At 54.6% G+C, this 57,671-nt stretch carries 48 protein-coding genes and 1 riboswitch (2 of these 49 only partly in view); of the genes, 23 read left to right on the top strand and 25 right to left on the bottom strand.

Annotation, left to right across the window (positions count from 1 at the left end; translation table 11 throughout):
- Together H573_RS0111885 and H573_RS0111880 are read left to right on the top strand one after the other, a co-directional pair.
- Nucleotides 1-1,806 carry the 3' portion of a TonB-dependent receptor gene (locus H573_RS0111885; RefSeq protein WP_084498046.1) on the top strand. Its footprint begins 792 nt before the window's first position, so 1,806 of the gene's 2,598 nt are visible here — the last part of the coding sequence; its start codon lies off the left edge, out of view; it ends in the stop codon at nucleotides 1,804-1,806.
- Nucleotides 1,807-1,873: 67 nt separating this feature from the next.
- Nucleotides 1,874-2,686, top strand: coding sequence for an SDR family NAD(P)-dependent oxidoreductase (locus H573_RS0111880; RefSeq protein ID WP_027874468.1), 813 nt, complete (start codon nucleotides 1,874-1,876; stop codon nucleotides 2,684-2,686).
- 12 nt (nucleotides 2,687-2,698) lie between these two features.
- On the opposite strand, the gene H573_RS0111875 is transcribed toward H573_RS0111880, so the two are convergent.
- From H573_RS0111875 to H573_RS0111855, 5 genes are all read right to left on the bottom strand, one after another.
- Nucleotides 2,699-3,991, bottom strand: coding sequence for a DsbA family protein (locus tag H573_RS0111875; protein ID WP_027874467.1), 1,293 nt, complete (start codon nucleotides 3,989-3,991; stop codon nucleotides 2,699-2,701).
- Nucleotide 3,992: 1 nt separating this feature from the next.
- Complete coding sequence (locus tag H573_RS18025; RefSeq protein WP_205618934.1) at nucleotides 3,993-4,958, bottom strand: diguanylate cyclase; 966 nt, start codon at nucleotides 4,956-4,958, stop codon at nucleotides 3,993-3,995.
- Nucleotides 4,959-4,961: 3 nt separating this feature from the next.
- Nucleotides 4,962-9,191 (bottom strand): response regulator, encoded by a 4,230-nt coding sequence (locus H573_RS0111865; RefSeq protein WP_027874466.1) that lies wholly within the window; start codon nucleotides 9,189-9,191, stop codon nucleotides 4,962-4,964.
- Between the two features lie 178 nt (nucleotides 9,192-9,369).
- The gene (locus H573_RS18020) at nucleotides 9,370-10,161 is read right to left on the bottom strand and encodes a polyphosphate kinase 2 family protein (RefSeq protein WP_084498044.1); all 792 of its coding nucleotides are present in this window, start codon (nucleotides 10,159-10,161) and stop codon (nucleotides 9,370-9,372) included.
- A gap of 18 nt (nucleotides 10,162-10,179) precedes the next feature.
- Nucleotides 10,180-11,259, bottom strand: coding sequence for an ADP-ribosylglycohydrolase family protein (locus tag H573_RS0111855; RefSeq protein ID WP_027874465.1), 1,080 nt, complete (start codon nucleotides 11,257-11,259; stop codon nucleotides 10,180-10,182).
- 165 nt (nucleotides 11,260-11,424) lie between these two features.
- Between H573_RS0111855 and folE the strand changes: the two genes are divergently transcribed.
- Entirely contained in the window at nucleotides 11,425-12,078 is a 654-nt protein-coding gene (gene folE / locus H573_RS0111850; protein ID WP_027874464.1) for a GTP cyclohydrolase I FolE, read from the top strand.
- Between the two features lie 22 nt (nucleotides 12,079-12,100).
- On the opposite strand, the gene H573_RS18015 is transcribed toward folE, so the two are convergent.
- Complete coding sequence (locus tag H573_RS18015; RefSeq protein WP_051171250.1) at nucleotides 12,101-12,412, bottom strand: DUF6482 family protein; 312 nt, start codon at nucleotides 12,410-12,412, stop codon at nucleotides 12,101-12,103.
- Between the two features lie 125 nt (nucleotides 12,413-12,537).
- Between H573_RS18015 and H573_RS0111840 the strand changes: the two genes are divergently transcribed.
- Nucleotides 12,538-13,350, top strand: coding sequence for an enoyl-CoA hydratase-related protein (locus H573_RS0111840; RefSeq protein ID WP_027874463.1), 813 nt, complete (start codon nucleotides 12,538-12,540; stop codon nucleotides 13,348-13,350).
- 20 nt (nucleotides 13,351-13,370) lie between these two features.
- Here H573_RS0111840 and H573_RS0111835 read toward each other — a convergent pair whose 3' ends face one another.
- From H573_RS0111835 to H573_RS0111810, 6 genes are all read right to left on the bottom strand, one after another.
- Nucleotides 13,371-14,891 (bottom strand): SpoVR family protein, encoded by a 1,521-nt coding sequence (locus tag H573_RS0111835; protein WP_027874462.1) that lies wholly within the window; start codon nucleotides 14,889-14,891, stop codon nucleotides 13,371-13,373.
- Nucleotides 14,888-16,111 (bottom strand): YeaH/YhbH family protein, encoded by a 1,224-nt coding sequence (locus H573_RS0111830; RefSeq protein ID WP_027874461.1) that lies wholly within the window; start codon nucleotides 16,109-16,111, stop codon nucleotides 14,888-14,890. Before H573_RS0111830 ends, H573_RS0111835 begins: the two co-directional genes overlap by 4 nt.
- A gap of 33 nt (nucleotides 16,112-16,144) precedes the next feature.
- The gene (locus tag H573_RS0111825; RefSeq protein WP_027874460.1) at nucleotides 16,145-18,067 is read right to left on the bottom strand and encodes a PrkA family serine protein kinase; all 1,923 of its coding nucleotides are present in this window, start codon (nucleotides 18,065-18,067) and stop codon (nucleotides 16,145-16,147) included.
- A 270-nt stretch (nucleotides 18,068-18,337) separates the two neighbouring features.
- Entirely contained in the window at nucleotides 18,338-19,045 is a 708-nt protein-coding gene (locus tag H573_RS0111820) for an SDR family NAD(P)-dependent oxidoreductase (RefSeq protein WP_027874459.1), read from the bottom strand.
- Nucleotides 19,046-19,072: 27 nt separating this feature from the next.
- Nucleotides 19,073-19,570 (bottom strand): 6-pyruvoyl trahydropterin synthase family protein, encoded by a 498-nt coding sequence (locus H573_RS0111815; RefSeq protein ID WP_036256633.1) that lies wholly within the window; start codon nucleotides 19,568-19,570, stop codon nucleotides 19,073-19,075.
- Between the two features lie 10 nt (nucleotides 19,571-19,580).
- The gene (locus H573_RS0111810) at nucleotides 19,581-20,084 is read right to left on the bottom strand and encodes a shikimate kinase (protein ID WP_084498043.1); all 504 of its coding nucleotides are present in this window, start codon (nucleotides 20,082-20,084) and stop codon (nucleotides 19,581-19,583) included.
- A 172-nt stretch (nucleotides 20,085-20,256) separates the two neighbouring features.
- On the opposite strand from H573_RS0111810, the gene pyrC reads away from it, so the two are divergent.
- From pyrC to H573_RS0111795, 3 genes are all read left to right on the top strand, one after another.
- Nucleotides 20,257-21,291 (top strand): dihydroorotase, encoded by a 1,035-nt coding sequence (gene pyrC / locus H573_RS0111805; RefSeq protein WP_027874456.1) that lies wholly within the window; start codon nucleotides 20,257-20,259, stop codon nucleotides 21,289-21,291.
- 3 nt (nucleotides 21,292-21,294) lie between these two features.
- The gene (gene rnt / locus H573_RS0111800; protein ID WP_027874455.1) at nucleotides 21,295-21,921 is read left to right on the top strand and encodes a ribonuclease T; all 627 of its coding nucleotides are present in this window, start codon (nucleotides 21,295-21,297) and stop codon (nucleotides 21,919-21,921) included.
- Nucleotides 21,922-22,033: 112 nt separating this feature from the next.
- Complete coding sequence (locus H573_RS0111795; protein ID WP_027874454.1) at nucleotides 22,034-22,618, top strand: superoxide dismutase; 585 nt, start codon at nucleotides 22,034-22,036, stop codon at nucleotides 22,616-22,618.
- A 229-nt stretch (nucleotides 22,619-22,847) separates the two neighbouring features.
- Here the strand turns inward: H573_RS0111795 and H573_RS0111790 are convergent, their stop codons facing one another.
- Nucleotides 22,848-23,450: a peroxiredoxin gene (locus tag H573_RS0111790; protein ID WP_027874453.1), complete on the bottom strand. Its 603-nt coding sequence runs from the start codon at nucleotides 23,448-23,450 to the stop codon at nucleotides 22,848-22,850.
- 243 nt (nucleotides 23,451-23,693) lie between these two features.
- On the opposite strand from H573_RS0111790, the gene H573_RS0111785 reads away from it, so the two are divergent.
- Complete coding sequence (locus H573_RS0111785) at nucleotides 23,694-23,891, top strand: bacterioferritin-associated ferredoxin (protein WP_027874452.1); 198 nt, start codon at nucleotides 23,694-23,696, stop codon at nucleotides 23,889-23,891.
- 135 nt (nucleotides 23,892-24,026) lie between these two features.
- Nucleotides 24,027-24,509, top strand: a complete 483-nt coding sequence (bfr, locus tag H573_RS0111780) for a bacterioferritin (RefSeq protein WP_027874451.1) — start codon at nucleotides 24,027-24,029, stop codon at nucleotides 24,507-24,509.
- Between the two features lie 65 nt (nucleotides 24,510-24,574).
- Here bfr and H573_RS0111775 read toward each other — a convergent pair whose 3' ends face one another.
- The 5 genes from H573_RS0111775 to H573_RS0111755 form a co-directional block, all read right to left on the bottom strand.
- Entirely contained in the window at nucleotides 24,575-25,042 is a 468-nt protein-coding gene (locus H573_RS0111775; RefSeq protein ID WP_027874450.1) for a hotdog fold domain-containing protein, read from the bottom strand.
- A 242-nt stretch (nucleotides 25,043-25,284) separates the two neighbouring features.
- Entirely contained in the window at nucleotides 25,285-27,492 is a 2,208-nt protein-coding gene (locus H573_RS0111770; protein WP_027874449.1) for a TonB-dependent receptor family protein, read from the bottom strand.
- Nucleotides 27,493-27,724: 232 nt separating this feature from the next.
- Nucleotides 27,725-28,057 (bottom strand): Grx4 family monothiol glutaredoxin, encoded by a 333-nt coding sequence (grxD, locus tag H573_RS0111765; protein WP_027874448.1) that lies wholly within the window; start codon nucleotides 28,055-28,057, stop codon nucleotides 27,725-27,727.
- 91 nt (nucleotides 28,058-28,148) lie between these two features.
- Nucleotides 28,149-29,681 (bottom strand): hydantoinase B/oxoprolinase family protein, encoded by a 1,533-nt coding sequence (locus H573_RS0111760; protein ID WP_036256632.1) that lies wholly within the window; start codon nucleotides 29,679-29,681, stop codon nucleotides 28,149-28,151.
- Between the two features lie 164 nt (nucleotides 29,682-29,845).
- Nucleotides 29,846-32,227, bottom strand: coding sequence for a TonB-dependent receptor (locus tag H573_RS0111755; RefSeq protein WP_027874446.1), 2,382 nt, complete (start codon nucleotides 32,225-32,227; stop codon nucleotides 29,846-29,848).
- Nucleotides 32,228-32,575: 348 nt separating this feature from the next.
- Between H573_RS0111755 and H573_RS0111750 the strand changes: the two genes are divergently transcribed.
- From H573_RS0111750 to H573_RS0111700, 10 genes are all read left to right on the top strand, one after another.
- Nucleotides 32,576-33,766, top strand: a complete 1,191-nt coding sequence (locus H573_RS0111750; protein WP_027874445.1) for an acetylornithine transaminase — start codon at nucleotides 32,576-32,578, stop codon at nucleotides 33,764-33,766.
- 32 nt (nucleotides 33,767-33,798) lie between these two features.
- Nucleotides 33,799-34,704, top strand: coding sequence for an ornithine carbamoyltransferase (argF, locus tag H573_RS0111745; protein ID WP_027874444.1), 906 nt, complete (start codon nucleotides 33,799-33,801; stop codon nucleotides 34,702-34,704).
- Between the two features lie 56 nt (nucleotides 34,705-34,760).
- Nucleotides 34,761-35,846, top strand: coding sequence for an ABC transporter ATP-binding protein (locus tag H573_RS0111740; protein WP_027874443.1), 1,086 nt, complete (start codon nucleotides 34,761-34,763; stop codon nucleotides 35,844-35,846).
- Between the two features lie 392 nt (nucleotides 35,847-36,238).
- On the top strand, nucleotides 36,239-39,112 hold the full coding sequence (locus tag H573_RS0111735) for a ribonucleoside-diphosphate reductase subunit alpha (protein ID WP_027874442.1): 2,874 nt from the start codon (nucleotides 36,239-36,241) through the stop codon (nucleotides 39,110-39,112).
- An 85-nt stretch (nucleotides 39,113-39,197) separates the two neighbouring features.
- On the top strand, nucleotides 39,198-40,457 hold the full coding sequence (locus H573_RS0111730) for a ribonucleotide-diphosphate reductase subunit beta (protein WP_027874441.1): 1,260 nt from the start codon (nucleotides 39,198-39,200) through the stop codon (nucleotides 40,455-40,457).
- Between the two features lie 455 nt (nucleotides 40,458-40,912).
- Complete coding sequence (locus tag H573_RS0111725) at nucleotides 40,913-41,704, top strand: bestrophin-like domain (RefSeq protein ID WP_027874440.1); 792 nt, start codon at nucleotides 40,913-40,915, stop codon at nucleotides 41,702-41,704.
- A gap of 108 nt (nucleotides 41,705-41,812) precedes the next feature.
- A protein-coding gene (locus tag H573_RS0111715; RefSeq protein WP_154653886.1) for an IS3 family transposase occupies nucleotides 41,813-43,005 on the top strand; the annotation gives its coding sequence in 2 pieces (ribosomal slippage) (nucleotides 41,813-42,118 and nucleotides 42,121-43,005; 1,191 coding nt in all).
- A 145-nt stretch (nucleotides 43,006-43,150) separates the two neighbouring features.
- Nucleotides 43,151-43,831: an energy transducer TonB gene (locus H573_RS0111710; RefSeq protein WP_027874437.1), complete on the top strand. Its 681-nt coding sequence runs from the start codon at nucleotides 43,151-43,153 to the stop codon at nucleotides 43,829-43,831.
- Between the two features lie 126 nt (nucleotides 43,832-43,957).
- On the top strand, nucleotides 43,958-44,299 hold the full coding sequence (locus H573_RS0111705) for a type II toxin-antitoxin system RelE/ParE family toxin (protein WP_027874436.1): 342 nt from the start codon (nucleotides 43,958-43,960) through the stop codon (nucleotides 44,297-44,299).
- Complete coding sequence (locus H573_RS0111700) at nucleotides 44,292-44,579, top strand: helix-turn-helix domain-containing protein (RefSeq protein WP_027874435.1); 288 nt, start codon at nucleotides 44,292-44,294, stop codon at nucleotides 44,577-44,579. Before H573_RS0111705 ends, H573_RS0111700 begins: the two co-directional genes overlap by 8 nt.
- A 136-nt stretch (nucleotides 44,580-44,715) precedes the next feature.
- Here the strand turns inward: H573_RS0111700 and H573_RS0111695 are convergent, their stop codons facing one another.
- Together H573_RS0111695 and H573_RS0111690 are read right to left on the bottom strand one after the other, a co-directional pair.
- Nucleotides 44,716-45,072 (bottom strand): DUF3127 domain-containing protein, encoded by a 357-nt coding sequence (locus H573_RS0111695; protein WP_027874434.1) that lies wholly within the window; start codon nucleotides 45,070-45,072, stop codon nucleotides 44,716-44,718.
- 139 nt (nucleotides 45,073-45,211) lie between these two features.
- The gene (locus H573_RS0111690) at nucleotides 45,212-45,871 is read right to left on the bottom strand and encodes an alpha/beta hydrolase (RefSeq protein ID WP_027874433.1); all 660 of its coding nucleotides are present in this window, start codon (nucleotides 45,869-45,871) and stop codon (nucleotides 45,212-45,214) included.
- A gap of 202 nt (nucleotides 45,872-46,073) precedes the next feature.
- Between H573_RS0111690 and mltF the strand changes: the two genes are divergently transcribed.
- Entirely contained in the window at nucleotides 46,074-47,438 is a 1,365-nt protein-coding gene (gene mltF, locus H573_RS0111685) for a membrane-bound lytic murein transglycosylase MltF (RefSeq protein WP_036256629.1), read from the top strand.
- Between the two features lie 159 nt (nucleotides 47,439-47,597).
- Nucleotides 47,598-47,876, top strand: coding sequence for a hypothetical protein (locus H573_RS0111680; protein WP_027874431.1), 279 nt, complete (start codon nucleotides 47,598-47,600; stop codon nucleotides 47,874-47,876).
- Nucleotides 47,877-47,892: 16 nt separating this feature from the next.
- On the opposite strand, the gene H573_RS0111675 is transcribed toward H573_RS0111680, so the two are convergent.
- The 3 genes from H573_RS0111675 to H573_RS0111665 are packed head-to-tail and all read right to left on the bottom strand — an operon-like array spanning nucleotide 47,893 to nucleotide 53,114.
- Complete coding sequence (locus H573_RS0111675) at nucleotides 47,893-48,198, bottom strand: DUF2149 domain-containing protein (protein ID WP_027874430.1); 306 nt, start codon at nucleotides 48,196-48,198, stop codon at nucleotides 47,893-47,895.
- Nucleotides 48,199-48,202: 4 nt separating this feature from the next.
- A complete protein-coding gene (locus tag H573_RS0111670; protein ID WP_027874429.1) occupies nucleotides 48,203-48,646 on the bottom strand; it encodes a MotA/TolQ/ExbB proton channel family protein in 444 nt (147 codons plus the stop codon).
- A gap of 22 nt (nucleotides 48,647-48,668) precedes the next feature.
- The gene (locus tag H573_RS0111665; RefSeq protein ID WP_051171246.1) at nucleotides 48,669-53,114 is read right to left on the bottom strand and encodes a cobaltochelatase subunit CobN; all 4,446 of its coding nucleotides are present in this window, start codon (nucleotides 53,112-53,114) and stop codon (nucleotides 48,669-48,671) included.
- 184 nt (nucleotides 53,115-53,298) lie between these two features.
- Nucleotides 53,299-53,526, bottom strand: a riboswitch (cobalamin riboswitch).
- Between the two features lie 88 nt (nucleotides 53,527-53,614).
- On the opposite strand from H573_RS0111665, the gene H573_RS0111660 reads away from it, so the two are divergent.
- Complete coding sequence (locus H573_RS0111660) at nucleotides 53,615-53,908, top strand: Dabb family protein (protein ID WP_051171245.1); 294 nt, start codon at nucleotides 53,615-53,617, stop codon at nucleotides 53,906-53,908.
- Nucleotides 53,909-53,981: 73 nt separating this feature from the next.
- Here the strand turns inward: H573_RS0111660 and H573_RS18010 are convergent, their stop codons facing one another.
- On the bottom strand, nucleotides 53,982-55,445 hold the full coding sequence (locus H573_RS18010) for an alkaline phosphatase PhoX (protein ID WP_051171244.1): 1,464 nt from the start codon (nucleotides 55,443-55,445) through the stop codon (nucleotides 53,982-53,984).
- A 153-nt stretch (nucleotides 55,446-55,598) separates the two neighbouring features.
- Nucleotides 55,599-56,501: a LysR family transcriptional regulator gene (locus H573_RS0111650; protein WP_027874426.1), complete on the bottom strand. Its 903-nt coding sequence runs from the start codon at nucleotides 56,499-56,501 to the stop codon at nucleotides 55,599-55,601.
- 98 nt (nucleotides 56,502-56,599) lie between these two features.
- Here H573_RS0111650 and H573_RS0111645 point away from each other — a divergent pair, with 98 nt between their 5' ends.
- Nucleotides 56,600-57,671, top strand: partial view of a molybdopterin-containing oxidoreductase family protein gene (locus H573_RS0111645; protein ID WP_027874425.1) — the start only. The gene runs 1,154 nt beyond the window's last position; only the first 1,072 of its 2,226 coding nucleotides appear in the window; it begins with the start codon at nucleotides 56,600-56,602; its stop codon lies beyond the right edge, outside the window.

Raw genomic sequence — 57,671 nt, 5'->3', positions numbered from 1 at the left:
GCCCTCTTTGTGAACGGCCTCGGCATACTTTGGCCCGGTGACACAGACCCAAACAACCCCTCGGCCTACAAAGACAATTGTGAGGCAAACTCCCGCGAGTCACAGGCAGACCTGCACACCAATCAAGGCGATAGTCAGCGTCAGAAAAAAGACCAAGACGAGCTTATGCTCGGCCTGACCTTTGACTACCAGTTCAGTGCAGACCACAGCATGAAGTCTATTCTGGGCTACCGCGACGCAACGAAATTCAACCCGCAAACGACCGCAGACGAAGGCGGGCCAGCTGAGTTTTTGCGAGCAGACCTACTCGACGACAGCCTGCAAGAATCGCTTACCTTTGAACTGCAATTCAACGGCGTTTTGTTCGACAGTGTCGACTACGCGGCGGGTATCTTCTGGCAAGACGAATACAAGTCCGAGCGCTTTAACACTGCCAACCCACTAGTCGGTGCCGAGCCCACCAAATTTCTTGGTTTGGCAGCTGGCCAGCAAGGTGTAGACATTGGCGTTGTCGGTGACTTGCTCAACACACTGACTGGTCTTGTTCCCGGTGGCACACTACCTTTGGTCGCGGGCGCACTGCCATTGGCAACCGTTCAGGACTTTGAAATCGACGGTGAAACCTTTGCTGCGTTTACTCAAGCCACATGGCACATCACCGACAACCTAGAGGTTACGCTGGGCGGGCGCTACACCGAAGAGACGCGCGACTCCTACTTGGTTACCCGCAGCGCCGACCTCGCTGAAGTGACCTCCATCATTTCTAGTGCAGACCCACGCTTTGTTCCGGTATTGCCAGATATGGGGGCCATGGCATTTTTGGGGCGTTGGTCACAAGACCCACTCACCATTGCCAACAACATCTTGCGCGAACGTTTCACTGGCGATATTCGAGCGCCCTTAGGCGATGCGAAAATCGACCAGCGAGAAGACACCTTCCGTCAATTCACACCGATGGCTTCTGCCGCCTATATCTTCCCCGAGGAACTGCTTGACGGCAGCATCATCAACTCGGCGATGGTTTACGCAACATGGAGCAACGGTTTTAAGTCAGGCTTCCAGGAGCCATTTGGCTTAGACGGCCTGAGCGTAGTTGAACCCGAAGAGCTCGAAAACCGCGAAATCGGTATCAAGATCGATGCGCTAGAACGCTCTCTGCGGATCAATCTTGCGGCCTACTCCATGACGTTTGAGAACATGCATCTAATCACTGTAAATGTTGATTCGAACAACACCTTGGTAGTTGGCTCGCAAAATGCGGGTGAATCAGTAATCGAAGGTGCCGAACTGGAGGTAATGTGGTTCCCGTCAATGAACACCATGGTCAACTTCACTTACAGCAACAACAATTATCGCTATGAAGAATTCATGGATAACGACCTGAAATCCCTGGCGCTTCGTGGTGAGTTTGTTCCCATCGACCGCTCAGATGAAGAGTTTGCTGTTTCGCCAGAAGAGACCGCCGCACTCGGCATTCAATACACCTTCAACACTGACTATGGCCGCTTTGTACCACGCCTGGATGCCAGCTATAAAAGTGACGTCTACCTTGGCCTTGACCGCGGCGCTTGGGAGGCATCAAAACGCAAAGAGGCTCTCAGCTACGCCGACGCGTACGTGTTATTTGATGCACGCTTCAGCTGGACGAACGACCGCGATGACTTAAGCATTGCCGCTTATGTGAAAAACCTGACCGACGAGCGCTACGACATTGGTGCAGTAGCCGCCGGAGACAGTATCGGCACGCTCACTACCGTGCTCGGCGACCCGCGCACCTACGGCATAGAACTTCGTAAAACCTTCTAACCTTCCTGTCATTCGGCAGTGTTCGGCCCACCCTCCGGCCACTGCCCTTTTTTTTACGAGCGAATTGATGAATCCTGTTACAGCTAAAACGGCCTTGATCACTGGCGCCGCCGGTGGCCTCGGCAGTGCGCTGGCGACGCTTCTGGCCAGTAAAGGCTGCCACCTCGCACTGGTTGATATCAACGGCGATACACTCAAACAATTAGCGGATTCACTGGAGGGACAAGGTGTCACGATTTCTTGTCACACCGCCGACCTCTGCGACCGCCATCAGCTGATTGATCTAGTCGATGCACTGAAAGAGCAGTACACATCGATTGATATTCTGATAAACAACGCAGGGATCACTCTGCAGAAAAGTACTGAAAATCACCGCCAAGCGGATTGGGAAAAGGTCTTCCAACTGAATTTTTTTAGCGCTGTGTTTCTCAGTCGAGAATTGCTGCCGCTGCTCAGAAACAGCGGGCAAGGACACATCGTCAATCTTTCGAGCATGGCAGCATTCTTCGGCCTTCCCAGCCAGTGTTCGTATAGCAGTAGCAAAGCGGCCCTGCAAAAATTCAGTGACTCGTTACGCGCGGAACTGAGTGGCGAGGGAATCGGCGTCAGCTGTATTCACCCGGGTGCCATTAAGACCAATATGATTCTGGCTACACTCAAAGAATCGGACGATGTACAGCAGGCAGAGAAAAATATGCGACTGGCGCAGCGCGTTGGTGTGAGTGCGGACTATGCCGCTCAGCGCATTGTACGCGCCATAGAACGCAATAAGCGCAGTATTTGTATTGGCGTCGACGCGAGGGTATTTAAAATTGTCAGCGGCGCATTTCCCGGCCTGTTATCACAGCTGCTGGCAAAAACATTTGCTCGCCTGAGCTAAGCGACAGGTCGCTTAGCAGCGGTGCAGGGCCGCGCTACCTATCATGGCATTTTCCACAATGCCAATGCGGTCCTGCCCCCATAGCACTAACTCGCCATAGCGAAAACTCGGCACGCCCCAGCAACCCATGGCATACATCTCTTCCAGGTTTTTTTGCACCGTGCCCCGCCAGTGTTCATTGCCGAGTTGCTGTCGCGCCGCCTCCCAATCCAAACCGCAGCGCTGAATAATGCGCTTGAGCCCACGATCGCTGGCGGCATCAATACCTTGGGCATTTACGCCGCGGGCAAAACTGAGTAAAAACGGTAGCAAGCGCCCGCTAGACTCCGCGTAGTCACAAAGTGCATAGCAACGCTCCACGGCATCGCCCAGCGGATCGGCAACAAAACCGTACTCCAGGCCCTGCTTTTCCGCCTCCCGAACCGTGTCATGAAAAATATACATTTTCTTGTCAGGAGGTACAGGCATCCCGCGCATCATCATCGGCAGCACCGGCTTCACCTCAAGCGCGATGCCGTAGTGCTCACTCAGCTGCGCCGCCTGCTCTAGCGCCAAGTATGAATAGGGGCTGCGCGCAGACCAATAGAGCACTAAGGGCAGATCGGGATCGACAACATCGGAGCGCTCACCGCGACAAAAACCGGTGTAGCTACGCGTATACACCGCCTTTTCGTCCGGCCGCTTTGCACCGCCTTCGGCAATAAGCCGCCGTTCAAGGTGATCCAGCCGGTCCACGCCCCAATACCATTCCGGCGCACAGTAAATCATCGCCCCAGCGTAATGCCCCAGCATTTGTAAGCGTTGAGAATTTTCCGCCAGGCACTGACGGGCCCAGGAATCCAACGCGAGTAATTGCGTCGGCATCCGCCCCCGCCAGAGCGCCGCCAGCAAGGCGCGCGCCTGCCGCGGGAAATCGTCTACGGGTAACGACAGCAGGGATACCGCCGTATGGTCGATAGCGGCCTGCTCTAACGCGGGCAATTGTGAGGGAAAGTCTAAGTTGTATAGCCTGGCAAGATGTTCAGCGTCGCGACAGGCATACTCCCGCCACATGGTTTTTTCCGGGTACATGTCCTCGGGCGACTCGACGATCACCCACCACTTTACCTCGACATTAAAACGCGAGCAGACATCGTCCATCACTTGCAAAAGCAAATAGCTGTAGGGGTCATCAACGCGAATGAACACATCGAGCGTATGCGGCCTACCGGCCAAACGCCGCTTCGCGCTGTGGTAGACGCGCCTAAGGGAAAGTAAGGACTTACTTGAAAGCACCCGGGCAAGGTGCGGCATTAGCGGGTTCATATCACGACTCGGCTTGCTGGGCTTGCGGAAATTGCACGCCACAAACGCGGTTGCGGCCAGATTGCTTGGCAAGATACAACTGCTCATCGGCAACTTTAAGCAGGTCCGGCGGCTCTAGTACATCGCACCGGGCGGTGGTAGCAACCCCAAGACTCACCGTTACCGTTGCCGCCGTTTTCGATTCAACGTGGGGGATCGCCAGCTCTTCAACGGCCTGACGCAATTTCTCGGCAATATGTTTGGCGCCCTCCAAGTCGGTATCCGGTAACAGGCAGACAAATTCCTCACCGCCGAAACGGGCGAGCATATCGCGTCCGCGCTCAACACTAGAGGCCAGCGCCGACGCTATCGACTTTAAACATTGATCACCATCCAAGTGACCATAGTGGTCGTTGTAGAGTTTGAAGTGATCAACATCAACCATCAGCAAAGAGAGGGCAGAACCCGAACGGTGACATGCCCGCCATTCGGCATTCAGCCGCTCATCGAAAATGCGTCGATTGGGCACGCCGGTCAAACCATCCAGGGAAGCAAGCATGCGCAGCGCATCGGTTTGCGCTTTCAGTGTGAGCTGCGTTTTTACCCGAGCCCTAACCACTGCGGGGTTTACTGGCTTGCTAATAAAATCGACAGCGCCCACCTCCAGGCCGTGGGTCTCCTCTTCGGGGCTATTTTGCGAGGTCACAAAAATCACAGGAATGTGGGCGGTATCGGCATCCTCTTTCAAGCGTTGGCAGGTTTCCAGGCCATCCATACCCGGCATGATCACGTCCAGCAATACCAGATCGGGCTGTTTGTCTCGACACAGCGCCAGAGCTTGCTCGCCACTCGTCGCCATGAACACTTCGTGATCGTCAGCGAAAATCTGATAGAGGGTCTGGATATTCACCGGCTGGTCGTCGACGAGCAGTAGCTTTGGCAGCGACCGCAACATCGGCTTCACCCAGTCGAGTGCCTTTTCCGTCATTGTTTACCGCTCCGTATTCCTGTTTTGCGCGTCGAGCTCTGCCTTAACACGCTCCAACGCAGCAAGGGCGCCGGCAAAATCGAGACTCGCTATAGATTCTGCCAGTATCTCGGCTCCGGCGACCGCTGCCAAGCCCCCTTCCGCGCGGAGCGTATCGTGCACGGCCATCGCGCGCATATTGCTGTCCCGAAGGAGGGCTTCTAGCTCCTCACAACCGCTGAGTAGCTGCGCGGCATCCACCTTGGTGCGCCCTTCATCGCCAGCACTGGGCGCGGGCGTCAACTGGTTCGCCAACTCACTAAAAACGGCACACGCGCGTTTTAATTCAGCGTCTGCACGCTGGAGATCCTCGGCAAGGGCCTCGGCACTTGCCCCCTGTTTACAAGCATCTTCAAGGTCACCCAACATCTGCGCCAGCGTCGAAGCCCCCAGCGTGGCGGCAACGCCGCGCACAGTATGCAGTTCACGAGTGGCCAGCGGCGCGTTATTACCACGCAGACTTTTCTCAACCAGCTTGATATCGCCGCAATGCCTGTCGGCAAATCGTCGCGCCTGCGTGGCCAGCAGGCCGCGATTATTCCCCATGCGCAGCAAGGCTTCCTTAAAATTGAAGCCCTCTGGTGACGCTGGCAAATCGGGCTCGTCACGCTCAACGACAACCGCTTCATCAACCACTGCGTCACGCCCGGCAGCCTTTAACACGGCATCAACCAATTCAGACAGCTCAAATGGCTTACCTACATGATCATTCATTCCGACGTCTAAGCAGGCCTTGCGATCAGATGGCAGGGCGTTGGCGGTCATCGCGATGATGGGCAGGTCTACCAGGCCCATTTCCTGGCGAATCTTCCTGGTCGCTGTCAGGCCATCCATCTCCGGCATTTGCAAATCCATCAATACGGCATCAAAGGGCGCTGCACTCGTGCGTATTTGCTCCAATGCCTCTAAACCGTTTTCAGCCAACTCGATCTCAGCGCCCTCCAATGCCAGCAGCTCCCGTGCCACTTGTTGGTTGGTGAGGTTGTCCTCCACTAATAACAGACGCATGCCTGCCAGCGAGCCCTTCGCCACGGGGCTGACAACCTCGTTCGTGTGGCTGTCACCCACCTCGGAGACTGCGCCTATCGGCTCGGCCCTCGCCGGCGAGCTCGGTGCCACAGCATGTGTCAGCGCTTCGCTAACAGCATTGAGAATATCTGAGGCGGTTACCGGCTTCATCAAAAAACCATCCATCGGGCTGCCGCCCTCGCGCTCTTCCTGCGCGTATACATCTTTCGCGTGGGCGGTCACCATCACCAGTTTTGGACAGCGCTCACCCTGCTCGCGGCGGATCGCCTCAGCGGTTTGCCAGCCGTTCATGCCCGGCATCATCCAATCGATAAACACGACGTCGTATGGCGCCGAGGCAGCGCGGATTTTTTCCACGCCGGACTCGCCATCCGCCGCTTCGTCGCAGTGCCAGCCCATCGACTCGCAACTGGTAGAGATGATCTGTCGCGCGTTGGCGTTGTCATCAATACACAGTATACGAAGACCCTGTAAACCCTGAGAGAGTTCACGCGCACGCGGTGCCGAGCGCTCTGCCCCTTCGACATTTTCTAACAACAGGCTAAATGAAAACGTACTGCCGCGGCCTTCCTCACTGTCGACTTCGAGTTCACCACCCATCATGCGGATCAAGCGCTGACAGATCACCAGGCCGAGCCCCGTGCCGCCATATCGACGAGTCGTTCCCGCCTCGGCCTGAGAAAAAGACTGAAAAATGCGCTGCTGCTGTTCAAGCGACATGCCAATACCGGTGTCGCGAACGCTGAAACCCAAAACAATGCGCTGGCGCTGCTGGTGCTGCACCACCACACTGATCATCACTTCGCCGCTATCGGTGAACTTCACGGCATTCCCGGCGAGATTGATAAGCACCTGCTTGATACGCAGGGCATCACCACACACCTGACTGGGAATGGCCGGGTCCACATTGAAGAGTATTTCCAGTTGTTTTTCGTCAACATTCATACTCAGAATATTGGCGATATCGCGCAAGACCTCGTCCACGCTAAAGGGGTGAGGGTCCAGCAACAGCTTACCGGCCTCGATTTTGGAGAAATCCAGAATATCGTTGATGATCCCCAGCAAGGCCTCGGCGGCGCCACTGGCTTTTTGCACATAATCGCGCTGCCTTGCATTGAGGCCGGTATGATCCAATAGGTTTAGCATCCCCAGCACCGCATTCATCGGTGTGCGAATTTCATGGCTCATATTGGCGAGGAATTCGCTCTTTGCTTTGCTGGCGTCCTCCGCCACCGCCCTGGCGTGCTCCAGCTCGCGCTGTTCTTGCTTGCGGGTGGTTAAGTCCACGGCCACGCTGAGGAAGCCCAGTACATCCCCCTCGTCGCTGAGCATCGATACGGTTTTTAATAACACTGGGAACTCTTGCCCATCCCGTCGACGAAATACCCACTCTCGTTCATCGCTGAAACCCGCCTTTAAAAGCGAATAGGTATCGAGCTCACCGCCCTGCTCAATCGCCTTTTCACGCAGGGCCTGGTTAAATTCGTCGCCGACAAAGAAGCTGTTGATATAGCGCTGGCCTACCACCTCTTCTTGGCGATAGCCGAGCATTTTTTCCGCAGCGGAATTAAACAGGGTGATTTTGCCCCTGGGGTCGCTGGCGATAATTCCGTAGCCGGCCTTTTCAAGAATTGCCCGCTGAGTTGCCAAGGTCTCACTCAGGTCCTTGGTACGCTGGGCCACCACCTCTTCAAGGGACTCATTGAGCTGGCGCAATTTGCTGCGCGATTCCTTCTCCTGGCTGATATCCCGGACGATCATCGCCGCGCTGGTTATTTTGCCCGCGACCTTCACAGGCGAGACATTAATAGCGACCTCAATACGGTTACCCGATTTATCTTTCCGGTGCGTTTCCACATGCGGCACAGGCACACCCGCGCGCATCTGCTTTAGAAAAAGCTGCTCTTCATCTCTGCAGTCATCCGGCAAAATCAGTGACGCCGTCGTCTTCCCTACCACCTCGTCTTCGCGATAGCCGAACAGCAACTCTGCCGCTGCGTTCCAGCTAATCACCACGCCATCCAGACTGACCGCGATCACGGCATCGTTACTGCCATCAATAATCGCGACTCGCTCCGCATTTCGCTCAATGGCTTCGTCGCGTCGGCGCATATTCACAACGAACTGAAGAAGTAATATGAAGGTGATCAGCGTAAAGCACACAAAAACCGCCGCATTAAAACGCAGCATGCGAAATACGGCATCATCAACCAGCGCTTGATCGGCGGCGACAACCAACGTGACCCAATGGCGGTCATCGTAGGTCAATCGCTGTTTCAGTGAGTACCAAGTGGCTTCCCCACCGCGCTCACGATAGGGCCTGAGGCCATCGGCCATCGGCGCATCGAAGGCCTGCCCCCACTGATAGGACGGCCCAAGTTCGTAGGCCAGGGTTTTTTCACTGTAGGGATGCAACAAAAAATGCTGCTCTTCATCGAGGAGGTAAACTCGGTAGCCCTGCGGCAGGTCTTCCCGGATCAATCGCTGGCTATAGCTAAAATCCAGATTCATCACGACCACGCCAAACAAACGCTGTTGCGCGTCGAAAACCGGCGTCGCTATTCGCAGCGTGGGCCACAACGGGCGCTCAATCTTCCCGCGCTCGCGGTTAAAATTAACCCGCGAAAAATACACCTCGCCTTCATTGAGCTTGCTCGATTCTTTAACGTAGTCACTGTGGCCTTTTTGCTGCAACTGAGACTGGTGAATAATTTGAACGGACTCGCCATCACTGTCGACGCGCACTAATTCCCGCCCACCATCATCCATTCCGATAAAGCGCAGCTGACGCACCTCACCGCGGCTGTACATGTAGGCACTAAAAATCTCTTGTAAGCGCTGCTGCCAGTCTTGCAGGTTGCTGCGGGTATCGGGGTCTTCCCCGGAATTTTCCGAGGCGCGCATAATGCCAGAGATGGGCGGCGTGTTCGCCAGGAAAAGCGTGTCGCTTTCGTACTGGCCTATGTGGTTATCCAGCGCTCGCGCGCGGCCATCGAGAAGGCTGCTCAACACCTCACCAACCGCCGACACTTCCTGTTGATAGGCACGGCGCTCCGCCAGCGGAAACATCACAATAAATACACAGAGGAAGACCAGCAGCACACCGGCGAGTAATCGCGGGCCAAGCGTGTTGTAGATGTCCTTCAAGCGCTTAAAAATCAACATGCATCCTTTTGTTTCATCCGGAGGGGTCACAACGGGATGTTACCGTCATTCTCGCACACCCTCCTTTAAAACATAGTGCACCGCCGCACAGCAGAGCTGTATTCGTATTGGCCCCTAGCCTTCTACCGATATTGGTAAGAATCAGCGCGATAACGCTCACAATAACAACGCCTTGAATTCAATCGGCGCTGTCTTCCCGTCGTCGCTCCAGTACGCGCCGAGCCCTTGCGACAAAGGCCGCGTTGGCCTGCGGGTGTGCCGGCTCTCCGAGGTGCTGACGCCACTGCTCACTCAGGGCCTCCATACCGACAACCCGGGCATGGTACTTGTCGTTCGCCGCAACAAGCTGCCACGGTACCGGCTGGGAGCACTGCTTCAACATGTACTCATAGGCCTGGCAATACTGATGATGAAACGGAAAGCTATTCAGGTCAGCATCGGTGATCTTCCAATGCTTCTCCGGGCTTTCCAAACGGGTCAACAGACGATTGCGCTGCGTTTCTTTATCGATGTAAAACAGCACCTTAACCACCATAATCTGGTCGTCAACTAACATCCTTTCAAATTCGGCTATCTCGCGACACGCACGCTCCCGCTCGTTGTATCCGTGCTCGACATGTTCCACCAGAATACGCCCGTACCAAGAGCGGTCGAATACACACAATTGCCCGGAGGTAGGCAGGCGCCGCCAAAATCGCTGCAGGTAGTGCTGCCCCGCCTCTATGGCATCCGGGGGCCCAATGGCATGGACCCGCACCCCTCGGGGGTCCATATACCGCAGGGCACGTCGCAAAAAGCCCCCTTTCCCCGCCGCATCCGGGCCCTCCACCACGAGTATTGCACGGCGTCGGCTTCGGTATAATTGCAGCTGCAAAGCCATTAGATCGAGCTGGAGTTGGTCGCGCCGCTGACGGTAGAGTTTCTTTTCTAAAACAGGGTGTTGTAACGACGATAAGTCAATTTGAGTCAAAGAGCGCCCTTCCCTTAATTAACCACCATAACGTTGCTTCATTAGCGGGTCTTCGGGGGACTTCAAAAAGTCCGCTGCCAAGCAGTCTAGCAGCGCTTTATGCTCAAGGTCTTGTAGCCAATGCTGTGGAATATCATCGAGGCCGCGCCAGGCACCCAATAGCTGCCCCGCCAACGCGCCGCAGCTGTCACTTAAACCACTGTGATTAACCGACAGCACCAGACCAGAGGCAAAGTCCTCGGCGCACAGCAGTGAGTACAAGGCAACGGAAAACACGTCCAGGGCCATAGAGTCGCCACAGAGGGATTCTGCGGCACTGGCCGAGTTTGGCTGGGCATTGGCCAACTCAACGGCGTGATCAATGGCTCGGCGCAAGGGATGGCTATCTTTATTAGACCGCAATTGTTCGTCAATCCGCGCCAAGCACGCCTCAGGCGGGTGACCATACAACAAGCCGAGCAACAGTATACCCAGTGCACCACCGGTTAAACGACCATTAATGTGGCCATCGCTAAGGGCGCTAATATCAGCACTGAGCGAGAACATCTCAGCGCGCAGTGCATCTCCCCAGAATTTGCGCGTGTCACTAACAAAGTGCACGGCAAGGGGCGCAATTCGACTCAAACCGGCACCAAACTGATATTGGTTGTCAGCCGTTACACCGGCCTGCTGACCTTTAGTTAACACCGCCAGAAAGCTATCGCGCGCCGCACGCTGACTGTAAAGCTCGCGCTCTGCCAACAGGAAACTGCCCTGCTGCCCTGTGGTGGTTGTGGTCTGCGTGGATAGCCAACGTAAGTCCGCGCGATGAATAAAACTTCGCAAATCAGGCTGCTCGCCTCGCGCGCTCGCCACGCGGTAGCGAAGTATCCCTTCGGCGGTGAACATAAGGCGTTGCGTGTCGTCAGTGACCGCCCCCTTCCTGCCGTAGGCTGGCATATAGTCGAGTACGCCCTGCTCTCCGTATTGCTGGACAATATCGTCGAGACTAAAGAACTGTACCGGGGCGCCGAGCGCATCACCCACCGCTCCGCCCAGCAAGCATGCTCTTTGGTAATCGGCACTGTTCGCTGCCCAGTGCTCGCTCTGTTCGGCCATTTTTTCGCCTCACCTTTCACCATCCTCTTACCAGTGTAGGCCCAAATACTGCGGCTTGCGGCTGAGACACAAACCAGCCAGTGCGAGTACTAGCTTGATTTACCGAACAGGAAACCAAATATCTGTAAATTGCGTAAACGATTAAAAACAACACGAGACGACAACATGATTTCCAAGGAAGCCAATGCCGTACACAGCGCATTACTGGAAGCGGGCCTAGAAACACCGATGCGCCCCCGAAGCTCATTGAATGACGACCAAAAAAAGCAGCGGATCGCCGATTTGATGCTGGGTGTTATGGAAACCCTCGGCCTCGATCTCAGTGATGACAGCCTTGAAGAAACGCCATCGCGGATTGCAAAAATGTATGTAGATGAAATTTTTTGTGGCTTGGATTACAACAACTTCCCGAAAATCACCAATATCGACAACAAAATGCGCGTCGAAGAAATGGTTAAAGTCAGTGGCGTTAGCGTAACAAGTACCTGCGAGCACCACTTCGTTACCATCGATGGTGAGGCCACGGTGGCCTATATTCCCGGCGAGAAAGTGATTGGATTATCAAAGATTAACCGGATCGTGCGTTTCTTTGCGCAACGGCCACAGGTTCAGGAACGCCTAACCCAACAAGTGTTGGTCGCCCTGCAAACATTGCTGGAAACCGAAGACGTTGCAGTAACCATCGATGCGATTCACTACTGCGTGAAAAGTCGCGGCGTAATGGACACTAACTCACGTACACAAACCACTGCCCTGGGTGGAAGTTTTAAAAGTGACCCCAGCACGCGAAATGAGTTTCTAAGCCAGAGCTGCCGCTAACGCGGCAGTCGCCTTCCCCCGCCTAAATTAAGTGCTCATCGCGCAGCGGCGCTACTGAGATGCGCATTTCGACCTCTTCGCTTTTCGTTGGTTGGCCCAACATCTCGTCATAGGCGCTGCGCTGAATCAGAAAAAATGTTTGGCAACGACAGGTGGCCAAACGTCTCCGCAAGCTTGTTATGTCTCGCGTTAACATTCTCTTGCCGCGCTCATAGACCGGAAAACTAACGCCGCCAATAATGGCCGAAAGGACATACATGCCGCCATCGAGAGAATGCACCTCGATCTCGGATACAGGGTAATGATTCAGGTCGTCAAATTCACATTTCGTCATAGGTAACCTCCGACTAGGTATACGCAGGCAAGGTAAAAGGCGTTTTGCGATCCGTGTGAACACACCGTTATCGATGGCGGCCGCTATGGCATAATTGCCGCGACGTAAACGAGGGAGAAGATCAAATGGCCATGCCAACTCTGCGCGATGCAACCTTGAACGTGGATGGACGAGTCGCACTACTGTGTTTCCAGCGCGACGACATCCGCAACGCCCTAACGGGCAGCGCGCTCATCGACGACATCTGCGATACCGTCACCTGGGCAAACCAAAACCCCGCTATCTCCTGCTTAATTCTCACTGGTGAGGGCCGCGCCTTTAGTGCTGGCGGCAATGTAAAGGAAATGCGCGACAAGCAAGGTATGTTTGGCGGCAACCCTGCTGAAATCAGCGCCAACTATCGCAATGGCATTCAACGCATCTCAAGAGCAATGCACAATGCCGAGGTGGTTACCATCGCTGCGGTAAATGGCGCTGCGGTCGGCGCTGGCTTTGACCTCGCATGTATGTGCGATCTGCGTATTGGCTGTGACAGCACCCGCTTTGGTGAAACCTTCATCAATTTGGGAATCATTCCCGGTGACGGTGGGGCCTGGTTTCTGCAGCGTTTAGTCGGCTACCAACGTGCCGCCGAGTTGAGCTTTAGCGGACGTATTATTGAGGCAGACGAAGCCCTCGCTTTGGGCCTGTTATTGGAAAAGGTCTCAGACGACACACTTTTGTCCTGCGCCCAAGGCTATGCAAACACCTATGCCAGCAAGCCACCACAAGCACTTAGGCAAACCAAACGTCTAATGAAGCTTGCACAACGCCAGGAGCTGGACGATTTCCTGAGCGTTTGCGCCGATGTTCAGGCCCAGTGCCACCAAACAGAGGATCACATGGTGGCGGTAAATGCATTTTTTGATAAAACCACGCCCGAGTTCAGCGGCCGCTAATTAGCACTTGCTGTTAGGCCCTAGCGCGCTGGGCTGACATCGATGCGATCGACAACGCCCTCGCGCTCGTCAAACACTTCCATGCTGACCGTAAAACCCCACAGCTTAGACAAATGCTTCAGCACCTCTTTGGCATCGTCGGTGAGCGGTCTGTCGCGCAGCCGAGTGTATCGCAGCAGCAGCGAGCGGTCGCCCATGTGCTCATAGCGAAGCACCTGGATGTCAGGCACCAAAATATCGCGATTGTATTGCCGTGACAGTAGGCGCCGGACGTCACGGTAGCCCTCGTCATTATGAATTGCCGCCACCTCGACAAAATCGTTTTTCGCTTGATCCGCTATGGCAAAAAGGTGGAACTCGCGGATTAATTTTGGCGACAAATACTGCGCGATGAACGACTCGTCTTTGTAGTTACGCATCGCAAAATCAAGCACCTCGCGCCAATCTCGCCCCGCAATATCGGGAAACCAGGCGCGGTCCTCAGCATCCGGTGACTCGCAGATACGGCGCAAGTCGCGGAACATGGCAAAACCCAGAGCGTAGGGGTTTATGCCGCTGTAAGCGGGGTGATCAAAGCCAGGCTGCATGACCACATTGGTATGAGACTGAAGAATCTCGAACATAAAACCGTCATCAACCAAACCGCGGTCGTACAGGGTGTTGAGCAAGGTATAGTGCCAAAATGTCGCCCACCCTTCGTTCATCACCTTAGTCATACCCTGCGGGTAGAAATACTGCGCCAGCTTGCGCACGATTCGAACGATCTCACGCTGCCACGTTTCCAGGGTGGGTGAATACTTTTCGATAAAGTACAGCAAGTTTTCCTGGGGCTCAGGGGGAAAATTTGCTGCCTCAGCCGGGGCATCGTCATCGCCCTGCTTTTCTTTGCGCGGCAATGTTCGCCAAATATCATCGAACTGCTTGCGCGCGTGCTCCGCGCGCTCGTGCTGTCGGCGCAACTCGTCTTGCGCCGACAGTGGTGAGGGTCGGTGGTAGCGGTCCACACCATGATCCATCAAGGCATGGCAGGCATCGAGGGTTTCCTCCACGCGATCAATGCCATATTTTTGCTCGCACTCAAAAATATACTTCCGAGCAAATACCATGTAATCGACAATCGCATCGGCGCTTGTCCACTGCTTAAACAGATAATTCCCTTTAAAAAAGGAATTGTGTCCATAGCAAGCGTGGGCAATGACTAAGGCCTGCATCGGCATACTATTGTCTTCCATCAAATAGGCAATGCAGGGGTCAGAATTAATCACCAGCTCATAAGCCAAGCCACGCATTCCACGGCGATAGGCTTCTTCGTTACGAATAAATTCCTTGCCGTAACTCCAGTGGGTATAGCTGATCGGCAAACCCACAGACGCGTAGGCATCGAGCATTTGCTCAGAGGCAATCACCTCAATTTGATTAGGGTAAGTGTCCAAGCCGAACTCTTTGGCAATGCTCGCTATCTCGCGGTCGTAGCTGCGCAACAGATCAAAATCCCAGTCGCCGCCACGGGATAATACGCGGTCTTTCACCGTTTCGCTCACGCCGCCTCCCGCTGAAATAATTCTCGCAGCACCGGATATACATCGCGCCGCCCCATTACCTTGGCGACCGCAAAGTTTTCGCTGTGGATTTGGCTATAGGCGGCGCCTAACGGGGTGATGCTGCTGGCATTGTCAGGCACCTCTACGTAGGCGTAGTAGCGGCAGTGCGGCAAAATATCATCGCGCAATTTAGCCGCGCTGCGTTGCGGATCGCTGCCAAAGGCGTCGCCATCTGACACCTGCGCACCGTATATATTCCACTGGTCTGGCGCATAGCGATCTTTAATGATGTCTTCCGCCAAATTAAGCGCCGACATCACCACGGTACCGCCGGTTTGCGGGTCGTGAAAAAACGCGTGTTCATCAACTTCTTCGGCGTTTGACGTATGCCGAATAAATACCAGCTCGACATGTTCATATTTTCGATTGAGGAACAAATACAGCAAGGTGAAAAAGCGCTTGGCCAGGTCCTTTTTTTGTTCCGACATCGACGCCGATACGTCCATCAAACAAAACATAACCGCGCGACTAATTGGTTTGGGCTCCTTAACCTTATGCCTGAACCGGAGGTCGTACTCATCCAAAAAGGGAATGCGATCGATGCGGTCTTTTAAGTCTTGAATCTCTTGTGGATCAGCGCCACTTTCCTCAAGCTCGCGCAGTTCTCGCTTTAGCGGGGCAGCCAGTGCGATCTTCCTGGCCATGGCATTTTGCAGGCTGCGCCGCACCGACAGGTTTGACGGCACCCCCGATGGGGTATAGCCCGCGCGTCGAAAAGTGAACTGTTTAGCGTCACCCAACACATTCCGCGCTAAACGTGGCAGTTCCAGGTCGTCGAAAAAGAGGTTCATAAACTCCTCTTTTGACAGGGTAAACATAAAGTTATCCTGCCCCTCACCGCCTTCACCCTGGCCGTCACCGCCCTCGCCTTCGCCGCCGCCCCCTTGGGGTTTAGCAATGCGATCTCCGGGGGAAAAACTGTGGTTGCCGGGGTGAACCATTTCCCGGTCGCCACCCTGGCCAATACGGAACTTCGGTTCGGAAATATCTTTTACCGGGATTCCCACCTCGCCACCGCGCCCCATATCGGTGATGGAGCGCTCAGCGACAACGTCTGCCACAGAGCGCTTTAGCTGGGATTTATATCGCCTGATGAACCGCGCGCGGTTCGTCGCATTTTTGTTGCGGTCGTTCAGGCGGCGGTCAATAATCATCGACATATTCGCACCTTGCTTTCGACGTGGCAGCGTTAACTAGCCAGCTTTGCGTACGCGCAGATACCACTCTGACAACAGGCGTACTTGCTTGGGTGTGTAGCCCTTCTCGACCATGCGGGTAACAAAGTTTTCGTGCTTTTTCTGGTCCTCATCGGAGGCTTTGGCATTAAAGGAAATGACTGGCAGCAGCTCTTCAGTGCTGGAGAACATTTTCTTCTCTATCACTTCGCGCAGTTTTTCATAGCTCGTCCAGTTCGGGTTGCGGCCCTCATTTTGAGCGCGAGCACGCAGCACGAAGTTAACGATTTCATTGCGGAAATCTTTGGGGTTGGCGATCCCGGCGGGTTTTTCAATTTTCTCCAGTTCGCCGTTCAAGGTGGCACGGTCGAAGATCGCGCCCGTTTCAGGGTCTCTATAATCCTCATCCTGAATCCAGTAATCCGCAAAGGTCACGTAGCGATCAAAAATGTTCTGACCGTACTCTGAGTATGACTCCAGGTAGGCCGTTTGAATTTCTTTACCCACATATTCGGCGTAGCGAACCGCCAGCCAGCCCTTAATAAACTCTAGATATGTACGCTGCACGTCCTCAGGCAGCTGCTCGCGCATAATGCGCTGCTCAAGCACATACATGAGGTGTACGGGGTTAGCCGCTATCTCGGCGTTGTCGTAGTTAAATACCGCCGATAACACCTTGAAAGCAAAGCGCGTTGACATACCCGTCATGCCCTCATCGATACCGGCATAATCGCGGTATTCCTGAAAGGACTTCGCCGCCGGATCGGTGTCTTTCAGTGACTCACCATCATAAACACGCATTTTGGAATAAATGCTGGAGTTCTCCGGCTCGCCAAGACGCGTCAATACTGAGAACTGCGCGAGCATTTCCAGCGTTCCCGGCGCACATGGCGCATCGGCCAAGGAGCTGTGACGCAGCAGCTTCTGGTAAATTTTTACCTCTTCTGACACCTGCAAACAGTAGGGCACTTTGACGATGTATACCCGGTCGAGAAATGCCTCGTTGTGCTTGTTGTTGCGAAAACTCTGCCACTCTGATTCGTTGGAGTGGGCAAGTATTACGCCCTGGAAGGGAATCGCGGAGAAGCCCTCGGTGCCCTTGTAGTTCCCCTCTTGCGTTGCCGTCAGCAGGGGGTGCAGCATTTTAATGGGCGCCTTGAACATCTCAACAAACTCGAGCATGCCCTGATTCGCCAGGCACAGGCCACCGGAGTAGGAATAGGCATCGGGATCGTCTTGCGCGTAGTTCTCGAGCTTGCGAATGTCCACCTTGCCGACCAGGGTGGATATGTCCTGATTGTTTTCGTCGCCTGGCTCAGTTTTGGTAATCGCCACTTGTTTGAGTACTGAAGGCTGAATGCGCACCACGCGGAACTGGCTAAGATCCCCTTCATACTCGTCCAAGCGCTTAATCGCCCACGGTGACGCCAGGCCACTGAGATAGCGTTCGGGAATACCGTACTCTTCTTCGAGCTGTTTACCGTCGCGCTGGGGGTCAAACAACGACAACGGCGACTCGTTAATGGGAGAGCCTTTCAGGGCATAGATCGGATAGGCTTCCATTAATTTTTTCAGCCGCTCGGCGATCGACGATTTACCACCGCCTACCGGGCCAAGCAGATACAGTACCTGCTTGCGCTCTTCCAGGCCCTGCGCGGCATGTTTGAAAAATGCGACGATCTGCGCGATCACATCTTCCATGCCATAAAACTCTTCAAAGGCTGGATAGCGGGCGATCAACCGATTGGAAAAAATTCGTGAAAGTCGGGGGTCACTGCGGGTATCTACAAGTTCCGGCTCGCCAATGGCAGCCAGCATACGCTCAGCCGGGGTGGCGTAAGCAAGCGGGTCGCTGCGGCAAAGCTCGAGGTAGTCAGTCAATGACATCTCCTCGTCCTTCGCCTTCAGGTATTGCTCACGGACGTTATCAAGGATACCCATCGGTGCAATCTCCTTTCTGCGTTAACGCCACGTCGCTGACATTCCACTCGCGATGTAGCGCGACGACAGTTTCATGTGTATGCGTCTTCACTCTACTCTGCTACGCAACGATCATCTACTTCGATCCACAAAAAAAGACTACGCGATTACCGAAGTGTGGCTAGTGCATATGCCAATAGAGTGCTGAGGAAAACATTCGGCCTACAACTAGTGTAGACCGTAAAAACGGGGGGAAAGTGCCGCAGTAAAATTTACTGCGGGCGGAGGATGCTAGTGCTCTATTTGGCCGAGATTGGCATGGATTACCGCGCCACTAATCACTGGAGAGCGCGCACAAAAATACAAGGTATCGGCGATTTCTTGCGGTTCTATCAGACGCCCAGCCGACACATTCGCGGTGATTGCGGCGATCACCTCTGGGTCGTTGTTGATGTGCCCGCGCAGCATGGCGGTATCGGTAAAGCCGGGGCAAACACAGGCACTGTGGATACCGGTGCCAGCCAAGTCCTGCACCGTTGCTCGCATCAGTCCCACTAGACCATGTTTACTGGCTACGTAGGAAGCACAGCCACGCACGGCTTTTTCAGCGAGGGTTGACCCCACATACAAAATCGAGGACCCCGGTTTCATGTAGGGAATCAGCACGGCATTAAGCTGCTGCGGGGCGACCAAATTGATCTGCAGTACGGCGGCAAAATCCTCGGCTGCAAGCGTGGCAACGGTATCACTATCCTGCCGCGCCGCATTGTGGATCAGCACGATTTCATCGGCACTTTCTGCAGCAATACTCAGCGCCTCCGCGGCCATACCCTCTAGCCAATCGATGCGCCCCATGTCCACCGACAACTGGAGAACACCCTCAATGTCCAGCGACCGCCGTGACAGGTTGATTACCCGGTAACCCTCCGCCAAAAAGCGCTCCACTGTCGCGCGACCTATGCCCTGGCTTCCACCACTGATTACTACTAATTTATTCACAATACTTTTCCATTAACAGTCGTCGAATCAATCGCGAGTCCAGCTTGCGGAGCCCCACTGACCGGGGCCTGAGGAAACCTTCATCACCAACTCACTGATTTCGTTGCCATCAATGAACGGTGCATCGTCGAGCAGGCGCTCCAGTACGTAGCGAGCAAACTCTTCAACCGTGGTGTTGCGCAGCGGCAGTAGCAAGGTGTCGGCCTTTAAAAACAACAATTCCTCGCCGTTAAACTCGGCGCGGTAGTACTTACCCTGTTCCTCGACCCGCATATACGGGGACTGCGCGGGCAGCAGTGTGTACTCGTCCAACTCTGCGCACAGCTTGCGCAGACGTTTTTTAATCTCCACGTAGCTAAAGCACATACCGTCCTCGCCCACCTCCGCGGTCAGGTCGAGACTAACCCGAAAATTATGACCGTGTAGCCGCTCGCGGTCCGTCGCCGAAAAAATAGTAAAATGGGCGCCGGAAAATTTCAGATCTTCCTTGCATATTTCAATACAGGTATGTCGCTTGATGGGCATCAGCCCCTCCTTATTCTTCGGTGTCGCTCTGGCGTTGTTGCCATTCGGCCACTGCCAGCAAAATTTCTTCCATCAACTGCTGCTCGCCCCGGCCCAGCGCCGCCACCCGCACATCGGCCTCGCGCTCGTATAAAGGCTGGCGCTCGGCGTACAGGGCCGATAAATCCGTTCCGGGTGCACAGGCAACGCCGCGCTCGGCAAAATTACCCAGCCGCTTGGCCAGCTCGCTCTCCGTCACGTCAATAAACACTACGGGCCCCAGGCGGTGCAGTTTGTCCATCACTGGCTGGCTGTATACGGCACTTCCGCCGGTTGCGAGCACCACCCCGGAAAAATCCTCCGCTAATAATGCACGCTCCTCGGCTTCACGCAGTCCTAGATACCCTCTTTGCGCTAGCAGCTGCGCCAGTGTCTTGCCTTCGCGCTCCTCAATAAGCCGATCACCATCAACAAACCTCAATCCCGTACGCCGGGCTAGATGCCGCCCGAGCGTGGACTTACCACAGGCAGGCATACCAATAAGACTAAGGGAATTGATCACTGAACTCGCTACCGCTACTAATCTGCTATCTAGAGTGCCACAGAGCGCGAAGTACACGCAAAACAAAGCGCTGTTACCCCACCGTGACTTTAATCAAGCCCCTGAATCCTGTAGCATTTCGGCTCTACACAGCACAGGCTCAAGCATGCAAACCCTGCAAATTACCCGCCCCGATGATTGGCATATCCACCTGCGCGATGGCGATGCCCTGACACAGACAGTAAGTGACGCGAGCCGCTATTTTGGCCGCGCCATTGTGATGCCGAATCTTACCCCGCCGGTTCGCAAGCTCGATGAAGCACGCGCCTATCACGAGCGCATTCTCGCAGCGATACCGGCCGAGCGAGCGAGCTTCACCCCGCTAATGGTGCTCTACCTTACAGACCGCACCCAGCCGGCCGATATTGCCGAAGCCAAGGCATCTGGTCTGGTTTATGCGGCGAAGCTATATCCCGCGGGCGCCACAACCAACTCCGACGCTGGCGTCACCGACGTCGATGGCCTGTGGCCGGTGCTGGATGAAATGGCGAAGCAGGGTATGCCACTGCTGGTCCATGGCGAAGTCACCGATGCCGATATCGACATCTTCGACCGCGAAGCAGAATTTATAGAGCGCCACCTCAAACGTATTGTCGCCGCCTTTCCCTCGCTGAAAGTCGTTCTGGAGCACATTACCACTGCAGATGCCGCCGAATTCGTCGCCAATGCCGGCGAGAACGTCGCCGCAACAATCACTGCCCACCACTTGCTTTACAATCGCAACGACATGCTTGCCGGCGGCATTCGCCCGCACTATTACTGCTTGCCCATTTTGAAGCGCAACCGCCACCAACAGGCGCTTATTGCGGCGGCAACCTCGGGCAGCCCGAAATTTTTCCTTGGCACCGACTCCGCCCCCCACGGCCGCCATCGCAAAGAGGCCGATTGCGGCTGTGCCGGTTGCTATACCGCCTACGCGGCCATAGAGATGTACGCGGAAGCGTTCGAGGCAGCCGGTGCACTGGACAAACTAGAGGCCTTCGCAAGCTTCCACGGCCCGGACTTCTATGGTCTACCCCGCAACCAGGATCAAATCACCTTACAAAAAGCCGACTGGCAAGCCCCTGAGGCGCTGCCATTGGGGGAAGACACGGTACGTCCGCTCCGCGCCGGAGAAACCCTGCGCTGGCAGGTAGCTTAAGCAATGAATGGCGATAAAAGCTTGATTGCACAGCGATTTCGGGGATTCCTGCCAGTGGTCATTGACGTTGAAACCGGCGGTTTCAATTGTCACACCGACGGTATTTTGGAAATTGCTGCCACCCTATTGAGAATGGATGACGCCGGCAACCTCGAACCCGATGAGACACTCAGCTACAACATCGAACCCTTCGAGGGCGCGAATTTAGAAGCCGCAGCCCTTGAATTTACCGGTATCGACCCCCATCACCCTGACCGACAAGCCGAGAAAGAAGTCACCGTGATGGGCGAGCTGCTGAAGAAAATCCGTCAGCAAGTCAAAGCCCACGACTGCACACGCGCAGTACTGGTAGGACACAATGCCCACTTTGACCTGGGGTTTGTAATGGCCGCGATTAACCGCTGCGGCATAAAACGCAACCCCTTCCACCCGTTTTCGGTGATGGATACGGCTAGCTTGTCAGGCCTGGCATACGGACACACAGTACTGGCCCGGGCCTGCCAACTGGCCGATATTGAGTTTGACAACAATGAAGCGCACAGCGCCGCGTACGATGCGGAAAAGACCGCAGAATTGTTTTGCCAGATCGTTAACCGCTGGCAAGACCTTGGCGGCTGGCGCTGGACATAAATTAAGTTATTGGAACTCCGGCACAGATCGGCGTCCAACACCGTAGAGATAACGCGGGCGAAAATACGCCCTCGACACCGTAAACACCCACTAAACGTCAGGAGAGACCCACATGGCTTTTGAATTACCTGCACTGCCTTACGACAAAAACGCACTTGAGCCCCACATTTCAGCGGAGACCCTGGACTTTCACCACGGCAAACACCACAACGCCTACGTGACCAAGCTGAACGAACTGACGGCCGGTACCGACAACGAAGGCAAGTCACTGGAAGAAATCATCAAATCGGCAAGTGGCGGCCTGTTCAACCAAGCAGCCCAGGTTTGGAACCACACTTTCTACTGGAACAGCCTGAGCCCCAACGGCGGCGGCGCACCAACTGGCGAGCTGGCAGCAGCCATCGACGCTAAGTTTGGCTCCTTCGACGAGTTCAAAGCCGCTTTCAACGCCAGCGCGGTCGGCAACTTCGGCTCTGGCTGGACCTGGCTGGTAAAAAACAGCGATGGCAGCCTCGAAATCGTTAACACCGACGACGCTGACACACCTATCGCTCGCGACGGTCAAACGCCATTGTTCACCGCCGATGTTTGGGAGCACGCCTACTACATCGACTACCGCAATGCGCGTCCCAAGTACCTTGAAGGCTTCTGGAACTTGGTGAACTGGGAATTTGCTGCCGCTAACTTCGCAGCCTAATCCCCGCGACACAGCGTGTTGCGAAACCCCACTTCGGTGGGGTTTTTTGTATCTGCCTCCCGCGCCCCCTCACCTCACGACTACGTCGCCACAACCGCGTTTAGCGCGGGGGTTCTGTATACGCGCTTACACCCTCGTCACCAGGACAGTCACCCACAAAAAAGCCCGATCACCTTGCGGTCATCGGGCTTTTTTAGGAGCTTGCGGCTCGCGCCGCAGAGTCGCCGTATTACAGCTTGTCAGAGTTCTCTGACAGGTAAGCCGCTACACCAGTCGGTGATGCGTCCATACCTTTGTCGCCTTTATTCCAGCCAGCAGGGCAAACTTCACCGTGCTCTTCGTGGAATTGCAGTGCCTCAACCAAACGCACCAGCTCATCGACGTTACGGCCGAGAGGAAGGTCGTTAACCAGCTGAGAGCGAACCATGCCTTCTTTGTCGATCAGGAACGCGCCGCGGAATGCCACGCCACCTTCAGCTTCGACGTCATATGCACGGCAAATGTCGTGACGCACGTCAGCAGCCATGGTGTAGGTTACAGGACCGATGCCGCCATCTTTGATGGCAGTGTTGCGCCAAGCGTTGTGAGTGAATTGAGAGTCGATCGATACACTGATCACCTCAACACCCAGCTCGCGGAATTTGTCCATGCGGTGATCCAGAGCGATCAGCTCTGAAGGGCAGACAAAGGTGAAATCCAGCGGGTAGAAGAACAGAACCGCATATTTGCCTTTAGCCGCTTCGCTAAGCGTGAACTCATCAACGATCTCGCCGTTGCCAAGTACTGCCGCACATGTGAAGTCAGGAGCTGGTTTACCTACGAGTACACCCATGATGTTTACCTCCGGTTGTTTTCATTAGACAGTGCAATCACGCACTCTTAAAAAGGAGTAGACCGGCAATCATACACGCCGTCACAAACCAATCCCATTGAAAATTCTAATCGCCCCCATAGCCTGCAACTATGACAATACCGACAAAAAATACCGAATGCTCAAAAAGACAATTGACAAGCATTCTCATTTTCATTAACTTTAGAATCCTGAACACAACGACACCACACAGGTTCCAGCAACATGTACGTTTGTCTCTGCAAAGGCATTACCGATACACAAATTCGAGAAGCGATGGACAATGGCACCAGCAGCTTCCGTGAATTGCGCCGTGAACTTGACCTCGCCAGCCAGTGCGGAAAATGTGGTTCCCTGGCTCGCAGCGTCTTTGACGCCCATCTCAGCAACTATGACGAATCCCTCTGTTACGCCGTTGCCTAAGGCGAAAAGTAATTGAGAACGATTGGCTTTACCCTTCTAACATACCATTTAAAATCAACAACTTAGCTTGACTCACCCCCATAGCGCGTCCACACTATTGGCTATTCATACGCCACGTTAATTAAGGACATAGCAATGAAAGGTGACGCTCAGGTTATCGCCCATCTTAATAAGGCACTTGGCAACGAACTGGTCGCCATCAACCAGTACTTTCTGCATGCGCGCATGTACGAAGACTGGGGCCTGAAAGAGCTCGGCGAGCACGAATACCATGAATCTATCGACGAAATGAAACACGCTGACAAGCTAATCAAGCGTATTTTATTTTTGGAAGGCATTCCCAACCTGCAAGACCTCGGCAAGCTGATGATCGGCGAAAATACCAAGGAAATGCTCGAGTGCGACCTCAGCCTGGAGCTGAAAGCCGTACCGGACCTGAAAGAAGGTATTAAATACTGCGAATCAGTGGGTGACTTCGGCAGCCGGGAGCTGCTTGAGGAAATTTTGGAGTCTGAGGAAGAGCATATCGACTGGCTGGAAACGCAACTGGGCCTTATCGAAAAAGTGGGCATCCAAAACTACCAGCAGTCCGTTATGGGCGGTCTTGGCGACTCATAAGCCGCCAACTCACACCGCACAGAAAGAAGGGCCCGCTCCTTATTGGAGTGGGTTTTTTTTGCGCGTTAACTCTTCGGCTTCACCGGCGACACATGCATGCCGATCTCAGCGGTGAATACGACCGTACCATCTTCTTCTTTTACCTCGACCTGCACAGGTACTTCGCCTTTTTCACCCACTTTTATTTCTCGCATACTCGCATAGCCGCGCAACACGCCTTTTGCAGGCTTTAAATAACGCACCGTCATTCCGGCGGGGATCCAACGCATGCCCTTAGGCATGGAGACCTCTGCGGTGATGCCACCAACGACCTCTGCCAGGTTACAAAGCGCGATCGCATGAACCGTACCAATGTGATTGTGAATAGAGCGACGCTCACGAATACGCACAACGCCAAACCCAACGCCCAGCTCTTCAAAACGCGGAGAGATCGTAGAGAAGTAAGGCGCTTTTAGGCAAATCGCTTTAGAAAAAGCCAGCTTGCCACCGGGATACGCTGACAACTTACGCCACATTTTCAATACAGAATTCATAATACTGCCTCCAAAACAAGGCCATCAGACTAGCACCGCGGCTATTGCAAACCATTGACTTAGGCGCCTATCCGCTTTGTATTTAAAGCCAAGGTTTTTCTGACACGAACCTACAAACTCCCGCGATGAAGCCAACGCAATATCGAAGATGAATCCGCCCTCTCCCAAATTCAACGCACAAATAAAAATGCCGCGACAAGGCTCTCCTTGTCGCGGCAAACTTATCCACACTCTTTGAGCGATCAGAAGTTTACGCGGATACCCGCATAAGCAGTGCGTGGCAAGTTGACTCTAGCTCCAGCTGGGCTGCGCGCGACGATGGCTTGCTCGTCGAGCAGGTTGTCGATCCGAGTGTAAACCTCAACACCCTGCGCGATGGGCATACTGGCAGCCAAATCAACCGTTACATAGTCCTCAGTGCTGCGATATCGCTGATCGACATTTCGATTACATTGGTTATCGACACACATCTCATCAACATAGCTTGCCGACAGGTAAGCTTTCTTGCCATCCTCTGCCTCGACACCCACGCTGATGTTCAATACATTTTCAGGTAGGTAGGGAAGGTTATCCCCCTTCAGAACACTGCCTGTATCAGAATCCTGAGTAACTTCTGCATCAGTGTAGGTATATGCCATCGTCAGAGGAACTTGAATGCCTCGCACTTCCGCAAGCACGCTGCGCAAACTAACCTCTAAGCCCTGAATTTCTGACTCACCAAAGCTCTCGGTTCCTGAATTAGCGCCGTTGCTGCATGGGTTAGCAACCGAACAATTATTAACGGTATTTTCATAGTCGCTGAAAAATGCAATCACATCCGCAGAAAAACGGTCTGAGCGGTAGCGGGCACCAAACTCGTAGTTCACACTTTCCTCTGCGCCAGTGCCTCGGCTTGCGCCACCTCCCGGAGGGGCAAAGCCTTCGTGAACACCCGCCAAAATCTGCCAATCGCCAGCCAAGTTATAGGTCACACCCACGCCCGCCATGATCTCATCGACAGAATTGTCACGGCGGCTGGCAACGGTTGCGCGCTGGATATCGCCGTAACGCGTTTGTTTAGTATCAATATCCTCACGTCTAATTGACGCCGTCACATCAAAATCACCCATTGTAATGCGATCAACGAACCACAGAGACAGCGTTTCCGCCTCACCTACCCGGTTGTTGCTAGAGCTTGGCTGGATAATAGAGTCAAACTGCAAGCTACCATTGACTTGATTAAAGACCGTCGTCGGTTGGAAACGGTCAACCTCGTCCTCGTGACGACGAATGCCCATCACCCAGTCATGACTAACACCCATTGCCTCAGATTGACCGGTCAGCTCGATCTGAATACCGCGCCCAAAGTACTCTCGTGCATTATCTTTTACGCGCACGTCGGCCGCGTCCAGGCTACCTTCCAAAATACCAATGGCTGCAGCATCACCAGCATTCGCCTTGCTTATCAGCGAGGATATGCTGTCCCCCCCAACGCTATCTAACTTGAACCAGCTTCGCTCGAAATTATTGCGGTATACAATGCTGTTCAGTGCTACAGAGTCACTCAACGCAATGTTGTAGTTGATAGATATACCCGATTGGCGGGTATTCATTTGATCCTGTTCGGTAAGCCCGTAGCGACGGAAAGGGTCTCGCTTAAACTGTTGGTCAGTCACCCCTAAATATGTCGCGTTCGACTGCTCTTCCGTATAGTTCAGCTTTAGATCAAGCTGCTGCGGGTGCTCGGCCCCTTCAGCACTGCGCCAACGCAGTTTGGCGACATAATCTTCTTTATCGTAGCCCGTGTCACGATTGGAACGATCGATGTCTTTGAAACCGAGTGTTTCTTCTTGATAGCTTTCGAGAAGGAAGCCCCACTGGCCCTGCGTCGCCCCGTAATGGACATGGGACTTCTGCGCACTGTTTTCACCAATTTCAACGTTAACAAAGCCTTCAGCTTCTTCAGGAATCGGTGTTGAAATTAGATTGATCGCCCCACCCACAGTGAAAGGACCATACCTGAGCAGTTCTGGGCCCTTGAGAACCTCGATAGCCGACATTCTGCCGCTGGTAGGAAAGTAATAGGCTTCGGGAGCCGCATAGGGAGCGGGAGCGATCAAAACGCCGTCTTCCATGAGAGTGACTTTTCCACTGCGACCACTACCTGAGCCGCGAATACCGATGTTGGCGCGCAGACCGTAACCATCTTCTTCCTGGAAATAGACACCTGGAACCTGTTTCACCATGCGGTGTATATCGGAGTACTCAAACTTTTCTAGCTCTAGCTCATCCACCACATATGCCGAGCCCGCTACTTTTTCGACGCGCTCACCGATAATAGACACATGCTCTATTTTGAGGTTTTCGCGTGCCACACTTTGATCATTACTGTTGACCTTAGTGTCAATAACCTCACCAACTGCCATCATCGGTACGGTCGTTATTGCTATTGCTAGCGCCGTTTTTTTCATTTCGGTGTATCTCCAATCTCGATAGGCAATGCTGCCCGCCCCTCTCTGTGGGCCTAGCAGACTCTAATTCGCGATGGATAATAGCAAGCAATAACTCAAATAAAAAGCATTCTCATTACCAGTATCAAAAACTTATTCCCCGAGTCTGGCGGGCCTGCAAATACCCATAAAAAAACCCGGCGCTGAGGCCGGGTTTTCAAGAGGCGTGCTTGCAAGCCAAAAGGAAAAGGTATTAACCTTCGGCGGCCTCGCCAGCTGAGGTTTCTGTCAGCAACGTTTTCAGCTCACCGCTCTCATACATTTCACAAATGATGTCGCAGCCGCCAATCAGCTCGCCCTTAACCCACAGCTGAGGGAAGGTCGGCCAGTTAGCGTACTCAGGCAGTTTTGCGCGAATATCGGGGTTAGACAAAATATCCACAAAGGCGAATCGCTCGCCACAACCCATCAGTGCCTGAGAGGCGCGTGCAGAGAAGCCACACTGAGGCTGATTGGGGGAACCCTTCATATAGATAATGATGGGGTTGTTTTCGATTTGCTGTTTAATTGCGTCGATCGTATCCATTGAGTACCTGCCGTATCGGCGTCCGGCAAACCGATGAGTAAAAGCCCGGACCATTTCAGAGCGCTATTCTAACAATTCCCGGCGCGAAAAGTCATGCCTGCCCCCAGCCACCCCCGCCGGGCGTGGCAATGCGCAAGCGGTCACCGGGCTTTGCCAGCGCACTTACTTTTGCTGGTAAGCGCTCGCCATTCAGGCTGTTTTCCCCGCAGCGACCCGCGTCCCCCCCTTGCAAGCCCCAGGGCGCGACATAGCGGCGCTCGGTAAGCAAGGTAAAGCGCGCGGTCGCCAGGAATTCAAACTCGCGCACCAGGCCGTCGCCTCCGCAATGCCGCCCGCCGCCACCGCTGCCGCGGCGCACGCTGTATTGGCGAATGCGCAACGGGTAGTGCATTTCCAGGCTCTCCACCGGGGTGTTCAGCGTATTGGTCATATGGCACTGCACACCACTCAGTCCAGCTCCCTCGGCATGACCGCCGCTCCCCCCCGCCAGGGTTTCATAGTAGTGCCAGGGCTCGCCCTCTAACGAGCCCATCGCCACATTGTTCATGCTGCCGTGCGCCGCGGCGGGAATACGCTCCGGCAGAGCCTGCGCGAGCGCGCCCAATACCGCGTCGCACGCGCGCATAGAGGTTTCCACATTGCCCGCCGCCACAGCCGCCGGCCGCCGTGCATTCAGCAGGCAACCTTCGGGAACACGAAGACGAATGGGACGGAACAAGCCCGCGCATACCGGCGCCTCATTGGGCATCAGACATCGAAACGCGTAATACACCGCCGCCGCAGCCACCGACCGCGGACAGTTAATATTGCCCGGCACTTGTTCAGCGGTGCCGGTGAAGTCCACCGTCGCCTGACCGCCACCCAGGGACAACAACACCTCAATCGGTAAGTTTTTCTGACCAAAGCCATCATCGTCCATAAGGTCTTGAAAACGGTACTCCCCGGCCGGTAATTCGTTCAAGCGGGATGTAGCCAACTGCTCGGCATACGCCTGCAACTGGGCGACGGCCGCAGGAAACGGCAGCGGCAACGCTTCGACAACCTCGGCTAAGCGCGTCAGGCCACAGCGATTCGCACTAAGCTGGGCGACAAAGTCGCCGTGCTCACCCTCGCCAAACCATTCGTCCAGCAGGTGTCGCTGAACAACACCATTGCGCTGCAACAGCGTCGGTGGGATCACTACCCCCTCTTCATCCAGGCTTTTTGACAAGGGCATCGAGCCCGGCGTTGCGCCGCCAATATCCGCGTGGTGGGCCCGGTTCACAACAAATGCCAGCAACTCGCCGTGCAAAAAATACGGCGCAATTACCGTGACATCGGGCAGGTGAGTACCGCCAAGAAACGGGTCATTCAGCACCAACATATCGCCTTCTGACCAGTCGCAGGCGCCGACAATATCTGCCATCGCATAGGCCATACTGCCGAGGTGAACGGGAATATGCGCAGCTTGTGCACACAGCGCACCGCCGGCATCAAAAATGGCGCAGGAAAAATCGAGCCGGTCTTTGATATTGGGCGAAAAAGCCGCCCGCTGCAGTACCGCCCCCATTTCCTCGCACACCGCTTCTAAGCGGCTTACAAAGAGCCCGAGTTTCACGGGGTCGAGCTGGGCGGTTTGAGTCATACCATCATCCTGTTAGGGCTAGCAAAACACTATTATCCCCAATGGTTATGCAATAGGCCAAGTAAACACCACCCGCCAACCGCTAAGACACCACGTTAGATAACTGACAAACAAAAACGGCCCCGAAGGGCCGTTGAGTGGATTATGCGTCAGTCGATGACTACCTAGAAGTTATAGCGCGCGCTTACGCCTATGGTGCGTGGTTGATTGACGTGGTGACCCACGCGACCACGACCGCCGCGCTCCGTATCCAGCGATAGCTCGGCTTTTTCATTCGTCGCGTTATTCACGAACAACGCCGTATCCCACTGGTCATTCTGAGCTCCCAACCGCAAGTTCACGCGCTGATAACCACCCTGCTCGCGATCATATTCATACGTCGACTGTGTCAACGGACCGCCCACGGCATCCAACTGCACAACTCCTTTAGAGCCGTTAGATTGATCAGAAATTTTCGTATAGCGCGCCCCGACATTTTGATAGGTCGCATTGAAGTAGCCCTCCCACGTTTCAAATACGGGGAAATAGTAAGTCGCTGAAAGCGCCAGCTCGTACCCTGGGGCAGTCGGCAACTTGTCACCGTCATTCCCGCCTACAACTGTTTTGATGCTGCCTTCAGATTCCACATCGGAGTCCAGTTCCGCATGAACATAACTCGCAGAAAAGCCCAGTTCAAAGTTACTGCTCGGGCGCACCGACATTTCCATCTCAAGGCCCGTACTGTGGGCTTCTGGCGCGTTATACACCAAGCGAGACGAGCAGCTCCCAGCATCAACGGTAACTTGGAGGTCTTTTATTTCAGAATGGAAGGCTGAAATATTAAACGTACCCGCACCGGCTAAGAAGCGTGTTTTAGCACCAACCTCATAGTTGGTAACCGTCTCGTCATCGAAATCTGGGTTACCACCGTAAATCTGCTCATCATTGCTCGCAGCGCTGCACAAGGGCGTATTTAGGGGGTCATTATTCCCACCCAACCTAAAGCCTTTTGATACCTGAGCATTTAAAGACACATCATCACTCAGGTCATGCCTTAACATAACCCGGGGCGACCAACCATCAGAAGACACAGTCGCCTCATTTTCGACCAGAGCCGTATAAATGCCGTCAAAGGTCAGGTCGCGCGTCTCTTCGTAGTCGAAGTACCGGGCGCCAACGACCAGCATTGTCTTATCGCTCAAGTCATAAGAGATTTCACCAAACACGGCATATTGTTCAAGTTCATAGGGTATGTCTGAATAATACAGTTCATCGGTCGCCGCATATTTTTGCGCAGTATTCTGCTGCAAGGTCGCGTTATTTGGATTACTCGCCTTTAAGCCATTGACCTGCAACGACTGGGCATAATGACGTTCAATTTCGCTGTAAAAAACACCTGCAACCCACTGTAGCGGCCCATCAAAGCCGGAAAGCCTAAGCTCTTGGGTAACAACTTCGGCCTCTGTTTCGTCATACAACGGCGCATCAATAGTGTAGATAGCTTCGGCTTCACCAAAGCTCCCCCCGACCACACTGGCATTCAACGCGGTTGCATCACGAATAACCAGCACATCTCGATCAGTGTAGGAGCTGACAGAGGTCAAACTTAAATTGTCATTGATATCGTAGTTAACCGTTAGGTCGACCAACAAGAAGTCGTCCTCGAAGGATTCTTCCAACTGAGTGAATTGCTCGTAGTCGCCTAAACGTACCGGCGTCCGGCTGGTGGTATAAGGGTTCGCCAAAATATTGTAATCATCTTCGCGGTTGAAGCCATCCATATCAATAGACTGGAAAACTACCCTCGGCGTAATATTCAAAGCCTCACTCGGCTGAATACTCAGTGCAAGCCGGCCGCCACTGCGCGTTCCTTCATTCACGTCCTCATTGACACTGCCATCAGGCTGTCGAGCATCGATGTAGCCACCAAATTGCTGGGCATAACCAACAGCGCGCAACGCGACGGTGTCACTGAGCGGAATATTGACATGCCCCTTAATATTGCCACCTTCACTGCCTTCATCGATGGTTTCGCCACCCAACTGGAGCGAGCCGCTCAGTGCATCGGTATTCGCTGCGTTACTGATATAACGCACGGTACCTGAAAGAGAACCTGAGCCAAAAAGGGTTCCTTGGGGGCCTCTAAGCACCTCCACACGATTGATGTCGTAGAAATCCAAGTCGGGCGTGAATAGCGACATCGAGATCACTGACTCGTCAAAGTAGACCCCAACCTGCTCTTTAACACCAGGCTGGTCCCGCTCAATTTTACCGGCAGCAATCCCGCGGATGGCAACCTGGCTCTGACCCGGCCCCAGGTTTTGAATCGATATACCGGCCACGTTTGTTGCCATCGATTCTAAATCTGTCGCGCCACTTTTCTTTAACTTGCCTTCAGTCATCGCCGCAATAGAAAACGGCACATCTTGCAAGGTTTCCGACTGCTTCCGCGCGGTTACCAGCACCTCTTCCAGAACATTGCCGTTGTCCTGGGCCGAAACGGCCACTGGCAACGCCAACATGGCAAGGGCAAGCTTTGATCGTTTGAACATACACTTGTGTGTCATCTGTAGAAGTCTCCCCGACTACAATTATTATTGGCACCAAAAACACTGGCGCAGCATTTTGAGTCAATCTACTTATAGCAAACATCTCGGAGATTGCCGTATTGCACTTTTACGGCCTCCATGTTTTCAGGTAAAACATTAACAATAAATTCCCCCCCATCCAAGCCGCACCCGCTTCGCCCAAAACCACGGCTGACCAATCGCCCAGCGCCATTGACAAATTACCCCGAGCTATGGAATTTACAAAAGCTTCCTTATATGATTACTCCCTTAATTCTCGGGCAGCAGGCGCTGCCCTTTTGCGTTTTGGGGTTCGCTCAACGGCCCCAATAGAGGAGATACGCTGCAATGACATTGCCCGCACTGATGAATACTTACGGCCGCCTGCCTGTCAGCTTTGTGCGCGGTGAAGGTGTTCGCCTGTTCGACGAGCAGGGCAAGGGCTATATCGATGGCATCAGCGGCATTGGCGTGAATGCACTCGGCCATGCCCACCCCGGCGTTACGCAAGCCATTACCGAACAAGCGGGCAAGCTGCTGCACACCTCCAACTTGTACAATGTGCAGCGCCAACAGCAACTGGCCGAATCCCTGCGCGATGCCAGCGGCATGGACAACGTATTCTTTGCCAACTCGGGGGCAGAAGCCAACGAAGCGGCTATCAAACTGGCTCGTATGCACGGCCACCAGCGCGGTATCGACATCCCTCATGTTGTGGTGATGGAACAGGCCTTCCACGGCCGGACTCTGGCCACGCTTACCGCCTCCGGCAACCGCAAAATCCAGGCGGGCTTCGAGCCGCTGGTGCGCGGCTTTATTCGCGCGCCCTTCGGTGACATCGACGCGCTGGAAAGCATTGCCAACAACAATGACAGCGTAGCCGCCGTGTTACTGGAGCCGATCCAAGGTGAAGGCGGCCTGCACGTATTACCGGAAGGCTTCCTGAAACAACTGCGCGAACTTTGTGACCGCAACAACTGGCTGTTAATGCTCGACGAAGTACAAACAGGCAATGGCCGGACCGGCAAATATTTCGCCTACCAACACGATGGCGTGCTGCCCGATGTACTGGTTACGGCCAAAGGCCTGGGCAACGGCCTGCCTATTGGCGCCTGTCTGGCCCACGGTAAAGCGGCGTCACTGTTTCACCCTGGCAACCACGGCTCGACCTTCGGCGGTAACCCACTGGCCTGCGCGGCCGGGCAAGTGGTTGTAGATACCCTTAACACCGAGCAAATGCGCAACCAGGTTAGCGAGGTGGGCAACTACTTGCAGAATGGCCTGCGCGAGCGTTTAGCCGATGCCCAGCATGTTGTCGAAGTGCGCGGCCGCGGCCTGATGGTCGGCATTGAACTGAGCACCCCTTGCGCAGGCTTGGTAAAGCAGGCGCTTGATCAGGGCCTGTTGATTAACGTTACAGCAGAGCGGGTCGTGCGCCTGCTTCCCCCTCTTATTATTAGCCGGCAGGAAGTCGACGCGCTGCTCGACATCCTCTGTCCACTGATCCTTCAGTGGCCCGCCCAGTCCGATGCCGCGTAAGGCAGCAATCGATGCAGCAAAGGTAGCCACTTATGGCCTTGAGACACTTTTTAACCCTTAACGACCTCAGCCCCGCGGAACTCGACCACATTATTGCGCGGGCGATTGAGCTGAAAGCCGAGCACCGCGAGCGCCGCCAGGGCGTTCAATTTCCCAACTACGTGCTGGGCATGATCTTTGAAAAAGCGTCTACCCGCACGCGCATTTCTTTCGAGGCGGGCATTGCCCAATTTGGCGGCCACGCCATCTTCCTGTCACCCCGCGATACACAATTGGGACGCGGCGAGCCGACTGAAGACAGCGCGCGCGTGATCTCGTCAATGTGCGACATCGTAATGATCCGCACCTTCGAACACAGCATTATTGAAAAATTTGCCGAGTACTCGTCAGTGCCGGTCATCAATGCCCTGACCGATGACTACCACCCCTGCCAGCTCCTCGCCGACATTCAAACCTTTGTCGAGCACCGCGGCAGCATTAAAGGCAAACAAGTCACCTGGGTTGGCGATGGCAACAATATGTGCCAGTCCTATATCAATGCCGCAATCCAGTTCGACTTCAAATTGAAGATCGCCTGCCCCGAGGGCTTTGACCCACGCGCGGACCTGGTCGAGGCCGCTGGCGATCGCGTGGAAATTATCCGCGACCCCGCCGAAGCGGCAAAAGGCTCCGACCTGCTGGTTACCGATGTCTGGGCATCCATGGGCCAGGAAGAAGAAAAGGCCGAGCGCCGTCGCAAACTGGCGGGATACCAGATCAATGCCGAACTGATGTCCCATGCCAACCCTGACGCGCTGTATATGCACTGCCTTCCCGCCAAGCGCGGCGAGGAAATTAGCGCCGAGCTGATGGACAGCCCCGATACCGTGATCTGGGACGAGGCAGAAAACCGTCTGCACGCCCAGAAAGCACTGATGGAATTTTTGCTCACCCAGTAGATTGTTGCTTGCGGCGAGGCGTATCGGCCCGCCGCATAGCAAGCGAAGGAGCAGCCTTGCTAAAAATTCAGGACATTCACTGCCGCTACGACACCAACAATGTGGTCAATGGCGTCAGTTTTCACGTCCACAACGGTGATATTTGCAGCCTGCTGGGCCCCAGCGGCTGCGGTAAAACCACTATCCTGCGCGCGATTGCCGGTTTCCAGCCTCTTCACAAAGGGCAGATCCTGCTCAACGAGCAAACCCTCAGCCAACCCGGCATGCAGCTGCCACCCGAACAGCGCCACATCGGCATGGTGTTTCAGGACTACGCCCTATTCCCCCACCTGAATGTTATCGACAACATTCGTTTTGGCTTAAAAAAACTGTCGCATAAAGAGCAACAGCAGCGCGTCCGCCGACTGCTCTCCCTCGTTCGCCTGGACGGCGTGGAAAAACGCTATCCACACGAGTTATCCGGTGGCCAGCAACAGCGTATTGCACTGGCCCGCGCACTCGCCCCCAACCCTCAGCTGTTGTTAATGGACGAGCCCTTTTCCAACCTCGACGCCGAACTGCGCAAGAAACTGAGTTTGGAAGTGCGGGATATTCTCAAAGAGCTGGGCATCAGCGCTATTTTGGTCACCCACGACCAGCAAGAAGCCTTTGCGTTTAGTGATCAGGTTGGCCTGTTGCACGGCGGTCATCTGCAGCAGTGGGATACGCCCTTTAATCTCTATCACGAGCCAACCAACCGCATCGTTGCCGATTTTATCGGTGAAGGCTGTTTCCTGCCCGGCCTGATCGGCACCGAGTCCAACACCGTGAATACCGAGCTCGGCGCCCTCATTGGCAACCGTGCCTATCCCTGGCCCACCGGCACGCCGGTAGATGTGTTGCTACGTCCTGACGATATCGTGCTGAGTGACTTCGGCGGCCTACGGGCAACGGTAGAGCGCAAAGTCTTTTCGGGCAGCGCCACGGTCTACACCCTGCGTTTACCCACCGGTAGCGTGGTAGAAGCCTTACTGCCCAGCCACCGCGACTTCCAACTCGGCGAAACGGTACAGATCAGCACCGAGCTGGAACACCTCATCGCCTTCGCCCAGGAAGGTGCAAATTTTGAGCACGCCCCCCGGCCTCATAGCGGCGCTGCATAAAAAATTTTTTGTTATAAACATTCCGTCTAGCGACTGTGGCCGCAGCAATTTTAGTGGCCACTCGGCGCTAAAGCCCGCCCGGCGGGCACTTGCGAGCAAGGCAAATTTCACCCCCTGCTTACCCACACTTTATCCACAGCTCATTCACATCATATGGTGCTTGCACCCACCCGAAAACCGCATTATCTTGTATCCCGATTTCCAAAAAACCCCATATATGGGTGGCGGCGTCAACATTCACCTATCATTGAATAACGCCTGAGATCAAGCTGTAGACAAAAAAACTCGCCCGAATACGGGTAAATAAACCAAGCAGCGCCCCGCAAACATCCGTTTTTTTGCGGCATCAACACCAACAACACGCGACCAGCATAGCAAGGGCCCTAAATACCATGCAGACCACCCAAGATAGCAGCACCAGCAACGCGCCGGTTCCTCCTACCGCCCCCAAGCAAGACGAGCTCAGTGCCACCGCACCCGGGCAAATCCGCGTTATCAAACGCAATGGGTCAGTGGTGAGCTACACCGATGACAAAATCAGTGTCGCCATCACCAAAGCGTTTCTGGCTGTAGAGGGTGGCAATGCCGCGGCCTCGACCCGTATTCATGAAACCGTAGCCAAGCTGACGGATCAGGTTTCTGCCACCTTCAAGCGCCGCATGCCCACGGGTGGAACCATCCACATTGAAGAAATTCAAGACCAGGTCGAGCTGGCCCTGATGCGCAGCGGCGAGCACAAAATTGCTCGCGCCTACGTACTGTACCGCGCGGCCCGCGCCGAAGAACGCGCCCAACACAGCCCGGAAGTGGCCGAGAAAACCCACCCCAGCATTCGTGTTAAACGCGCTGACGGCAGCGAAGTACCGCTGGACCTGGGTCGCTTGGAATTTATTGTGAACGAGGCCTGCGAAGGCCTAGAAGATGTCTCAGCCAATGCCGTGCTCGACGAAGCGCTAAAGAGCCTGTTTGACGGCGTGTCCGAGAAAGAGATCAACACCTCGCTGGTCATCGCCGCCCGCGCCATGGTGGAAAAAGAGCACAACTACAGCCTGGTTACTGCCCGCCTGTTGCTGGACAAACTCCGCGCCGAAGCGCTGAGCTTCCTCGGCGTGGCCGAAAGCGCGACCCAGCACGACATGGCCGTTTACTACCCCAAGGCACTGCCGGTTTACATTGAAAAAGGTGTCGAGCTGGAGCTGCTGTCGCCCGAGCTGCGCGACTACGACATGGCCGCTCTGGGCGCTGCTATCAAGCCCGAGCGCGACCACCAGTTCCAATACCTCGGTTTGCAAACCCTCTACGACCGCTACTTTATTCACAGCAATGAAGTGCGCATTGAGCTGCCACAAATTTTCTTCATGCGCGTTGCCATGGGCCTGGCCATGCGTGAAGAGAATAAAACCGCGCGCGCGATCGAATTCTATGACCTGCTGAGCTCCTTCGACTACATGAGCTCTACCCCCACGCTGTTTAACGCCGGCACACTGCGTCCTCAGCTTTCCAGCTGCTACCTGACCACTGTACCCGACGACCTGCACGGCATTTACGGCGCGATTCAAGACAACGCCATGCTGTCTAAATTCGCCGGCGGCCTGGGTAACGACTGGACGCCGGTGCGCGGCTTGGGCGCTTACATTAAAGGCACCAACGGTAAATCTCAGGGCGTTGTTCCCTTCCTGAAAGTGGTCAACGACACCGCCGTTGCGGTTAACCAGGGCGGCAAGCGCAAAGGCGCCGTGTGCGCCTACCTGGAAACCTGGCACATGGATATCGAGGAATTCCTCGAGCTGCGTAAAAACACCGGTGACGACCGCCGCCGCACCCACGACATGAACACCGCCAACTGGATTCCCGACCTGTTCATGAAGCGCGTATTCGAAGACGGCGATTGGACACTGTTCTCACCGAACAATGTGCCCGACCTGCACGACCTCTACGGCAAAGCCTTCGAGGAACGCTTCGAACAGTACGAAGAAATGACCCGCACCGGTGAACTCAAGCTCTACAAGCGCGTTAAAGCGGCTGACCTGTGGCGCAAGATCCTGTCTATGCTGTTTGAAACAGGCCACCCCTGGATCACCTTCAAAGACCCCTGCAACCTGCGCAGCCCGCAGCAACACGCCGGTGTGGTGCACTCGTCTAACCTGTGTACCGAGATCACGCTCAACACCAACAAAGACGAAATTGCCGTATGTAACCTCGGCTCGGTCAACCTTGCCCAGCACATCATCGACGGCGAGCTGAACCTGGCCAAGTTGGAAAAAACCATCAAAACCGCTGTGCGCATGCTCGATAACGTTATCGACATCAACTACTACAGTGTGCCGCAGGCTGAAAACTCTAACCTGAAGCACCGCCCCGTGGGCCTGGGTTTGATGGGCTTCCAGGACGCGCTATACAAACAGCACATCGCCTACTCCTCAGACGAGGCCGTGGAATTTGCAGACCGCTCTATGGAAGCGATCAGCTACTACGCTATTAAGGCCTCTAGTGACCTGGCCGCTGAGCGCGGCAGTTACCAGAGCTACGAAGGCTCACTGTGGAGCCGTGGCATTCTGCCCATCGACTCGCTGAAACTGTTAGTGGAAGAGCGCGGCAGCGACTACATCGAAGTCGACGACAGCCAGACTCTGGACTGGGACAGCCTGCGCGACGTGGTTAAGAAGCAAGGCATGCGTAACTCCAACGTAATGGCCATTGCCCCAACCGCCACCATTGCTAACATCACCGGTGTGTCGCAGTCGATCGAGCCGACCTACCAGAACCTCTACGTGAAATCGAACCTGTCGGGCGAATTCACCGTGGTGAACCCGCACCTGGTTAAAGACCTGAAAGCGCGCGGCCTGTGGGACGCAGTTATGGTTAACGACCTCAAGTACTACGAGGGCTCATTGCAGAAGATCGACCGCGTGCCCGATGACCTGAAGGCCATGTACGCCACCGCCTTTGAGGTTGAGCCACGCTGGTTGGTGGACTCGGCAAGCCGCCGCCAGAAATGGCTGGACCAGGCCCAGTCACTCAACCTGTACATAGCCGGTGCATCGGGCAAAAAGCTCGACATTACCTACCGCATGGCGTGGTTCCGTGGCCTCAAAACCACCTACTACCTCCGTGCACTGGCCGCCAGCTCTACCGAGAAATCCACGGTAAGCCAAGGCTCCATGAACAAGGTATCGGCAAGCGCCGCGGCACCATCGGCGCCACAGGCCGCGCCCGTACCACAAGCCTGCTCACTGGATGATCCAGACTGCGAAGCTTGTCAGTAATAGAACTAGCAGCACCCGGGGCGTTACGGCGCCCCACCCAAATAGCAGCGAACGAACACACACTTAATACCGAGGTAACTCACTAATGCTTAGCTGGGACGATTTCGATAAAGACGACGCACAAGAAGCGGCTAAACCTCAAACTAAAGAAGCACCACAGCAGGCCGCCGCCCCACAGGCTCCTGCACCTGAAGCGCCCAAGCCTGCTGTAGCCAGCCAAGCGGCTCCCGAGCAGCCAGCCGCCAGCGCACAAGCGGTAATGGAAAAAGCCAGCGCCTCGCTCGACAACCTCGACGTTGCCGCCGGCCTGGAAGACCTGGAAATGGGCGCTGCCCGCCTGCGCGTTGAAGACAAGCGCATTATCAACTGCCACCTGGACCTCAACCAACTGGTGCCCTTCAAGTACGACTGGGCATGGCAGAAATACCTGGACGGCTGCGCCAACCACTGGATGCCGCAAGAAGTTAACATGACCGCCGACATCGCCTGCTGGAAAAACCCTGAAGGCCTGACGGACGACGAGCGCCGCATTGTTATGCGCTCACTGGGCTACTTCTCTACCGCCGACTCACTGGTTGCCAACAACCTGGTACTGGCTGTTTACCGCCACATCACCAACCCTGAGTGCCGCCAATACCTGCTGCGCCAGGCTTTTGAAGAAGCCATCCACACCCACGCCTACCAATACTGTGTAGAGTCACTGGGCATGGACGAAGGCGAAGTCTTCAACATGTACCGCGAGCTGCCCTCCATCGCCAAGAAAGCGGCCTGGAGCCTGAAACACACCCAAGCACTGGGCGACCCCAACTTCAAAACCGGCACCCCGGAAGACGACCAGGAACTGCTGCGTAACCTGATTGGTTTCTACGCCGTTACCGAAGGCATCTTCTTCTACTGTGGCTTCACCCAGATTCTGTCTATGGGCCGCCGCAACAAAATGACCGGCGTTGCCGAACAGTTCCAGTACATCCTGCGCGACGAGTCCATGCACCTGAACTTCGGCATCGACATGATCAACCAGATCAAACTGGAAAACCCACACCTGTGGAGCGAGCAATTCCAGGCTGAAGTCACCCAAATGATCGTGGAAGGCATGCAGCTGGAAATCGAATACGCCAAAGACTCCATGCCCCGCGGCGTACTCGGCATGAACTCAGCCATGATGGAAGAATACCTGCAATTCATCGCCAACCGCCGCCTGTCGCAGCTTGGCCTGAAAGAGCAGTTCCCCAATGCGCAAAACCCCTTCCCCTGGATGAGCGAAATCATGGACCTGCGCAAAGAGAAAAACTTCTTTGAAACGCGCGTGATTGAGTATCAAACAGGTGGGGCGTTGAGCTGGTAAAGCCAACACTGTAAACACCCAAAGGCCCTCAAATGAGGGCCTTTTTTATTGGGCCTCTAACAACCCACCTCTTGCAGATAGCACCAATATCGCCCCCAGCCAAGAACGAGCTGGGCGGAAAAAGCTTGCGGGATTCGCGCTACGAATTTATGGTAAACGTCTAACGCAGTTAAGGATGTACTGCCCCACTGCCCAAGGAACGGTGTGCAAATCCAATTACTTTCTCGCCACCTCCCCTTTAGAAACGGCACGACCTACTTAACAGGCTTAACTGCACAATAAATGACCCTGTTAATGGATATTGAGGCGATTTATTTTAGGAATAGTCTTTTCCCTACAATGGGATAGACCTTCGCCGGGCGGAAACAAAAACGTGATAGATGGCCGCCCGACAATAATTATTATGAGGCCAAACTGGCCTCATAAATAGGCTGTTAGGCTCATAAGGAACATTCATGAATCAACAAGAAATTCTCTACGGATACAGCAGTGTTGCAATTGTCGTTGCACTTTTCGCTATGATAATCCTATTTAATGAAATGGGCTTTAGGGTGGGCCGATTTGTCCAATCACGCACTGATAGTGAAGTAAAATCTCTAACTGGATCCATTCAAGCTAGCATACTTGGGTTATTAGCCTTGTTACTTGGCTTTACTTTCAGTATGTCCATGCAGCGCTATGATAACCGCAGTATGGCTTTAATAGATGAAGCTAATGCCATTGGTACTGCAGTATTGAGGGTCCAGTTGCTGCCAGAAGAATTTAGAGAAGAAACCAATAAACTATTCAAGCAATACATACAGCTTCGCGTAGAGATTGGCCAAATCAATCTTACGAAGATTGAAGAGAGAGCTACATACAATAAAAAGATAGCCGATTTGCAGAATCAATTATGGGAGGTAGCAATATCAGCAACGGATGCTGATCCACGCCCCGCTACGACAGGCACCTATGTCAAATCCCTTAATGATGTTATAGACAGTCAAGGGAAACGAAACGCATTACTTCAAATGCAAGTACCGGAGGTTGTACTACTACTCTTATTTATTGTTTTTATCTCGTCTGGAGGAATAATGGGGTATTCCGCTGGGCTTAGTGGCAAACGTATATTTGCACCAATAGTATTGGTGTCATTATTAATTACATTAATTGTTTTTATAATTATTGATTTAGATCGACCAAAGCGGGGGCTAATACAGGTAAACCAAAGCGTAATGGTAGATTTACTAAATGGGTACAGAAAATAAATTACTTATGCGGCTTCCTTGCAAACATAGCCTAACAAGAACATGCATTGGACATTTGTAGTTCCCCCGTTTTGATGGATACCTTCTGATACCTCAGGAGGTAGTGAAGTGCCGAAATATACAAAGCCACGGAAGACGTGGGAGTATTCAAAAGACTTTAAAGTTAAAGCTGTCAGGCTCTCTTTAAAAGAAGGTATTCAGGTTAAAGAAGTTGCCGAGGGTCTGGATATTCATCCCTTCATGTTGTCTCGCTGGAGAAAAGAGTATCGTGAAGGGCAACTTCAGGGTGATGGCCGAAAGCGAGTGTCTGTGGAAAAAGAAAAGCGAACGCCGAGTGCGAAGACACTGACGGAAAATGCTCGTCTCAAGAAAGAAAATGAACGACTGCGTCAGGAGAATGACCTGCTAAAAAAGTGGCAACGGTATCTTGCGGAACGCCATCAGAGCGATTTGGATTCATCCAAAGATACCGAGAGCTAGGTGTGGCGAAGCTTTGCCGTTGGCTGGAAGTGTCGCCCAGCGGTTTTTATGCTTGGGCAAAGCGATCGGCCTCTAAACGCTGCTGCGAAGACGAATTGCTATTGAAGCGTATCACTAAGATATTCCATCAAAGTGAAGGGCGCTATGGCAGCCCTAGAGTCTATAAGGTGCTGAGATCGCAAGGCGTTGCTGTAGGCCGGAAGCGCGTTGAACGCTTGATGCGGGAAGCAGGTCTACGAGGTCGAGTTGTCCGCGTTACTCGGCGTCAGCCGGGCTTGAAACGCTTCAAAGCCCAGGGGAAGAACCTGTTGCGTACCTTGGCAGAGCCAACCGGTGTTGACCAGGTGTGGGTGGGTGATGTGACGTACTTAAAGTTAAATGGCCGGTGGCAGTATTTGGCCACAGTGATGGATTACTACTCGCGGCGAATATTGGGGTGGTCGTTATCAGATAGCAGGACGTCAGAGCTCACGTTATCAGCGATGAGATATGCGCTAAGAAAGCGGGAGCCGGTGTGTGGCCTTGTATTCCATACGGATCGAGGGATTGAGTATATGAATGGAGAGTTCCAAATATTATTGAGAACGAAAGGCATCCGGCATAGCGTGAATCGGCCAGGGCAGTGCACTGACAATGCTCGAATGGAGTCGTTCTTCCACAGTCTGAAGGCCGAGCTGATCCGGGGAACCGTGTTCAATGGTGTGAAGACATTACGTAAAGCCTTGTCACGTTACATCAACAAGTTTTATAACGAATGTCGGTTACACTCGGGAATTGGCTATTTGTCCCCGATAGAATATGAGCGCAGCGTAGTAATTTGAAATGGGTATCCATTTTATCGGGGGAAGATCACATTTTTTCCGTTGCGAAAATTGGTATTCGCTTCGCTCATTTTTCGCCAATTTTCCCCGCTCCAAAAATGCCAATGATGTTGGCGTTAACCATAATCCGGCGGAGTCCGACTAAATGAAAAGTGTTATTTTATTTGTGTTTCTGCTCTGCACAGCTTGTACGGCAGCGATATCTAAAAATTTATATGGCGATTTGCTTCCCATCGAAGAGATTTATCAGTCAGGAGATTACAAACTAGCAAAGTTGCGTATTGACCAAGTAGAGAAAGGAATAGGGAGCAAGTATACAGATCCGATAGATAAGAAAATGATATATGGATTTAAAGGATCGATACTTGCTGGTCTCAAAGATTATGAACAATCCATAATCTACTATCGTAAAGCGTCAGACATCAAAACTGACAACGCCGTCCTGGAAGTTAGAGATTTAACGACTCTGATTAAGATATGTGCTTCTATGCGTAAGGACGAATGTGCAAGAGAGGCATATCAGGAACTCCCTGATGCTGTTGCGTTGCATAAAAAGGATGGGGAAGCGAAACTTATACTCGATTTTAGCTACCTCGAAAAAAGTGAAACCGCGATTTCTGTCCCGGTCACGTTTGATATTGACGATGATGGAATACCAATAAATATAGTTGCGAAGAAAAGTAATGCAAGTAAGCGTTCTGTTGCTGAGGCATTAAAGCTTGCTGCTATGCTTCGTTACATTCCAAAAATAGTAAACGGTGTGCGGATAGAAACTTCTGGTGTAGAAGAAGTCATCTACGTAAGGCCCGAGTGGGTAAATGGTTAACAAGCACCTGTTGTCGCCCCTACGGGGCTGGGACAGTCAAAAACGCTGCGCTTATTTTGCCTGCCCCAAAGGTGGGCGTTAGCGCCATCTTGACCAAGAGTAATCCAATGGATTACTCTTGGTGTTATGCAGACAATCGTAGAGCTACCTGAATTCCTCAAGCGAGCACTGAGCCTTCTGAGCGAGGAAGAGAAAGCCAGCATTATCAATTACTTGGCTTTTCATCCCCAATCTGGAGACCTCATGCAGGGCACGGGTGGGATTCGGAAGCTGAGGTGGTCTGCCCAAGGAAAAGGTAAAAGTGGTGGGGTTCGCGTAGTTTACTACTACCACAATGGCACGATGCCGCTGTTTTTATTAACCGTATTCGGGAAAGGTGAGAAAGCGAACCTGAGCAAGTCAGAGAGAAACGAACTTGCGAAGCTCACTGCCCTTTTACGCAAACATTATGGTGGCAATGATGACTGATGCATTTTCAAGTATTAAACAGGGGTTGGCGGAAGCAACAGAGTTTTCCAAAGGAAAGCCCGGCAAAGCTGTTGTCCATGAATTTGGCCCGCTGGATGTTAAGAAAGTTCGAGCAAAAGTGGGCATGTCACAAAACGAATTTGCTTCTGCTTTCGGTATCAGTGTAAGCACTCTACGTCACTGGGAGCGTGGAGATCGCACCCCGCAAGGGCCAGCGTTGGTGCTATTGAATGTCGTCGCTAAAGAACCTGAAGTCGTGCTTCGTGCGCTGGCATCGTAGCGCTAACAGGAGCAGGCACCGTGACGAGAACCAACAGGATCAAAGCCATTAATTCTGATTCTAACGCCCACCCACCTATAACTACCGCGCCCCGATAGTCCCCGGGTAACGTCTGCACGGCCGGCGACTCACTGAATTAAAACGGAATGTCGTCATCCGTGTTGCTAAAGGATTGATCATATGGCGTGTTGTCTGCCGGGGGGTAGGGTTCACTGTCAGCGGCACTGGCGTCTGACTGGATTTTCCAGCCCACCAGATTATTGAAGTAGCGCCCGTTGTACTCGCGCCCGCGAATGTCGAAGCTCACGGTGACGTTCTGTCCAACGCAGAGACTGTCCAGCAGGCTGATCTTTTCTTTCAGGAATTCCAGGCTGATATCCTGCGGGTAGTTGCCGTCTTCGACGGTGACCACCATTTCCCGCTTGCTAAAACCGCTATTGAAGGTTTGTGTTTCCTGAATCAGCTTAATTTTGCCGGTGAGCTCGTATGACATGCTTCTCTCTCGGGGGTTGCGTTTGTGCCACAGTTGGCCAAACGCATTGTACCAATGCCGGATTGAATCACCAGACTTGGTACCAACGGAGCAGGCGTGATTAATTGCCGCCTTCTGGCTATCCCCTCTGGCTAACCTCTCAGTCCAACCCCAAGCACGCTTTAAGACTGTTGCCGATATCGACTATTTCCTCCAAACAGACTTCATGCTGCATGGGGTAGCTGCGGTAGGTGGGTTTAAAACCCATGCTTTGCAGGATTTGATCGGCGGTATGGCCCATCACTTCGGGCACCATTGAGTCTTGGCTGCCGTGGAAAATGTGGATAGGCAGGGCCTTGTTGGCCTCCGAGAGGGTGACTTCTTTGGCGGTGGCAAAGTAGGTAGACATCGTCAGCAAACCTGCCAGCGGTTTGGGGTAGGAAAGCGCGGTGTGGTACACCACTGCCCCGCCCTGGCTAAAGCCTGCCAATACGATGCGCTCGCTGGGAATACCGGCATCCAGTTCACGCTGAATTAGCTCGCGTACCGCCGCAGAGGAGGCTTCTATCTGCTCGGTATCGATCTCGCGCTCCAGCGACATGGCGAGTATGTCGTACCAGGCGGGCATGACCATGCCGCCATTGATTGTGACGGGAATCTCCGGCGCATGGGGGAAGATAAAGCGCACGCCGTGATTTTCCGGTAAGCCAAGGTGAGGCACCACCGGCACAAAGTCGTGACCGCTGGCACCCAGACCATGCAACCAAATGACAGCAGCATCTGCCGTCGTTTGCGGTTCTATTACTTCACATTTGAGCAAAATGCGGCTCCTAAGGGTTTGTCCGTTGCGGGGAGAATATCACGTCCAGACTAGTCCAGCCTGTTCTACAATAGCTTACGGCCCTACATAGAGAACGAGCAGGAGAGAACCCGCAGGCGGCACTATGCACACCAGAAAACCCACTGAATCGGAACAGCGTCATCTTTCGTAGCGCTAGAAAATAACTCCATAAGGCCTATTAATGAGCACACGTTTGATTTTCGCAGCCCTTGCGTGCCTCGGCTTAATCGCATGCAGTCACGACGGCACGTCGACCACCACTAGCGAGCCCCGAACACTCAGTGACATTAAAACCTCGGGGGAGCTGCGGGTACTGATGCGCAATGCGCCTACGATTTACTACTTGGACAAAAATAGCCACGCCGCTGGGCCGGAATATCAGATGTCGGAGGCGTTTGCGGAACACCTCGGGGTAAAACTGGTGGTTGTGCTTGAGGAAACCATTACCGACACCCTGAATGCCCTGAAAGCGGGAAAAGCCGATATGGCGGCGTCGGGACTCACGGTCACCGACCAACGGGAAGCCCGGTTCATTTTCTCCAAGCAAATAGAGAGTGTTACCGAGCAACTGGTATGCCGCCGTGGCGGGAACGTGGCGAAGTCGCTAGACGAGCTTCATAAGGTCTCGCTAGAAGTGGTTGCTGGCAGCAGCTACGAAGAAACCTTGCAAACCCTAAAGATTAACAACCCTCAATTGAGCTGGAAAAGTAATACCCAGACAGGCACCGAAGCCTTATTACAGAAAGTGTGGGACGGCAAAATTGACTGCACCATCGCCGATTCCAACATTGTCGATGTAAACCGCCGTTTTATGCCGGAATTAGTGGTGATGCTGGATGTAAGCGAGCAGAAGTCGCAGGCCTGGATGATGCCCAGCGGTAGCACGGCACTAAAGTCTGCAGTGAATACCTGGTTAGACAGCAGCGTGGGCAAGGCCACTGCCCAATTAGTCCACGACCGTTATTACAGCTACATTGAACAGTTCGATTTCGTCGATATACGCACGTTAGTGCGGCGCATCGAAGACCGTCTGCCCAAGTACGAATCGATTTTTGCGAGTGCGGCGAAACAACACAACCTCGATGACACCCTTATCGCCGCGCAGGCCTATCAAGAGTCTCACTGGGACGCTCATGCCAAAAGCCCCACCGGCGTGCGTGGCATTATGATGTTGACGCAAAACACCGCGAAGTCACTGGGTGTTAAAGATCGCCTGAACCCCAAAGAGGCTATTCCCGCTGGCGCGCTATACCTGCATAAGATGCGAGAGCGCTTTGACGACGCTATCCCGGAGCCAGATCGCACTTACATGGCATTGGCTGCTTACAATATCGGTCGTGCTCATATGCATGATGCGCAAACCCTGGCTCGCAAATTGGGCAAGGACCCCGCGCGATGGTCAGATATGAAAGAAGTACTGCCGTTGCTATCAGATAAGCGCTATTACAAAGATCTGAAATATGGCTATGCACGTGGTCTGGAGCCTGTGCGCTATGTACAGCGGATAAGAAACTACGAAGACATTATCAAAGGGTATGATGAGTAGGATGCAAAGCTATCGCCTCTCGCCGCAGTATAGCCAAACGTTCTACTGTGTCTTTGCAGGGTGGTAACGCTAACGTCGACATAAATTCACGCCTACGTGCACGTTTAGTCCACCTTTATTTGCTAGCATGGGGCATTCTTGGGTTCGAAGCGGGCAAGCGTGAAATCACTATTAAAGAAAATTTTCTGGCCAATTCTTAGGATTTTTGAAACGGCTGAGGCGCCCGCCAACTATAAGCCCTCTCACCGGGTGATTTTGAATATTGTCGGGTCACTGTTTGTATTGCTATCGCTGGGGTCCGCTGCAGTGGCACTCAACAGTGACCAACTTGGCGCGCTGGTTCCGGTAGTGGTGTTCTTCTGCATTGGCTTTGTTTCGCTGCTTGTCGGCGCCTTGGGCTCAGACAACGCGGTTGCCAAGATCTGGGGCAACAAATAAGCGTTCGCAGGCCGCTTCACTCGCCGATCAGAATCAGTTTTCCGGTTTCAGGGTCGCGGTATACGGTGCCCAACGATTCGTAGCCGCTGCCGTCTTGCAGCGGTGATTGCACACTGTCCGGCGCCTGCGGCAGTTCTTCACCCAGTGATAAATCCCGTTGCTGACGTGTGCTGTCAAAGTGCTGCTGAAGCTCGGGGCTATAGGCGACAAGCGCGGCGATCAAGCCGCAGGCAAATACCAGAATTATGTCCACCAGGTTCGCCATGGGCCCCAGTGGGTCGTCGTCGTGCTCGAAGAAGTGACTGCGCCGCCAATCATCCATTGCACTATTCCCCTGCGTCTGTCGACGGCGTTAGTGCCAGCAGCGCTCGGTCGTACCATCGGCGGCGCAAGCGGCCAAGTACAAAGCCGATCATGCCTGCCAACAAGCCAATGACCGTGGTATCAAAGGCCGTGATCATCGCCGTGGTGAGCACCTGCAAGTCGCCCTCACCCAACGCGGCCAGCCCTGGCCCCAATGGAATCAGCGTGCCCATGAGGCCGAGCATGGGTGAGAGTCGCGTAACAAAATCTGCTCGCTCGATGCGCCGCCGCCCCGTTGCCAGTAGCGCGGCGCGGCTCATGCGGGCAATGCCGCCAAAGCGCTCACCCAGCGCCAGGCCACACTCAAACACGGCCACTGCCAGCATAGCCAACAGAGCCCACACCACAGGCTCTAACAGCAGGCCAGATAACGTATGTAAAACATCCAGCGATAAACTCGAAAACACAGCGATCTTCCCTTTCTAACGGTTACGCATTAGCGCGCAAACCGCGCCGCATACCCACACCAAATATCACGACGACAATTGCCAGCAGCCAGTACCATGTTGGCGACATGCCACTGCGCGCCGACTCAGCCTGCTCACCGCCACCCTTCGCTGCCGACGCCTCCTCGGCACGCTGCTCGGGCGCTAGCTCACTCGGCGCCACGTGCACTTCACGAATGGTGCTGGGCTGGGCAGCCAGTTGCTCGGCGACCGTGCGGCTGCGCGCCAACACGGCCTCAAGCTCAGCGGCGCGTTCGGCGCTGAGCTGGGCTTTTACTAGCTCATACATAGGGTGATTGGCATGGGTGTGACCGCTGCCGGGGTTGCCGTGCTCAATAATATTGCTGGCAAACTGCTGGGCGAGCTGGGCGGTCGTTTGCTCACCGGCCTGCCAGAAGCCTTTGTCGATGGCCACCAGCATCACCGCTAGAATATTGGTTTGCACATAGCGCTTGTCGCCTTCACTCAGGAAGGTATCCAACCCGAGGTCGCGGCCGTCGTCGATGTAAACGTCTTTTAGTTCGTTCCACACCGCGTCGCTGATTAACTCCGGGCTGGTGACTTCCCAGCCCCAAAGGTACTCGACGAATTCACTGCCCATGGTGCGCGCACCGGCGTAGCCCTCGTCCATTAGCGGTTTAATCCACTGTGGGTTGAAGAAGCGACCGCGCAACTCGGTGGCGAGGGTTTTTTGTAGGCTATCCATACGCAGCACATCGCTGCGGGCATGATTGATTACGGCGCTTTCCGGCTGGCGACCAGTGACGGTTTCCACGGCCAAGTTAAAACCGCCGAGGTAATCGAAGGCGTCGTTATTATCGATCAAGCCATAAAGGTTACTGGCGCGCCCGAGAAAGGTTTTGGATACGCCAGCCAGCTGGTCGCGAAACACCTGCTGCGCCGCGTCGCCCTGTAAACCCACGCCAAACGCATGCCCCATGCGCTTGAGGTAGACCTCACCCAGCTCTTTCCGGTCTTGCCAGGCACCGGAACGCTCAACCAGTCGGTTAATACCTGCGCCGTAACCGCCCGGCGCAATACCAAAGACCCGCAGGCTGGCATGCCGCCCCACGTCACTGGCATGCATCCCCGGCTGCGCGGCGAGCATCGCGCGCGCCTCTGTCACCCAGTTAGTCGCTACTTGGTTTTTCTCCAGCGGCTCGCGACCACCGGCTGCGGTGTCTTCGATCAGCGCGAGCGCGGCGTTGAGTGCGGGTCGTAAATTGGGGTATCGCTCTGCGATGGTGTCGCGGCTGGCATCCAGTGCCATTAACACGGCGCGATCAAGTAGGGTCATGTGTCGACCGTATAAATCGCGAAACAGCCCGGAGGCGGTAAACAGTACATCCATGCGCCGGGGCTGATCCTCGCCAAGTTCGATGCGCTCCAACCCTTTTACAATACCGCGGCTGTTCCACACCGGCCGCATACCCAGCAGTTTGAGGCCGAAGGCCACCATTGCCCCCTCGTCCCGCACCGCATCCGAGGCCCAAAGAATCACGCCCTGTTTATCGGCAGGAACTGCCTCGCCGTATTTAGCGGCAACGCGCTGGGCGTTTTCACGCAGCAGAACCTCGTCGGTCTGCTCGCCGCGAAGTACCTGATCAGCCAACTGGCGCCCAACCTGATAGCCGAGTTTGCTGGGAATAAGACTGCCGTCCAGGGCGTGGAAGTTACGCCCGGTGGGCAGGGCCTCGGGGGTTCGGATAGGATCGTTGCCTTTACCCGGCGCAACGAAGCGCCCATTCAAGCCATTGAGTAGCGCGGTCATCTCGGCTTGCGGCGAACGCGTCAGGTCTCTGCGCCACGCCGCTTTTTCTGCCTCAGTCGCGCCGCTGTCGGCCATCGATGCCAACATGGTATCAACGCCGGCCGTGCTCCAGTCGCGACCCAATACATGCAGGCCCAGCGGCATAAAGTCTTCCTGAACATGGGTCAGATAGTGACCGACTTCGTGGAGAAAGAGTTCTTCATCAATCTCTTCAAAGCCGATACCTCGCACTTTTAGCTCTTCATCCATCGACGCTTCCAGCTCGTCGCGCAGGCCATATTCATCGATTTTCGCCCTGAGCTGCGCCAGTGCGCCGCTGCGGGTGAACGGGTCACTCGCGGCCTCGGCGCTCTCCACTAACTGCCGCACTTCTAATAGCTCATCGTAAAGCTCCGTGACTGCCAGAGGCGGTGTTAAGTGATCCACCATCACCGCCAAGCCACGGCGTTTGGCTTGAATCCCCTCGCCAACGCCATCGACGATGTAGGGATACACCCCCGGCAGATCACCCGCGATAATGCTCGGGTAGTCGTCTTCCCCCAGACCCACACCCCGGCGCGGCAAAAACTCATAGGTGGAATGGCGGCCCACATGCACCAGCGCATCGGCGCCAAAGTCATCCTGCAAGTAGCGATAAAACGCCAGGTACTGATGCGGCGGCGGAAAACTCAAATTGGCGTGCAACAGCTCTTCATTCAGTTCCCAGCCCCGCGGTGGCTGCGGGCCGACGAAGACATTGCCAAAGCGAACGCCTGGCACCAGCAAACGCTCACCCCAGACCATCACCTTGCCGGGGGCCTCGCCCCAGCCGCGAATTCCTTCAATACCCAGTACGACCAGCGCTGCCACACGCTGCTCGGCGGCCCGCCATGAGGCTTGGCCACCACTGGCCACGGCATCAATTTGCGCTTGGTATTCGCGCTCTAGCTGCTCCAACAAATCCAGCGCCCGATTGCGGCTTTTTTGACGCACACCATCGAGGGCGTGGTGAAGATTCGTGACGGTATTGTGCATACTCTCGGTGAGTAGCGTTAAACGCTTCTGGCGCAGTCGAAAATCCTGAAGTGCGCTGAGCCGCTCAAGCTGACTCACCATACGCTGGTGTAACTCACCCAGTGGGCCAGCCACCATTTCTTGCTGTACGACCTTGGGCAGCGTGGCAAACCACTGCCGATAATCGTCTGCACTCAGGCTGGCGACCTTGCCAGACATTTCCGCCAATGCCTGTCGGTCTTCAGGTAAATTCACGCCCCGTTCCTGCAGCAAGCTCAGCAAGGCCTCGGTATTCTCTGGGAGCTTTCCGGTGTGATAGCCCGCAGACTGCAATGCCCGCAGCATTTCCAGCAAACTGTCGGGTACGTTTAGATTATCTGCACCGATATTGTGGCGACCGGGAGGATGGTTGTAATAGACAATGGCGATCCGCTTGTCAGCGTTGCGCTTGTTTTGCAGCGCCAACCAACGCTCTACCCGCCGCAGCTGCCGGGCCAACTCAGCGTCGACCACTTCGCTGCGACGCAGCTTGGCACCGGTGGCCGGGTCGATGCCGGAGTCTGACGCCAGCGAGAGAATTTGCGCCTGTCCAATGCCCTGTAGTTCGGGCATGGCCAAACGGTAGTGCACCGAATCTGCCGGCAAACCCTGAGCGGAAAGCTGCCAGTCACTATAGCCCCAGTCCAGCACCCGCAGGCCTTTCAACACAGGCAGATTAAGCGCTTGCAGTGCATCGAGAACCGCTTGGCGACCTTCACCGCCGCCGACGACAAAGTCCTGCAGGGAAATAATGACCGAGGGCGTCGCCGCGCGCTTGCCAGCCATTAGCGTTGCGATGGTATCTACAGCGTCGACGCTGGGCTCACCCCATGCCGCCAATAACGAGACGCACTGCCACTGCGGGTTTGCGCAAATGGCGCGATGCAACGCCCATTCACCGTTGAGGTCGCCGGTATTGTGGTCGAGCACCCAAACAATGGGTTTATCGGCAGACAGTGATTGATCCAACTCGTCACTCGTCAGCCAACGCTCCCCTTGTTTACCGTGTAAGGCCAAACGCAGCGGCGCTTGCTCGCGCAGTGGTGCGGCATCACCGTCATTCAGCAGCGCAATCAACGACTCGGCATTCACCGCCGAACGGTGAATCCAATACGCCCGTGCCTGCAACCACGCGCTGTACTCAGGAAATTTTTGCTGACTGGCCGCCAGTGACTCAGCATCCAGCGCCAAGCCCTCGCTGCCCACAAACTGCTGACTAACCGCGCTGGAAAACGGCTGGCCATTGGCATCGCGCTGCAGCGCCATAAGCCGGTTGTCACTGTGCAATACAAAGCGGCGTTGACCGCGCGGATACGCCATTGCCAGCAGGCGTTCGACGGATTCGCCGAACACCCCGGCGAGAAGTAAGGAATGATGACTCAGCAGCAGCTGTTGTAAATCCGCGTCGTTCAGACGTTCTACTTGGCTAACAGTGCGAATCGCTATATCGGCCTGCGGCTTCTTATCGAGATAGCGGTGAGCACCCGCCACCAGCACCGAGGAAGAGCGATCGGAGACAATCACCAGGCTCGCCTGCGCCGCCGAGCACAACACGCTCGCTGTCAGCGCCAGGAGAAATACCAGTAGCGCCTTAGTCCGGTGCCACTCATTAAAATGCTGATTCACCCGAAGTCCCTTCCTATACGGCAGCCAAAGTAAGGCCGTGATATCGCGTGCAAGTGGACGTCTCGACAACTGGTAAAACCAGCTATGGCGCTCGCATGCCCACCCGCATGTGATTGATCAAACGCGGTTGTCGAATAGGGAGGAATTTAGAAGGGAAAACTGACCCTGCTACGTCGCCCACCGCAACTACGCACTGTGTTCAGGCCGGTCTCCGGGCTTACAGAAGTGGATCTCTCCAAATGTTTGACGCCTTCCCGTCGTGAGACAGTGGCCGTGCCAAACTACTTCTGATTACCGTTGCGGGGGCAGCACAGGGCTAGCATGCATGGCTACAATGAGCACAGTATGCGCACCTGTTTCCCGTTTAACCCACGTAAAATAACAATTGGGCACCTGGAACAGGGAGCGATCATACCGACTTAATTAAGCCGGTCAAGGCGAAGAGATGGCAAAGAGGTAAGCAATGAAATTCGTGATGGGGCGAGAAGCAGGAGCGTAATTTGATAAAACATATTGTACTACTCAACTGGAAAGTCGGGACCAGTGCCAGCGACATCGATGCGGTAACCGAGGGTTTAGCGAAGTTGCCCCAGGAGATTCCAGAGATACTCTCCTATCAATTTGGTAGCGATGCAGGCATTTATCGCGGCAATGCCGACTACGCGTTAGTGGCTGAGTTTCGCTGCAAGGCGGACTTAAAAACCTATGTTACTCACCCCAGCCACCAGCGCTTTATGAAAGCGGTGGCAAGCCCCATTCTCGACACCTTTCAATCACTACAATTTGAGCTTTGAACAGGCGGATCAAACTCGTTTCAAATATAAAAAAGGCCGCTGTATGCGGCCTATCGAACACAAGCAATTGTCGTTAGCTCAATGCCTTCGCCAGCGGGCGATCCACTCTTACTTTGAACGGCATTTGAATCTCATAGGTAACGCCTGCCACACGGGTTGGAATGGGCGAACCGGGCTCCAATTCCGGCGGCAACAAACCCAGGGGACGGCTGCGCTGCCCGGACACGTATAAGCGGTCCCCAGTGGGCGCAATGGCAATGCCGGTCACCTCAGTGAGGCTAGGGTTACCGGGAAGCTGTAACAGTGGAATGGTGGTGCGGTCCGGTAACAGCACCATGCAGCGCATAAAACCACCGTCTTCCACTACTAGCATTTCGCCGTCTAAGGTCATGGCAATATTGTCCACCCCTGTCAGCGGCTCTTCGGCATTATCGAAGGGGGAGCCTGCCACGTCATCGCGAGGTGCGTAGATGCTCTCGATGGTTTCGCCTTCAATATCAATAGCCCAGATATTGTCGTCACTCTTCGTGGAGAAGAAGATGAAGCCATTGAGATACCAAACGCCTTCATTACCGCCAAAGATCGTGGCGTCGACCTCACCCACCGTTGCAGGCTGAGCGCGGCCGTCGTCAATGGCATCGTTCCATACAATCGGTGTCGGGCCAGCGCGAGCGGCATCAATGCCGGCGGGGACATACAACACCTGCAATTTACCGGCAGTCATATCGGGGCGCTCATTGGCTACCGGCCAGCTGCTCGTCGTCCAGGCGGTGCGGTAAAAGCGGTCGGTTTCGCTGTCGATATCTTCGGTGTGGTAAATCGCTCGGCGCTCGGCATCGACCGCCACCATTTCGTGTGCTTTGCGGCCGAAGCACGGCAGCTCGACAGCCTCGCCGCCGTCGCGAAGCGGGCTGCATTCAAACATCTTGCCGTCCCAGATTTCCTCGCCGTTAATCCAGGTTCCCCAGGGGGTCGCGCCACCGGAACAGTTCGTGGTGGTACCACGCTGACAGGGGTAAGCATCGACAAGGTTACCCGCCGCATCAAAGCGCAAGGCACTGACCCCGCCGCCGAAAAATGGTGGCAAGAACGCGGCGGTATCGCGGTCTAGATTGCGGCGAAATTCCCCAGTCGGGTCTTGGTCGCGGATCGTTGTCAGGTCGCGTGCTTCGGAGTTGCTGACATAAATCCAACCGCCATCGTCGGTTCTAAAGGTGCCACCGCCGTCGGGGTCCGAATGCCAGAAGAACAGTGGGTCAACACTGGGTACTGGCGGCTCGCCAAATACCGCCAGCTGACGGGAGGTGAACCCCAGGGGCAGCCGAATGCCGTCGTCATTCGGCTCTTGCAGAGGACCAATATTGCGGAATTTGCTGGAGAACGTCGCACTACCGTTGCTGATGGAACTGGACGAACTGCCACCACAGGCGGTCAACCAGCTTGCCGTGGCGACACTGCCCGCCGAGAACAACAGGTTGCGCAGAAATAGTCGCCGCGACCAACCCTTGCGCTCCGCTTCTTTAAGTAATGGATTCATCCAACCTTCCCCTCTAGTTTTCTAACTACTAATTTCTATTACCTGGCCGCCGCGCCCAGCGCTGAATAATGGCAACCGTGTGACATCGAGATGACAAGCTCATAGGTTTTAGCATAGTTATATGACAGCCGTATAACATTACGTGGCTCTCGCTCAGGCCAACAGCGCCTCTGCACGTAACAGGTTTCGCACCCAGCCATGGGCGAGATCATGGTCCAGGCGCGGATGCCACGCCGCAGCGACGGTGATCGACGGCATCGTCGCCGCAATTTTTACCTCACTCAGCGGGCCTGACATCACCGATAACAGCCGGCGCGGGATCATCGCGATGAGATCGCTACCCGCCAGCAAACTCGGCAACACCGCAAAATTGGGCAGCGTCACCGCCACTCTGTCGAGTAACGGCGAGTGATGCAGGTCGCGGAACAAACCTCCCTCAAAGGCAAAGCCGGTGGGCGAAACAATGACATGGTCGAATCGTAAAAACGACTCCGCCGAGGCTTTCTGGTCGGCCAGTGGGTGCCCCTGTCGTGCCGCCGCAATGTATGGGTCGGTAAAAAGCTCTTCACTGGAAAAGTCCGCCGGCAGGGCCTGCGGAAAACTCAGCATCAAATCCAGCTCGCCGCTGCGAACCCGCTCTACCGCCGTTTTACTGTCCAGATCGAACAGGGCGACTTTCACCTTTGGCGCTAATGCGCGAATCCGCTGAACCAGTGGCACTATCAGGGCGATTTGCAGGTAGTCATTCGCAGAAATCGACAGTGTGAATTCAGCGTCCTCGGGGACAAACACCGGCGGTGCAATCAACTGCTGAGCATCGCTGAGCAATTGCTTGATAGCAGGGCGCAATGACTCAGCACGGGAGGTTGGCGTTAATCCCCGGGGGTTGCGCACAAACAAGGGATCGTCGAACAGGTCGCGCAGTTTTTGCAATGTGTAACTGACACTTGGCTGGGTCACGTGCAATCGCTTTGCTGCCTGGGAAACACTGCACTCATCCAGAAGCACATCCAGTACCTTCAGGGCATTCAAGTCGGCCTTTATGATATCGTTCATTTTTATATCTTTTATAAAATTTAATAATTTGATTTATACCATGTACATTTCTATAGTCCAGCCACACTCCACACCTCCACCCAATTTGGGAGTCGACTATGTCCTCGCGCAGCCAACATGCCTCAATTTGCCGGATGTGCCACGCCGCCTGCCCAGTCATTGTGGAAATGGAAGGTGGCCTCCCGGTTAAGGTGACTGGCAACAAGGCCAGCCCGACCTATCACGGGTTTTGCTGCAGTCGCGGCCAGGCCTCGGTGGAGCATATTCGCCACCCCGACCGCTTGCTGCACTCGCTGAAACGCATGCCCGATGGCCGTTTTGAGCCCATCGCGATTGAACAGGCAATGGATGAAATTGCCGAAAAATTGCAGGCGATCGTCGACCAGCACGGGCCTCGCGCACTGGCCGCTTACTTCGGCACTTACTCCGGCCCCTACCCCGCCGCCGGTACGTTGCTTGGCTCACTGGTGGCCTCGCTGGGATCACCGATGATATTTGCCAGCGCCACCATCGACCAGCCGGGCAAAGATATTGCCAACGCCATGCTCGGCCACTGGAAAGCCGGCCCCCAGGCCTTTGCCGACTCCGATGTTTGGCTGATGCTTGGCGGCAACCCCATGGTGACGATTGCCGGTGGCGTGCCCAGCCAAAACCCCGCGCGACGCCTCACCGACAAGATCAAAGATGGCATGAAACTCATTGTGATCGACCCGCGCAAAACCGAAACCGCGGCGCGCGCGCACATCCACCTGCGCCCGACGCCCGGCGAAGATGTCGCAGTGCTGGCGGCAATGCTGCATGTCATCATCAAAGAGCAGTTATACGACGACGCCTTTATCACCGAAAACGTGAAAGGCTTCACCGAGCTGAAAAATGCCGTCGCTCCCTACACCCCAGAGCATGCAGCTGCGCGCGCCGACGTTCCCGCTGAGCAAATTATTGACGCTGCGCGGGTATTTGCGAAGGCCAGGCGCGGCGTCGCCACGGGCCTAACCGGCGCCAATATGTCGGGCCACAGCTCGCTGACCGAGTATTTACTGCTGTGCCTGAACACCCTGTGCGGCCGCTTCGTGCGCGAGGGCGAGCCCGTCGCCAACCCCGGTGTACTACTGCCACGGGCAACGCCCATTGCCGAAGCTGCCGACCCCACCCCCTATCACAATGTTGGCG

This window comes from Neomelitea salexigens DSM 19753 (assembly GCF_000422345.1).
Classification (GTDB): domain Bacteria; phylum Pseudomonadota; class Gammaproteobacteria; order Pseudomonadales; family Spongiibacteraceae; genus Spongiibacter; species Spongiibacter marinus_A.
The sequence above is the reverse complement of the archived record's forward strand: the minus strand, read 5'-3'. Positions and strand labels throughout refer to the sequence as shown.

Bases quoted from the DNA above. Each gene is read 5' to 3' on its own strand.
- H573_RS18015 (WP_051171250.1), bottom strand. From the start codon at position 12,412: ATGACGAAATGTGAATTTGACGACCTGAATCATTACCCTGTATCCGAG.
- H573_RS0111730 (WP_027874441.1), top strand. From the start codon at position 39,198: ATGCTTAGCTGGGACGATTTCGATAAAGACGACGCACAAGAAGCGGCT.
- H573_RS18010 (WP_051171244.1), bottom strand. From the start codon at position 55,445: ATGAATCCATTACTTAAAGAAGCGGAGCGCAAGGGTTGGTCGCGGCGA.
- grxD (WP_027874448.1), bottom strand. From the start codon at position 28,057: ATGGATACGATCGACGCAATTAAACAGCAAATCGAAAACAACCCCATC.
- argF (WP_027874444.1), top strand. From the start codon at position 33,799: ATGGCCTTGAGACACTTTTTAACCCTTAACGACCTCAGCCCCGCGGAA.
- H573_RS0111875 (WP_027874467.1), bottom strand. From the start codon at position 3,991: ATGAACCCGCTAATGCCGCACCTTGCCCGGGTGCTTTCAAGTAAGTCC.
- H573_RS0111855 (WP_027874465.1), bottom strand. From the start codon at position 11,259: ATGGCCGAACAGAGCGAGCACTGGGCAGCGAACAGTGCCGATTACCAA.
- H573_RS0111675 (WP_027874430.1), bottom strand. From the start codon at position 48,198: ATGGATGATTGGCGGCGCAGTCACTTCTTCGAGCACGACGACGACCCA.
- H573_RS0111770 (WP_027874449.1), bottom strand. From the start codon at position 27,492: ATGAAAAAAACGGCGCTAGCAATAGCAATAACGACCGTACCGATGATG.
- mltF (WP_036256629.1), top strand. From the start codon at position 46,074: ATGAGCACACGTTTGATTTTCGCAGCCCTTGCGTGCCTCGGCTTAATC.
- H573_RS0111795 (WP_027874454.1), top strand. From the start codon at position 22,034: ATGGCTTTTGAATTACCTGCACTGCCTTACGACAAAAACGCACTTGAG.
- H573_RS0111775 (WP_027874450.1), bottom strand. From the start codon at position 25,042: ATGAATTCTGTATTGAAAATGTGGCGTAAGTTGTCAGCGTATCCCGGT.
- H573_RS0111695 (WP_027874434.1), bottom strand. From the start codon at position 45,072: ATGTCATACGAGCTCACCGGCAAAATTAAGCTGATTCAGGAAACACAA.
- H573_RS0111650 (WP_027874426.1), bottom strand. From the start codon at position 56,501: ATGAACGATATCATAAAGGCCGACTTGAATGCCCTGAAGGTACTGGAT.
- H573_RS0111880 (WP_027874468.1), top strand. From the start codon at position 1,874: ATGAATCCTGTTACAGCTAAAACGGCCTTGATCACTGGCGCCGCCGGT.
- H573_RS0111865 (WP_027874466.1), bottom strand. From the start codon at position 9,191: ATGTTGATTTTTAAGCGCTTGAAGGACATCTACAACACGCTTGGCCCG.
- bfr (WP_027874451.1), top strand. From the start codon at position 24,027: ATGAAAGGTGACGCTCAGGTTATCGCCCATCTTAATAAGGCACTTGGC.
- H573_RS0111760 (WP_036256632.1), bottom strand. From the start codon at position 29,681: ATGACTCAAACCGCCCAGCTCGACCCCGTGAAACTCGGGCTCTTTGTA.
- H573_RS0111830 (WP_027874461.1), bottom strand. From the start codon at position 16,111: ATGTCGATGATTATTGACCGCCGCCTGAACGACCGCAACAAAAATGCG.
- folE (WP_027874464.1), top strand. From the start codon at position 11,425: ATGATTTCCAAGGAAGCCAATGCCGTACACAGCGCATTACTGGAAGCG.
- H573_RS0111735 (WP_027874442.1), top strand. From the start codon at position 36,239: ATGCAGACCACCCAAGATAGCAGCACCAGCAACGCGCCGGTTCCTCCT.
- H573_RS0111790 (WP_027874453.1), bottom strand. From the start codon at position 23,450: ATGGGTGTACTCGTAGGTAAACCAGCTCCTGACTTCACATGTGCGGCA.
- H573_RS0111825 (WP_027874460.1), bottom strand. From the start codon at position 18,067: ATGGGTATCCTTGATAACGTCCGTGAGCAATACCTGAAGGCGAAGGAC.
- H573_RS0111750 (WP_027874445.1), top strand. From the start codon at position 32,576: ATGACATTGCCCGCACTGATGAATACTTACGGCCGCCTGCCTGTCAGC.
- H573_RS0111705 (WP_027874436.1), top strand. From the start codon at position 43,958: ATGCAGACAATCGTAGAGCTACCTGAATTCCTCAAGCGAGCACTGAGC.
- H573_RS0111725 (WP_027874440.1), top strand. From the start codon at position 40,913: ATGAATCAACAAGAAATTCTCTACGGATACAGCAGTGTTGCAATTGTC.
- H573_RS18025 (WP_205618934.1), bottom strand. From the start codon at position 4,958: ATGACGGAAAAGGCACTCGACTGGGTGAAGCCGATGTTGCGGTCGCTG.
- H573_RS0111810 (WP_084498043.1), bottom strand. From the start codon at position 20,084: ATGCCTGCCTGTGGTAAGTCCACGCTCGGGCGGCATCTAGCCCGGCGT.
- H573_RS0111710 (WP_027874437.1), top strand. From the start codon at position 43,151: ATGAAAAGTGTTATTTTATTTGTGTTTCTGCTCTGCACAGCTTGTACG.
- pyrC (WP_027874456.1), top strand. From the start codon at position 20,257: ATGCAAACCCTGCAAATTACCCGCCCCGATGATTGGCATATCCACCTG.
- H573_RS0111785 (WP_027874452.1), top strand. From the start codon at position 23,694: ATGTACGTTTGTCTCTGCAAAGGCATTACCGATACACAAATTCGAGAA.
- H573_RS0111815 (WP_036256633.1), bottom strand. From the start codon at position 19,570: ATGCCCATCAAGCGACATACCTGTATTGAAATATGCAAGGAAGATCTG.
- H573_RS0111700 (WP_027874435.1), top strand. From the start codon at position 44,292: ATGACTGATGCATTTTCAAGTATTAAACAGGGGTTGGCGGAAGCAACA.
- rnt (WP_027874455.1), top strand. From the start codon at position 21,295: ATGAATGGCGATAAAAGCTTGATTGCACAGCGATTTCGGGGATTCCTG.
- H573_RS0111840 (WP_027874463.1), top strand. From the start codon at position 12,538: ATGGCCATGCCAACTCTGCGCGATGCAACCTTGAACGTGGATGGACGA.
- H573_RS0111755 (WP_027874446.1), bottom strand. From the start codon at position 32,227: ATGACACACAAGTGTATGTTCAAACGATCAAAGCTTGCCCTTGCCATG.